Below are 54,154 nucleotides of genomic sequence, written 5' to 3'. Positions count from 1 at the left end.
GTACTCGACGGTGTGGATGGCGTCGACGCCCTCGCGGTTGACCTCGTCGGCGTACGTATCGACGTCGCCGCTGATGACGGCGAGGTGCAGGTCGCCGCCGGTCTCGTCGGCCAGTTCTCGGCCGGCAGAGATCATCTCGAGACTTACGTCGCGCAGTTCGCCACGGCGGTGTTCCGTAACTGCCAGAACGTCGCTCATGCGTCAACGACCCCCTTGTCCCGCAGGAATTCAGCAAGCTGTGCGGCCTCCTCCTCGGGGTCGCCGCTCCAGATGGTGGCGTCGCCCTCGGATTCGGGCTCGTACATCGACGTCTGGGCCAGCGGACTCTCGACGACGTCGGCGTCCAGACCGAGATCCTCCAGCGTCTGGACGTCCAGCGGCTTCTGCTGAGCCTGGCGGATGCCGCGCAGGCTCGCGTAGCGGGGCTCGTTGATCCCCGACTGGATCGTCAGCACAGCGGGGGTTTCGATGTCGGTGAGTTCTTCGACGCCGCCTTCGAGTTCGCGGTGGACGCTCGCGACGCCCCCGTCGATGTCGAGCTCGAGGTCGTTGACGACCGCGCCCCACTCGTAGCCGATCTTCTCGGCCAGCGCGACGCCCGTCGCACCGTTGGCCTCGTCACCGGACTGGACGCCCGAGAGGACGAGGTCGGGCTCCTCTTCTTCGACGACCGCAGCCAGCAGGTCGGCTTTGGAGTCGGTGTCGAGGTACTCGGCGCTCTCGATGGAGTCGTCCCAGACGCGCACGGCACGGTCGGCGCCCTTCGCGAGGGCCATCCGGATGGTCTCCTCGGACCGTTCCGGGCCGATCGTGGCGGTGACGACTTCCACGTCGTCGTTTTCCTCGCTGATCTGGACGGCTTCCTCGACGGCGTAGTCGTCCCACTCGTTGAGGTCGTATTCGAGATACTGCTCGGCGATGTCGTCGCCCGAAATCTCGAACTCGTCTTCGACTTCCGCCACCTCCTTTACCGTGACAAGAATCTTCATACTCACCTGAGACTCTCGATTGATCCCGGTTAAACGTTTCCGAATGGCCACCCGTTAGCGTTCCTTAAATATCAGTGGAAATTAATATATTCTAACCCATCCAGGCGGCCCGTCGCCAGTCGTCAACGAGTGGTAAATTCCACCGTGAAACGTGCAAATATTGGCACACGGCACAGGGATCGGCAGCTCCGACGACATTGGTTGTTAGCTCTACGCAGTGAGTTCACAACACATTTCGCATAGAAAGTCATTTAGGACATGAATGTTAATGCCGTTTCTATGCGTGGTAATCGCAAAACAACGGGTATAGCCAGACGGTCATTCCTCAAGCGATCGGTCGGGACGGCTGGAATGGTCGGAACGGGCGCCCTCGCGGGCTGTTTCGGTGACTCGGGTGGCGCGAGCGAGACGGCGCCTGGCTCTGACGGCGAGATGATCATGAAGACGGCGTCGGAGACGACGGCGGCCTACTCGATGAGCCAGGTCATCTCCTCGGCCGTCAGCCAGAACTCGGACGTGAAAGTCGACGCGCGACCGAGTCAGGGAACGAACCGCAACGTGTCCGAGGTCGTGCAGGGCAAGACGGAGATCGCCTACGTCCAGAACTGGACCGCGAACAAGATCCGTCAGGGCGAGAAACCGTTCGGCGATCTCGCGTACCAGCCGAACCAGGTGTTCCACCTGTACGATCTGGCGTGGTTCCTGGCGACCGCGAACGACGGCTGGACGAGCGTGACCGACATCACGGCGGACTCGAACGTCTCGCCGACCCCAAGAGGTGCGGGGACGGCGGAGATGCTCGAATACGCGCTCGATTTCGCGGTCGACGACTACAACCGAACGAGCGTCAGTTACGGCGACCAGGCCGGCGCGATGAGCGAGGGTCGGCTGGACGTCGGGGCCGCGACGTACGTCAACCTCTCCATCGAGCCGGGATGGCTCCAACAAATGAAAAGCACCGTCGATCTCCGGGTGCTTAACTGGCCCGAGGAGATCGTCTCGGAGCTCGAAGACGATCCGGCGATCGTCGTCTCGGACATCGACATGAGTCAGTTCGACGATTACGGGTACACGCCGGAGACGCTGAGCACCCCGACGCTGGCGTACAACTTCATCGTTCGCGAAGATCACGACTACGACACGCTGAAGTCGTTCCTCGAGACGCTGTGGGAACAGCGCAAGGGCCTCCAAGAGCAGACCGGACTCCTCGCACCGATGGCGAACGGCGACTCGTGGGTGAAACACGCCTACACTGGGATTCCGTTCCACCCCGCTGCGGCTGACTTCTACGAGGAGAAGGGCCTCTGGTCCGACGAGTTCGAGCGCGGAACAGCACAGTAGAGCGGCTTCCCTCACAATTCAGTCATGACCGAAACACCCGACGATTCAGCAACGTCACCACGTGGGCTGCGTACTGCCTTTTTCGAGCGCTCCGTCCCGGAGATGTTGCTGTTACCCTTCGTGTCGCTCTTCGCGGTCGCGCTCACCGGATACACCGTCTACTACGCCTGGGCCCGACCGTTCACACAGATCATCCACGGAATGGTGTTCTTCCATTTCGGCCTCTCACTGTACTACCTCTATCTCGCGTACGAACACGTCGCGAAGGGGACGTCGGTGGTTGACGGCCCGCTCGTCAGCAGATTCGGCGACTCCGTCCAGCGCCTCTACGTGCGACTCGACGCAGTGGTGTGTCTCGCGGCGACGCTCGTGTCGGCCGGCGCTGGGTACTACTTCGTGACCGGGTACGACCGGCTGACCGGGAACGCCATCCTGATGGGTTATTCGAACACGGACCTCACGCTGGGGCTCGTCGTCGTCGTGCTGGCGATCGACGCGACGCGACGAGCCTACGGCTGGTCCATCGCGCTGGTCGGCGTCGGGTCGGTCCTCTACGCGCTGTTCGGCTCGGCGTTCCCCGGCTTCCTCCAGCACACTGGCCTGAGCCTGCGAGACGTGACGCTCTACGGTGCGGCCCAGCTCGAACGCTCCGGCGTCTACGGGTTCATCACCCAGGCCGGGGCGAAGTACGTGGCTATCTTCATCATGTTCGCCGGCCTGGCCAGAGCGTACGGCATCCTGGACGTCATCCTCGATCTGAGCCAACGCCTCGGCAAGCGCCTCCGCAGCGGGATCGTCCACGTGGCCGTCATCTCCTCGATGGCAATGGGATCGATCACCGGGAGCGCCGCGGCCAACGCCGCGACGACCGGGAGTTTCACCATCCCGATGATGCAGCGCCAGGGCGTCCGCGAGGACTTCACGGCTGCCATCGAAGCCGTCGCCTCCAGCGGCGGTCAGATCATGCCGCCCGTCATGGGCGTCGCCGCGTTCCTGATGGCGGACTTCATCGGCGCGCCGTACGTCCGCATCATCCAGGCCGGCCTCATCCCCGCGCTCCTGTTTTACTTCAGCGTCGGCGTCGCCGTCCAGTTCGCCGTGCTTCGGTACGGCTGGACCAGCGACGAGGGCGAGGACACCGGCGGCATCCTCGAAGTCCTGTTCAGCAAGCACGCGCTCGTGATCGTCTCGTACTTCGCCCTCGCCGTGGGGGCGTTCTACGCGAGTCGCCGGGTCGCAGACCTGCCGCTCGCGCTGTCGGGCGTCGCGACGCTCGGCGCGCTCCTTGCCGGGCGGTACGTTCACGGCGCGATTGCCACCTCAATGAGCGGTGGGCTGACGGAGCTCGTCGACGCCGTCGAGGGGTTCTTCCAGGCCCGATACTTCCTCGTCCCGATGGCAGTGCTGGTCTACGCGCTGGCGGTGATGCAGCTGTCAGCGCTGGCGACCGGGCTGTACACTGTCCTGACGCTGATCGCCGTGATGTACGTTCGCGACGTGACGCTGCTGGTCATCGGTGACGAACCGGCCGACGACTGGGTCACGGGGGCCGACGACGGAGCCCCGACGAACTCGACCGTCAGTGCGGTCGTGAACCAGCTGTTCGCGACGACGGTGAAGACCCTGCGCGGGTTCATGAAGGGCGCCCTCGACATGGCGCCGCTGGTCGGCGTGCTGGCCGCGATGGGCGTCATCATCAAGATGCTCACCCAGACCGGGCTGTCCGGGAAAATCAGTCTCCGGATGGTCGCGCTGGCGGGCGGCGTCCTGCTGATCGCGCTGATCCTGGCGATGCTGACCAGCATCCTGTTCGGCCTCGGGATGCCGACGCCGGCCGCCTACGTACTTGTGGCGGCGCTGCTGACGGCGCCGCTGCAGGAACTCGGCGTCGCAGAGATCACGGCCCACCTGTTCGTGTTCTACTTCGCGATGCTCTCGGCGATCACGCCACCGGTCGCCGTCGGGGTCGCCGTCGCCTCGCGCATCGCGGACAGCGGCTTCCTCACCTCGGCGAAACAGGCGCTCCGCATCGGGATCGCGGGCTTTCTCATCCCGTTCTCGCTCGTCGTGAACGACAGCCTCGTCACGTGGACCGTGACCGGAACGCCCGTGGCCGCGTTCTGCGTGTTCGTCGGCGTCATCGCGCTGACCGCCGTCACCATCGGCTTCGACGGCCGACACGTCCTCGGGATTCCCCACCGCGTCGTCTACCTCGTTCTCGCGCTCGGGGCGCTGTACGGTCCGGCACTGTCAGGCTACGTCGGACCGAGCACCGCAACGATGCTTCAGGTCGCGACCGCGACGATCGCTCTCGTCGGCCTGGCGCTCGCCCAGCTCGACCGGCTCCCCAGCGCAGTCACGCCTGCGACAGAACTGCGTAACCGGTAACCCCCACCTCCTTCGGGACCGCGTTTCTGATCGCTCTCCTTCGCTGACTGAACCGCCCGCGTTCTGCTGACGCCACGGGGAAGGCTCACAATCGAGAAGGCTTTTGTATCGAGGTGGCAAGGCTAGCACACTGTCATGACGAATCTGGTTGCGGAAGTGGCGGATACGGTATCGTCGACGCCCGACTCCGTGGCGATTTCCTTCGACGGAAACGAGCAGACCTACGAGACGTTCTGGGAGCGCACCGGACAGTTCGCGGCCGCGCTCAACGAGCAGGGAATCGGTGAAGACGATCGCATCGCCATCTACCTCCCGAACCTGCCGCAGTTCGTGACCGCGTTCTACGGGGCGCTCCGGACGGGGAGCATCGTCGTTCCGATGAACCCGCAGTACAAGGCCCGCGAGATCAGCCACCTCCTCGCCGACAGCGGCGCGAAAGCCGTCGTCACCCTCTCTGCGAACGCCGAGGCGGTCGCCGAGGTCAAGCCGGAGACCGACGTCGAGACCGTCGTCAGCGTCGGCGAACCGGTCGAGAGCGCGACCGACTTCGAGGCGTTCCTCGCCGACGAGACGGTCCCCGTCGTCGACCGCGCCGACGACGACGTGGCCGTCCAGCCCTACACCTCCGGGACGACCGGCAAGCCGAAGGGCGTCCTCCTGTCGCATCACAACCTCGCGTCGAACACCCGAGCGAACATGACGCTGCCCGAACCGTCGATCGGCCCCGACGACGACCTCGTCGGGACGCTGCCGCTGTTCCACATCTACGGGATGTCGGCCGTGATGAACGCCGCCGTGTTCACGGGCGCGACTTACTACCCCGTGGCCGAGTGGGACCCGCAGACAGTGTTCGACCTCATCGAGACCGAGGCGATCACCGTGATGTACGGCGTCCCGGCCATGTTCAACGACATGATCAACCAGCCCGACGCGGACGCGCGCGACCTCTCGTCGCTCCGGTTCGTCAACTCCGGCGGCTCCAGCCTCCCGATGGAGGTCCTCGAGCGGTTCGAGGACCTGTTCGAGACGCAGTTGTTCGAGGGGTACGGGCTGACCGAGACGAGTCCGGTCACGCACGCGAACCGGCCCGGTGCACGTCGCAAGGGGAGCATCGGCCAGCCGGTCGAGAACGTCGACGCCAAGATCGTCGATCAGGACTTCGAGGAGATGCCCAGAGTCGAGGAAGGCCCCGTCGACGAGTCGGACGTCGACCTCGACGAAATCGTCGGCGAACTCGTGGTGGCCGGTCCGAACGTGATGCAGGGCTACTACGGACTCCCGGCGGCCAACGAGTCCGCTTTCACCGAGGCCGAGGGTAAACGCTGGTTCCACACGGAAGATCTGGGCTACTGGGACGAGGAGGACTTCGTCTACGTCGTCGACCGTGAGAAACACATGATCGTCACGGGCGGCTACAACGTTTACCCGCGGGAAGTCGAGGAACTCCTCTACGAACACGACGCGGTCGCCGACGCGGCCGTCGTCGGCATCGACGACGACCGTCGCGGCGAGACGGTCAAGGCCCTTATCGTCCCCGCACCTGGGTACGAACCTGGGGACGACGTGACCGCAGACGAGATCAAACAGTACGCGCTCGACAACCTCGCGGAGTACAAACACCCGCGGATCGTCGAGTTCCGCGACGAACTGCCGCGCACTACCACCGGCAAAGTCCAGAAGTACGAACTGCGGAAGGACGGCTAACGGCGCGGCCTGGGGTTTCCATCTTGTTACTGGTTGGGGACATAATCTAACGGCAGTTCAGAATATCAGAATATATTTTACATGCCACGCGTAACTTCCCCACATGGCGTTCCAGCTATCGGACGAGCACCGCGCAATCCGGCAGGCCGTCCGTGAGTTCGGCGAGAACGAGATCAAACCAGTCGCGAAGGAACACGACCAGGAGGGATCCTACCCGATCGAGCTCCGCAAGAAGGCCGCGGAGTTCGACTTCGTCGCCCCGCACATTCCGCTCGAATACGACGGCGCGGGCATGAACCTGCTCGAGGCGGTCCTCGTCACGGAGGAACTCTGGCGCGCCGACCCCGGCATCGGGAGCGCCGTCGGCTCGGCCGGCTTCGGGACGAACATGATCATCAAGTACGGCGACGAGTGGATGAAAGAGGAGTGGCTCCCCAAGATCGCCAACGGGGAGGCCGCCTCCTACTCCGCCATCTCGGAACCGGCCCACGGGTCGAACGTGGCCGGCATCGAGACCCGCGCGGAGAAGGACGGCGACGGCTACGTCCTCAACGGCAACAAGATGTGGATCACGAACGGCACGGTCGCCGACGTGGGCGTCATGATGGCCAAAACCTCGCCCGACGAGGGCCACCGCGGCATCACCGCGTTCCTGGTGCCGACCGATCTGGACGGCTTCAAAACCGAGAAGATCGACAACAAACTCGGCATTCGCGCCTCCGACCTCGCGGAAGTCATCGTCGACGACGTCCGCGTCCCCGCGGAGAACGTCATCGGCGAGGTCGACGAGGGGTTCTACCAGCTGATGGACTTCTTCGCCTCCGGTCGCACTCGCGTCGCGTCCCAGGCCGTCGGGGCCGCCCAGGCGGCGCTCGACGCCGCGCTCGACTACGCCGGCGAGCGCGAGCAGTTCGGCCAGAAGATCGGCGAGCTCCAGGCGATCGAACACAAACTCGCCGAGATGGCCACGAACGTCGAGGCCGCTCGCTCGCTGACCTATCGCGCTGCCTCCCAGGTCGAGAACGGTGACGACGACCTCGCGGCCAAGTTCGCCAGCATGGCGAAGCTATTCGCCGGCGAGCACGCCGTCGACGTGGCCGACGAGGCCATCCAGGTGCACGGCGGCGCCGGCTACGTCTCCGACCACCCCGTCGAGCGCTACTACCGGGACGCTCGCATCACGAAGATCTACGAGGGCACCAGCGAGATTCAGAAGAATATTATCGCCGACCGCCTCCTGTAACGACGACGGGACGTCACTTCTCGTAGGACAAGTCGTGTCCGTCCCGCTTTTCGCGCGCCGAAACCCAGCGAGCCGCCGGCTCAGGGAATCCGGAACTCGATGGCGATGCCCTGCCCGTAGCCGATACACATCGTCGAGAGTCCGCGGTCCGCGTCGCGGCGGTGCAGTTCGTGGATGAGCGTCACGGGCAGGCGGGCGCCCGAAGCCCCGAGCGGATGGCCGATGGCGATGGCACCGCCGTTGACGTTGAACACGTCGTCGTCGATGCCGAGTTCGCGCTGGCAGTACAGCGTCTGGCTAGCGAAGGCCTCGTTCAACTCGACCAGATCGTAGTCGTCGATGGTCGTGCCGGTGCGGTCCATGAGGCCGCGGACCGCCGGCACCGGGCCGATACCCATGATCTCGGGGTCGACGCCGGCGACGTCGTGAGCGCCGACTTCGGCCATGATCTCCAGATCGTGCTCGTCGGCGAACCGCCGAGACGTGAGCATCACGGCGGCCGCGCCGTCGGAGATCTGCGAGGCGTTGCCCGGAGTGACCGTGCCGTCGTCTTTGAACACCGTGGGCAACTCGGCTAATTTCTCTGTCGTGGTGTCCGGGCGCAGGCCCTCGTCTTCGGTGACCACTTCCTCGCCGGTGTCGATGGGGAGGATCTCCTCGCCGAAGCGCCCCGCTTCCGTGGCCGCGACGGCGCGCTGCTGGGAGCGAGCGCCGTACTCGTCCTGTGCCTCGCGGCTCACGTCGAATCGCTCGGCGACGGCCTCGGCGGTCATGCCCATCTGGAGCGCGTCGGTGTCGTACTGCTCGCGGATGCCGGGGTAGGAGTCGATGCCCTTCTCGCGCTGGACGCGCGACATGTTCTCGACGCCGCCGGCGACGATGCACTCGCGCTGGCCCGCCCGGATGGCGTCCGAGGCGGCGGCGATGGCCTGTGCCGACGAGCCACAGAGCCGGTCGATGGTGGTCGCGGGCACGCTCTCTCCGAGGTCCGAGAGGAGCGCGATGACCCGCGCCAGGTTGTTCCCCTGCTCTTTGACCTGCTTCGCACAGCCCCACTGCAGGTCGTCGACGTCCGCGCCCGTCAGGCCGGTCTCGGCGAGCAGTTCGTTCACGAGGGGAACCGAGAGGTCTTCGCTCCGCACGTCCGCGTAGACGCCGCCTTGCTTGCCCTGTGGGGTCCGACGGGCAGCGACGACGACTGGATCAGTGTCTGCGGTCATTTATTCGAATGCGGGGATGCCGGTGAGGTCGTGGCCGATGATGAGCGAGTGGATGTCGTGGGTCCCCTCGTAGGTGTAGACGGTTTCGAGGTTCGTCACGTGACGCATCGGCGAGTAGTCGGCCGTGATGCCGTTGCCGCCGAGCATCTCGCGGGCGACGCGGGACTGCTCGCGAGCCATCCGGACGTTGTTGCGCTTGGCCATCGACACCTGCTCGGGGCGGAGGTCACCGCGCTCTTTGAGCGTGGCCAGCCGGTGGGCGAGCAACTGGGCGTTCGTGATCTGGGTGGCCATCTCCGCGAGCTTCTCCTGCTGGAGCTGGAAGCCGCCGATGGGCTTGCCGAACTGCTCGCGATCGGTCGCGTAGTCGCGGGCCGTCTCGAAACAGTCCATCGCGGCGCCGACGGCGCCCCAGGCGATGCCGTAGCGCGCCTGCGTGAGACAGGACAGCGGGCCTTTCATGCCCTCCACGTCCGGGAGGACGTTGTCTTCGGGGACGTGGACGTCGTTGAGCCCGATCTCGCCGGTGATCGACGCCCGCAGCGAGAGCTTCTCGTCGATCTTGTTCGTGGTGACGCCGTCCCGATCCGTCTCGACGAGGAACCCGCGCACCGGAGTCCCGTCGCTCGACCGGTCTTTGGCCCAGACGACTGCCACGTCGCTGATGGGGGAGTTCGTGATCCAGGTCTTCGCGCCGTTCAGGACGTAGCCGTCACCGTCGCGTTCGGCGTGGGTCTCCATCGCGGAGGGGTTCGAGCCGTGTTCCGGTTCGGTCAGCCCGAAACAGCCGACGGCCTCGCCGGCGCCGAGTTTCGGGAGCCACTCGTCTTTCTGCGCGTCCGACCCGAAGGCGTGGATCGGGTACATCACGAGCGCGCCCTGGACGGAGGCCATCGAGCGCAGTCCCGAGTCGCCGGCTTCCAGTTCCTGCATCAGGAGGCCGTAGGCCGTCTCGCTCAGGTTCGGCAGGCCGTACCCCTCCAGGTTGGGCGCGTAAAAGCCCAGCTCGCCCATCTCCGGGATGAGGTCTTTCGGGAACGTGCCGTCGATCCAGTGCTGGCCGACGTCCGGCTTGACCTGTTCTTCGACGAACTCGCGGGCGGTGTCACGCACCATGCGCTCTTCTTCAGTCAGTTCACTCTCCAGGTCGACGTAGTCGAGCATATCGTCCAGGTCGGAGGCGATGACATTAATAGTTCGGTCCGGCGTCGAACGGGAGCCCCGCCGGGCACTCGCCTTCAGTCGAGGGGCCTGAACTTGGCACCGTAGCGGACGATGCCTTCCTGTTCGTAGATGCGGCGAACGACGGCTTCGACGCGCGTCCCGCGTTCGACCGACGACGGCTCACAGTCGGTCAGCATCCCCGGGACGCGTGCGCCCTCGTCCAGTTCGACGACGGCGACGGCGACGTCTCCTTCCTGGGTGCTGTAGTCGGCGAACTCGGGCGGCATGCCGCCCTGGAGGACCGTTCGGGCGACGACCGTGCCCGTTCCCTCGGGCTCGACGGTCTCGAAGTCGGCCGTGGAGTTGCACGCCGGACAGGCGCCTTCCGCGGGGAAGGTGTGTGCGCCACAGTCCGGACACCGCCCGAGGACGAGGCGGTAGCGCCCGTCGAGATTGCGCCACCACGACGGCACGCTGAGGTACGCCCCCATCAGTCGTCACCTCCCGTGGCGACGACGTGGCCACGCTTGCGCGCGTACTCGGCGTAAGAGACGTCGGCTGTCTCGCGGTCCCAGGTCGCGTCGAGCGTGCCGGTCACGCGGCCGGCCACCGCGCTGGCGCCGTCGCCGTACGCGACGAGCGTGACCTCGTCTCTGTCGTCGGCCCACGCGGCCAGGAGTCCGAAGAACGGGCTGGCTGCACCGGTATCACCGAGGTCGCTCGCGGTCTGGTAGACGTCGACGTCACCGTCGAGCCGACGAGCGATGCGGTAGGGTCGCTTGCCGTCGGGGGCCGTCGGCGCGACCGCGGTCGGCGCCTCGTCCAGCGCTTCGACCGCGCCGGCGACGACGGTCCCGTACGCCTCGCGCTCGTACGCGGTCGCGTCGTACGTGTTCACGGCCGCCTCTCCTCGCTCGCGGAAGCGCGTCCCGGGGAACTCCTCGGTGTAGGTCGCCGTCTCCACGATCTCGACGGGGCCGTCCTCGGCCAGGAGGAAGGCGACGGCGCCTGCACCGGCCGCGTGGTCGACGGCGTCGTCCGGTTCCCCGCGCGGTGCGTCTGCGGCGACCACGAGCGTCGGCCCCGCCGGCACGGACGTGCCCCAGCGAAGCGCCCTGCCGCCGGCACCGGTCGATTGCGTNNNNCGGCCGTCTCGACGCCGTGATCGAGCCCCAGTATCTCCGCGACGGTCGCCGCCACGTCGCCCTCGTCGACGGGCGGCGTAGTCGACGCGAACGCGAGCCCGATGACCTCGTCACGGTCGTGATCCGATCCGGCCAGCGCGTCCGTCGCTGCTTCGACGGCCATCGTCACGGCGTCCTCGTCGGCCGCAGGGACGGCCTTTCGCTCGACGCCGGGCGCGTCGAACGAGTCCCAGGCCTCGACGAACGCGTCGGCGTCGATGCGGAACCGCGGCGTGTACGCGCCCGCGCTCTCGATGGCGTCGGTCACGCCCATCCCTCCTCGAAGACGTGGACGGTGACTGCACCGCCCGAGCCACCCACGTTGTGTGCGAGGCCGCGACCCAGGCCAGCGACCTGGCGGTCGCCCGCTTCACCGCGGAGTTGCTTGAACACCTCGACGGCCTGCCCGCCGCCGGTCGCGCCGATGGGGTGCCCTTTCGATTTCAGCCCGCCAGAGAGGTTCACCGGAATGTCGCCGTCCGGTTCCGTCGCCCCGCTTTCGATGAACGGACCGGCTTCGCCCTTCTCGCAGAAGCCCAGGTCCTCGTAGGCCATCAGCTCCGCGATCGAGAAGCAGTCGTGGACCTCCGCGAAGTCGACGTCGGCGGGGTCGATCCCCGCCTCGTCGTAGGCCTGCTCGGCGGCGTCCGTGGTCGCGGGAATCCCGGTCAGGGTGGGCCGCTGGAACAGGCCGACCCGTGAACTGGCCTGGCCGGCGCCGGCGACGCGGATGGGCGTGTCGGTCAGTTCCTCGGCCGCCTCTCGACTGGCGAGGATGGCGACGCTCGCGCCGTCGGAGGTCGGACAGCAGTCGTAGAGGTTGAGCGGCTCGGCGACGCTCGGCGCGTTCATCGCGTCGTCGAGCGAGCACTCGAACCCGAGGTGTGCGTGGGGGTTGTTCGCACCGTTGGCGTGATTCTTCGCCGCGACCCGCGAGAGGTGTTCGCGGGTCGTCCCGTGGTCGGCCATGTGGGCGTCGGCCATCTGCGCGTAGACGCCGGCGAAGGTGGTCCCGGCCATCCGCTCCCACTCGGTCTCGCCGCTGACGCCGAGCCAGTAGCGCGTCTGATCGCCGCTCATGTCAGTCATCACCTCGAATCCGCCGGCGATGGCGACGTCTGCTGCGCCGGCCCGGATGGCGAGCGTGGCCTGGCGAAGCGCCGTCCCGCTCGCCGCGCAGGCATTCTCGACGCGGGTGCACGACGCCCCGTCGAGGCCGACGTATTCGGTGACGGCCGGGCCGCTCAGGCCGAGCTGGCGCCCGCCCACGCCGAGCGTTCCGACGTACGCCTCGTCGACGGCAGCCCTGTCGAACTCCCCGTCGACGGAGGCGACGGCGTCCTCGAACGCCGTCGCGAACAGCGATCGATACGATTCGTGCGGGAACGCCCCGTAGTCCGTCTGGGCCGCGCCCACGAGATACGCGTCTCGCATACGGACGTATTGCGGAACGGACGGTTTACCGTTTTCTCTTTGCCCCACCGTCACACACTGCAGTGAGAAACGCTTTTGCCCGCACTCTCTGAGTGTGCCAGTATGCAGGTCGCAGTACTCGGAGCCGGTAGTATGGGCCACGGAATCGCACAGGTGTCGGCGATGGCCGGACACGACGTCGTCCTCCGCGACGTCGAGGCCGACTTCGTCGCCGACGGGATCGCCGGGATCGAGGAGAACCTCGCCGAGGGCGTCGAACGGGACAAGGTGACCGAGTCCGAGATGGACGCGACGCTCGACCGCATCTCCGGGACCACCGAACTCGCCGAGGCCGTCGCGGACGCCGACCTCGTCGTCGAGGCCGTCCCGGAGGACATGGACCTCAAACAGGAGGTCTTCGCGGACGTCGAGGCCGCGGCGCCCGACGACACCATCGTCGCCTCGAACACCTCCTCGCTCTCCGTGACCGAGATGGCGTCCGCGCTGGAGCGTCCGGAGCGCGCCGTCGGCTTGCATTTCTTCAATCCGCCCCACATCATGGACTTAGTCGAGATCGTCGTCGCCGAGCAGACCAGCGACGAGACGGAGACGCGGGCGATCGAGTACGTCCGGGGAATCGACAAGGAGGACGTGGTCGTCCGAGACAGCGCCGGCTTCGCGACCTCGCGGCTGGGGCTCGCCCTCGGTCTGGAGGCGATTCGCATGGTCGAACAGGGCGTCGCCAGTCCGGCGGACATCGACGCGGCCATGCGGAAGGGGTACGGCTACCCGATGGGCCCCATCGAACTCGGCGATCACGTCGGGCTCGACGTCCGCCTCCACATCGCCGAGCACCTGCGCGAGGAACTCGGCGAGCGGTTCAAACCGCCACAGGCGCTCCGCCGGAAGGTCCGCGCGGGCAACCTCGGCAAGAAGTCCGGCGAGGGGTTCTACGTCTGGGAGGACGGCGAGAAAGTCGGCATGAGCGGCGAGTGGGGGGCCGACGATGAGTGAGTCGCTCGCCGCGCAGTCCTACGATCTGCTCTCCGTGACCGTCGGTGATCACGCCGACCGCGTGGCCACGATCGCCATCGAACGCCCGGACGCTCGGAACGCACTGAACGAGCAGGTCCGGACGGAACTGAAAGACGCCTTCGCGACGGCAGCGGCCGACGACGCCGTTCGCGTGCTCGTCCTCACGGGCGGCGACGGCTCCGGCGCGTTCGTCGCCGGCGCGGACGTGACGGAGTTCCGCGAGCGCGACCTCGTCGAGCAGCGGGAGGCGAGCGAGATGCCGCGCATCTACGAGACCGCCGACGAGCTGTCGATCCCCGTCATCGCTCGCATCAACGGCCACGCGCTGGGTGGCGGGTGCGAACTCGCACAGGCCTGTGACGTTCGCATCGCACAGGAAGGCGCCAAACTCGGCCAGCCGGAGATCAACCTCGGATTGATCCCCGGTGGCGGCGGGACACAGCGGCTGCCCCGCCTCGTCGGCGAGGGGCAGGCGATGCGCCTCATCCTCTCCGGCGAACTCGTCGACGCCACCGAAGCGGCCGAGATCGGACTCGTCGACGAGGTCTGCGAGGCAGACGCCATCGACGAGCGCGTCTACGACCTGGCGGGGGCGATGGCCGAGAAGAGCCCCGTCGCGCTCGAACTGGCCAAATCCGCCGTCCGCGAGAGTTCGCGCATGGGCCTGGACGCCGGTCTCGAGTACGAGTCCGAACTGTTCGTGCAGTTGTTCGCCACAGACGACAAGGACGAAGGCATCGAGGCCTTCCTCGACGGGCGCGACCCCGAGTTTTCGGGCGAGTGAGCGTCGACGGACCTGCCGTTCCCTTTCCGTAGCGTCGGTGCCCCGCTGGGTCTCCTCGGACGAACTGGCCTGTTCAGCGATAATTTGAGAAATTTTATGATTACTGGTGGGCACGATAGGGACAGCATGGCACTACAGACCGATGCCGACCGGCTAGCGCCAGCAGACGAGAGCCGGGCGGCGGCGTTCTGGCGGACCGCGTTCGAGTCGCTCGTCGAAGCGTTTCCGGAAGCAGCGTTCGTCGTCGACACGGACGGCGTCGTCACCCAGTGGAACGACGCGGTGTCGCGACTCCACGGCATGCGCGCTGAGGAAGCCGTCGGCACGAAAGCGTACGACGTCTTCGAGACGAAGGGCGAGTCGGAGACCCTGGCCGAACGCGTCGCCAGGACCGGCGAGGCCGTCCGCGAGAGCAAGATCCGTTCGTCCGACAAGAGCGACGGCAAATCCTCTCACGCGCGGGCTCTCGCCGTCCCGATTACGAACGCGGACGGCGAGACCGTCGGCGCACTGGAGGTTCTCACGGACGTGACCGAGATCATCGAGCAACAGGAATCGCTGCAGTCTCTCCAAACGGAGCTGTCAGAGAGCGTCCGAGGGGCAATGGACGATCTCCGCGGGGCTGCCGAGGAGATTTCGGACGAATCGCGACACATCAGCGACCTCACCCAGGACCAGGCGGCCGACCTCTCGGAGGTCCAACACGAGGTGTCGGATTTCAGCGCGACCGTCGAAGAGATCGCCTCCAGCGCCGAGGAGGTGAGCAGTCAGAGCGAGGAGACCAAAGACCTCGCCACCGAGTCCGTCGAGACTGCGGAGGAGACGATCGACCGCGTCGACGAACTGGCCGACGGCTCGGAGGCGTTAGCCGAGGACGCCCAGCACCTCCGCGAACGCATCGACGAGATCGACGGGATCGTGGACGTGATCGACGACATCGCCGAACAGACCAACATCCTCGCGCTCAACGCCAACATCGAGGCGGCCAGGGCAGACGGCGACAGCGACGGGTTCGCCGTGGTCGCAAACGAGATCAAAGACCTCGCCGACGAATCCCAAACTCGCGCGAAAGAAATCGAGCGGATCGTCGACGAGGTTCGCGAGATGGCCGTCAACACTACTGAGAACGTCGACGAAACCCACGAGACGATCCAGCGAACGGCCGAGGATCTCGAACGCGTCGTCGAGAACCAACAGTCGATTCTCGCGTCGGTGACCGAAACCGACCGCGGCCTCACGGAGATCGCCAATGCGACGGACAATCAGGCTGCGAGCGCTGAGGAGATCGCCAGCATGATCGACGCCATCGCCGACAGTGCGGCGGCGGTAGCGACGGCCATCGAGGACGTCACGACCGCCAACCACGAACAGAGCCAGAAGATCGAAGCCATCCTCGACGACGTCGACCGGATCGAACGAGAGATGGCCACGATCACGGAGCGATAGCCCGCTGCCCGAACCATCGTCGTCCGGCAGGGAGTGACCCCTGCTGCAACAAGTCCGTTTCGCATTAGTAAACATCTAGGTCGGTTGTACGCGCCATCAGGTAACGGTTGCCACGACACGCGTTGACTATGGTAAACTCTCTCGTGGGACAGAACCGGTCTTCTTTCCATCGAGCGTGTATTTTCGCGACATGGCGCGCCGAGTGGGCAGGCGCGATACCGCGGCTACCGTCTGGGTTCGGGCCACGGTTCACGCACGACCGTTTCGCATTAGTGAATCTTTTTAGGGTGGGGAAGTCACTGTCACGCAATGAGCAACCCATCCACTGGCGACGACGGCGCGAACGTCGATGGACGGACGCTGAAGAGCCTGGAGCGATCGTTCGCTATCATCGCTGAACTGAAATCGCGCGACGGCGCGGGCGTCACGGAACTGGCGAACGTGACGGGCCTCTCGAAGAGTTCCGTCCACAAACACCTGGCGACGCTTCGCGCCGGCGACTTCGTCAGGAAAGACGGTGACGTCTACCGTCTCGGACTCCGATTTCTGGACATCGGTGGCCACGTGCGCAACCAGATCGAGGGCAACACGCTCATCCGGGAAAAGCTCCGGGACCTCGCCGAGGAGTCCGGCGAGACGGCACAGTTCACCGTCACGGAGCACGGCCAGGCCGTCGTGCTGTATCGCGAAACCGGCAGCCACGGCGTCTTCTCGAAGGGCCGCGTCGGAAAGCGGTTCGACATGCACCTCACAGCGGCTGGCAAAGCAATGCTGGCCCAGATGCCGGAAGACCAGGTCCGGCGCCTCGTCGAAACCGACGGTCTCACAGCCGCGACCGAGAACACGATCACCAGCGAAGCAGAACTCTTTGCCGAACTCGAAGCCATCCGTGAGCAAGGATTCGCAGTCAACGAGAGTGAAAGCACGAAAGGCCTTCGTGCAGTGGCCGTGCCGATCATGGACCCGAACGACGACGTTCTCGGCGCGTTTGCCGTCGCCGGCCCTGCCCATCGACTCAAAGACGACCGCCTGACAAACGAGATTCCAGACCTCATTCATCGGAGCGTGAACGAACTGGAACTCAATCTCGCTCACTCCTGATCCCCACGCCTCGATTCTCCCGGTCGTACTACTGGAGCCAGCTTTCACCCGTTCGTCCAGCCCGATTCTCGCTTGCACTGATGCCGAATTATAATTCTCCACGTCTAATCGTATTTAATAAATAAACATAAAATACTACTCGAGATAGTGTGTGGAACGTTAGTCATACTCGGAAATTAGTGGCCGTGTGGGTATAATATGCGACTGTTCTGCTGTTCGCTAATACCGAACGGCCGGGCTGGCACCTTCGTGACGTAGCACTGTCAGCCTCTCGCGTTCCATTGCAGGTGTGAGTCGTCGGATCAGCCCTCGGTGCTGTGCGTAAGCCGCTGTGAGAAAGCGAGCGCCGTCTCAGATTTCAGTGATGCGCTCGTAATCGCTGGACAGCGCGGCAGCGTCTTCGGGGAGCAGCGCAACGAGGAGGTAGCCGGTGTAGTCGGCGAGGTACTCGACGAGCGTCGCGATCCGGGCGGAGTCGATGGCCTCCAGGGAGTCCAGGAGGATGAACGGAACGTCGTCGTACACTTCGTGGGCGAGGTAGCCTGCGAGTGCGAAGACGAGTCCCGTCACCTCGCGTTCGCTCTCCGAGAGGTGGTCGACCGTGTCCTCGTACGCGGCCCCCGATTCGGACGTCCGAATGACGTGCAGTTCGAAGACGGTCTTCGTCACTTTGCGGCGTCCCTCGCGCACCTCGCGTTCGACGCGTTCGATCCAGATGCGGTCGAGGTTCGCGTAGTCGAGCATCTCGAGGACGGTGTCCATGTGCTCGTTGAACTCCTCGACGGCGTTGGCTTCGATTCGCTCGATCTTCGTCCGGAGATCCTCGATCTCGGCTTTGACGTCGTCGAGTTCGGCCTCGAGCTCGCTCTGTTCGGCGATCCGGTCTTCGATGTCCGCGATGTCGCCCTCGACGCGTTCGAGGTCGTTCTCGAGCTTGCCGAGTTCGTATTCGAGCTGGTTCGCCTCCTTGTGGAGGTCCAGAACCGCACTGTAATCCTCGTTCTCGAGTTCGTCGACCTCCGCTTCGACGGTTTCGATTTCCTCGGTCAACTCCTCACGCTGTGTCTTGAGGCGCTCGATGGTTTCCTCTCCACGTTCGATCTCGGTCTCGATCTCGGTCAGGCGTCGTTCGACGCGTTCGCGTTCGCGCTGGGACTGTTTCAACTCGCGCTTTCGGTCGTTCAACTCCGAAATCTGGGTGTCGAGGTCGCCCACGTCGCTGATCTTCGTTTGGCTCACCTGCCGTAACTGATCGAGGGTGGCTTCGATCTGCTCGTTTTTGACCTCACTCCCACACGTCCAGCACGTCACCTCGTCGTCGGGGAGTAACTGGTCCGTGAGGTCACCCGAGGAGTCTTCGAGCAGGCCCTGGAACGCGGTCGAGTCCGCGTCGTCCAGCATGTCCTCGTTGAAGCCGATGACGCTCTGGAGTTGGTTCACCTCCGATTCGAGCGCCTGTTTGCGTTCGCGAAGCCGGCTGATTTCAGACTCGATTTCGTTTATCTCACCGACTGGTGCCTCGGGTAACTCGTCGAGTTCGTCCGCCAGTTCGCGTCGTTCCCCTTTGACGGCCTCGAGACTTTCGCGCTCGGTATCGAGGTCGTACCGCACGTCGTCCAGCGAGGATCGCTTCGAGCGGAGTTCGTCGAGTTTGTCTTCGAGTTCGGCCTTTTCTTCGCGAGTCTCTTCGACGTCGGCGTCTGCGTCCTCGAGTTCCGCTTCCTTCGCTTCGAGCTCCGCTCGCTTCTCCTCGATTTCGGTTTCCAACTGCGTCCGCTTTTCTTCCAGCCCCGGCAGTTGCCCTTTGACTTCGTCGATCTCCTCGAGTTCGCGTTTGAGCGATTCTCGCTCCTCCACGAGTCGGTCGATCTCAGTCTGGATCGCCGCGGTGTCGACCGGGCGCATGATGAGTTCGTGCAGGTCGTCGCTGGCAGCGACCGCTCGTCGGGCTTCGTTGGACTCCAGTAAAAAGGCGAACAGATCGGCGAGCGTCGGATCGTCGAGGTAGGGGTCTCCATCGGTGACGACGCCACCCGCACGGCGACTCAACTGCCGCGTATACGTCTCGTCGCCGAGGGTGAGTTCGACGGACGCTTCGTCGGCATCGCCTTTCATCGCGACGTTTTCGCTGCCGAGCGCCGCCATAATCGCCTGGAGGAAGGACGTTCGATTGGTTGCGTTCCGCCCGACGAGGATCGTGGTGCCCGGCGAAAACTCGACGGACGTGTCCTGTATCCCGCCGATGTTCTCCGCCTGTATTCTGGCCTTCGAAGAACTAGTTTGATGTTGTGACATAGGTCCACTATCGATTCTTTCAGTGATAAAATTTTACATCAGGTGGTGGCCTCGCCGCCCGGGTCGTGTGGTGACTCCCTACAGACTTCTGAGCAAAGACGAACGTCTAAGATAGCAATCTTAGATCTGGGGTCGCGGTCACTCCTGATCCGAACACTCACAGCCCCGATCGGTGAGAACCTCGAAAAAGTTCTTGTGCGTCCCGCAGTCCGTGCAGTGGACGCTGATCTCGACGAAGATATCGTACGAGCCCAGGGTGATCGCACCTGCCTGCCGGAGGCTATCGAGCGTGGTTTCCGACACGGCGATCAGTCGGCTCCGGAGTCGGTTGATCGTCTGGCGAGCGTTGTCGAGACGATCTTCGGGTTCGGTCTCCTTTGCTACCTCTCGCCCTTTCGTGAGGTACGTGTGGACCGCCTGGTGGGTGACGAAGTCCTGTTCGAGCTGCTCGACGTCGATGCCGTCGCGTTCCAACTCCTTCCGGACCCGTGTCTGCTCTGCCCGACTCACGTCGTCATCAGTGAGGACCTGGTACAGGTTTTCGACGTCGCCACTCACCTCCCGTCGATCCGTGTCGGCGATCGCCGAGCGCACTACCTCCTCGTTGAAATACGTCGCGAGCTCGCGTAAGCTGTGTGAGTCTCTGCCGTCGCCGAGCCAACGTGCCTCCAACTCACTCCCCATGCCGTCGAGTGAATAGCGCTCGATGACTTTCCCGACCTTGTACCTCGGCGCGTCGCGTTCCTCCGATGAATCAGTCATTAGCGCATCCGTTCGCTGAGGGGACACTAAAATGTACCTCGACGCGTCTCTGCCTCTGGCATTACAATCCTATGGCTGTAATAGCGATGGTCGACACCCACGGGAGAACAACATCGGCGTGGGTCTGAGCGGCGACCGAATTCCATTACACGCCTATTGCTGTAACGGGAATGCGGGGAGCACGGAGCGTTCGCAGTGCTGCGTTCTTACCGAATATGAACGGTGAGGTGCCGGTCCGTCGATGGCGCTTCGTATCCAATCGCTTACCGACCAACGCGAACGACGACAGGCGCCCTATTCCAAGTGAAGTGACGTACTCTGAATTATAAGTAAAATTATGGTTCAAACAAATAGTACTTGATATGAACTTATTTATTTATACCCCTCTCGACGAGGATTATTCTCCGCTGATATAATACGATTTAAATATCTGGAAATAATCGTGATAAGTGGAATACAGCGCACTCAATACCGATTATATCCCTTGTTATTATAGAATTGATGTACTGTCGAATCAAGGTTCGTCTATCTATAACACTACCTATCAAATTTGTAGCTATAACAGCAAAAAATGATAGGGAAGAAATACTATTGTGGTGCGGGTATTGGAAATATATCCTGGAAACATCACGATAAGGTTGCGGCAGTTGGGTGAGTACCTGTCGATCTGACGGGGTTCTTCGAGACTCACCTCATCGACAGACTCGACGTGGCTATCCGAGGGGTCAACGAACGGCTCGATCGACGGACTGTTGACAGTGACTCCGGTCGAGATGACGGCAGCCAAGCGAGAACGAGACACTGCAGGTGCGACGTGATTCCCGGAGCGGTCGCGTACTATTCCGGTTGCTCGAAGGCGACGAATCGCTCACCGTCGGCTGATCCGACGGCGAGTCGCACCGTCTGTCCGATTTCGACGGCGTCGGGATCGACGCCGCGGAGGTGGCCTGTGAGGGTGACGGGTCCGAAGTCCGCGATGGCGGTGACGTACGGACTGTCGTCGCTGAACCGTGGCGCGGGGACGGAGACCACGGTGTACGTTTCGATTTCGCCACTCTCTGAGAGCGGCGTTTTCGAGAGGTCACGACTGTGACACTCCGGACAGAGCTGTTGTGGCGGGATCGACCCGTGGCTCTCCGGACAGACGAGGTAGTACGGGTCGCCGGCCTCGATCGCGTCGAGGAACGCCGAGAACGCGCCGTCGCTGGCGTCAGTCATGCCACCACCTCCGCAGTGGCGAGTTGGCTGACTCCGAACCGGCGGTGATACGTCGTCATTGAACCACCTCGAGGACGTGCACGGTGGCACTGGCGACGGTGCCGCCTGCGTTCTGGGCGACCCCGACGGTCGGCGAATCGAGCGCGTCCGCTCGGGGATGGCTGCCCGAAAGCAGCGTCGCGACGGCGGCGACCTGTGCCGTGCCCGTCGCGCCGACCGGATGCCCTTTGGCCTTCAGGCCGCCCGAGAGGTTGACCGGCAGTCGCCCGTCCCGCGTCGTCTCGCCGCGACGGGCCGCGCCGATCGCCTCGCCCTCCTCGTAAAGGTCGAGCGCTTCCAGGGCGAGCACTTCCGCGATCGTGAAGCAGTCGTGGACCTCGGCGACGTCGACGTCGTCGGGTACCACGTCGGCATCGGCGTACGCTTCCTGTGCCGCGGCGCGGGTCGCGGGCGTCTTCGCGTAGGATTCGCGGTCCTGGAGCGCCATGCGGTCGCTGCCCTGGCCGCTGCCGGTGATCGCGACCGGGGCGTCGAGGCCGTGGTCCTCGGCGTAGGTGTCAGTCGTCACCACCACCGCGCTCGCGCCGTCGCTGATCGGGCAGGCGTCGTAGAGGCCGAGCGGGTCGGCGACGGCCGGCGCTTCGGCGACGTCGTCGACGGTGATCTCGGTCTGCAGGTGGGCGTGATCGTTGGCCAGCGCGTTCTCGTGGTTCTTGACGGCGACGTGGGCGAGATCGGTCTCGTCGCCCCCGTACCGCTCGAAGTAGGCGCGCGCCATAAGCGCGTACGCCGCCGGGAAAGTCACCCCAGGGCGGACTTCGTAGAGGTCGTCGGCCGCGACGGCCAGCCCCGCGGTCGCACCGGCGGTTCCCATGTTCGTCATGCGTTCCATGCCGCCGGCGAGGACCACGTCGGCCTCGCCGTTCCTGACGACGCGGACCGCGTCGCGGATCGCAAGACCGCTCGACGCGCACGCGCCTTCGATCCGCCTGGCGGGCGCCGTCGTGCCGAAGGCCTCGCTCATCAGGGGCCCCTGGTGGCCCTGGTTTTCGGACAGCGTCCCGACGAAGTTGCCGTAGAAGACCTCGTCGACGTCGTCCGGCGAAAGCCCCGCGTCGTCGAGTGCTGCGAGCCCGGCCTCCCCGAAGAGGTCCCGGCCCGGCCGATCGGGGTGTTCACCGAACGGCGTCATCCCTGTGCCAGCAATGCGTGCTCGTGACATGTGTGCTCTCGTGTCTTCCTCTTGTCGCGTTCAGTCGTCGCCGAACTGTACCGTCTCGTCGACGACCAGGACCTCACCAGCGTCGTCGTCGAGGAAGTTTTTCGTGTCCGCCTGGACCCGTTGGCCGGCCTCGCTCGCGAACACGTCGCCGACGCTCGCGTCCGCGTCGAGGTACAGCTCCGCGATCCCGTCGTAGGCGGCCTTGTCCGGGTCGGCGGGGATCGACGTCGCGTACTTCCTGACGCCGGGGAGGGCTTCCGCCAGCGGCGCGTGTTCGGTCAGCCAGTAGTCCACGAACTCCTCGTGGCTCAGCCCGTCCTGTCGGACGAGGAGATTGACAAGTTTCCGCATGGGTACAGGTCACTCGTTCACGACCTTTGTTCTATCGATCCCCGGGCCGTTTCGGCACACTTAGGTTGCACGTGGCAAGAGATTCCTGTGATGACCTTTCAGCTAGAGTCGATCGACCGCGTCGGGGTCGTCGGCGCGGGCACGATGGGTAGTGGAATCGCACAGGTCACCGCCATGGCGGGCTACGATGTCGTGATGCGCGACATCGAACAGTCGTTCGTCGAGAGCGGGTTCGAGACCATCAGCGACAGCCTCGACAGCCTCCTCGACAGCGACAAACTGACCGACGAGGAAGCGACGGCGACCCGAGAGCGCATTACGGGCACGACCGACCTCGAGGACCTGGCGGATTGTGACCTCGTCGTCGAGGCCGCCGTCGAGGACGTCGACGTCAAACAGGACATTTTCGCTGACCTGGACGAGGTCACCGGCGACGAGGCCGTGCTCGCGACCAACACCAGCACGCTCTCGATCACGACCATCGCCAGCGCGACCGAGCGCCCCGAACAGGTCGTCGGCATCCACTTCATGAACCCGGTCCCGGTCATGAAGGGCGTCGAGATCGTCGTCGGCGAGAAGACCGACGCCGACGTGGTCGCACTGGCACACGACTTCTCCGAGGACCTCGGCAAGGAGACCTGGGAGTCCGACGACAAGCCCGGGTTCGTCACCAACCGCGTGCTGATGCCCTGGATCAACGAGGGCATCCGCGCGTTCGACGAGGGCGTCGCCTCCAAGGAAGACCTCGACAAGGGCATGACGCTCGGGACGAACGTCCCGATGGGGCCGCTGACGCTCGCCGACCACATCGGACTGGACGTCTGTCTCCACGCGACGGAGACCCTCCACGAGGAACTGGGCGACCGATACAAGCCCGCGTACCTGCTCAAGCGAAAAGTCGAGGCCGGCGACCTCGGGAAGAAGACGGGGAACGGCTTCTACGAGTACGAGTAGCTCAGTCCTTCAGGTGGCGCGCGATGACTTTTTTCTGAATCTCTGAGGTGCCCTCGTAGATCGTGGTGATCTTGGCGTCGCGGTAGTAGCGCTCGACGTCGAAGTCCTTGGTGTAGCCGTAGCCGCCGTGGACCTGGACGGCCTCGTTGGCCACGTCGACGGCGGTCTCGCTGGCGAAGTACTTGGCCATGCTCGCGGACTTTGGGTGAACGTCGCCCTCGTTTTTGCGCGCGGCGTCGCGCGTGAGCAGGCGCGCGGCCTGCACGTCCGTCTGCATGTCGGCGAGTTTGTGGGCGATGGCCTGCTTCTCGATGATCGGCTCGCCGAACTGCTCGCGTTCGTTGGCGTACGCGACGGCGTCGTCCAGCGCGGCCTGTGCCACGCCGACGGCCTGACTGGCGATGGCGATGCGGCCGCCGGTCAGGATGGAGAACGCGGCCTTGAGACCGGCACCGACCTCGGTCAGGCGGTTCTCGGCGGGGATGCGCGCGTCGTCGAAGACGAGCGTCGTCGTGTCGCTGGCGCGCAGCCCGAGCTTGTCCTCTTTCTTGCCGACTTCGAGCCCGTCGATGTCCTTGGGCACGAGGAACTGTGTGACCGTGTTGGGGTCGTCCTTGTCGGTCTTGGCGAAGAGGATGACGACGCCGGAGCGTTTCCCGTTGGTGATCCACTGTTTCGTGCCGTTGATGACGTACTCGTCGCCCTCTTTGCGGGCTTCGGTGGTCATCTCGGCGGGGTTCGATCCGGCGTGCGGCTCGGAGAGTGCGAACGCCCCGACGGGCCGCCCGTCGACCATCTCCGAGAGCCACTCGTCCTGTTGGTCGTCCGTGCCGAACTGCCGGATACACGACGTCGCCAGTCCGTGGACCGACAGTGCCGTCGCGACGGCCAGGTGGCCACGGGCCAGTTCCTCGTTGACGATGCTGTAGGTGACCTCGTCGGCGTCGAAGCCGCCGTACTTCTCGGGCACCGTCAGGCCCGTCAGGTCGAGGTCGGCCAGGCCGTCCCAGATGTCTTCGGGGAACTCCTGGCTCTCGTCGGCCTCGGCGACGTTCTCGCTGACTTCGTTCTCGACGAACTCCCGGACTGTCTCCTGAATCATCCGCTGCTCGCTGGTGAGTTCCATCGGCACGGGCTACGAACCATGGGGTCCTAAAGAATACGATACGACCGTCGGGCGAGTTGGGCTCGTACAGGGGCCGAAATATATTTGACGGCCTTGATCAGGACACTCACTAAAAGTAGCAAAAGGTTTGTTCCGGGCCTCCCGTACTCCGAACGACATGGCACTCGTAGAACCCGTCGAAGAGGCAGTCGCGTGCATCGAAGACGGAGACACCGTCGGCATCGGTGGCTTCGTCGCCGTCGGCATCCCGGAGTACGTACTGAACGCGTTGGGCGACCGGTACGAAGCGTCGGGCGCGCCGGGCGATCTCACGCTCTATCACCCGGCGGCCGAGGGCGACCGGCAGGGGAACGGCATCTCCCACCTCGTCCAGGACGGCATGCTGGAGCGCGTCATCGGTAGCCACTGGGGGTTCGTTCCGGACCTGATGGAGAAGGTCGTCGCGGGCGAGGTCGAAGCGTACAACCTCCCGTTCGGCGCGATGGATCACCTGCTCCGTGACACGGCCGCGGGCAAACCGGGGACGATCACCAACGTCGGTCTGCGGACCTTCGTCGACCCGCGTCAGGACGGGGCCAAAGCCAACGACGAGACGACCGAGGACATCGTCGAGGTCGTCACCCTCGACGGCGAGGAGTACCTGTTCTACCACGCACAGCCCATAGACGTCGCCATCATCCGCGGGACGACCGCCGACGAGAACGGCAACCTCACGATGGAGCGCGAAGCGCTCACCGCGAACATGCTGGCGACCGCCCAGGCCGCGCACAACTCCGGCGGGACGGTCATCGCGCAGGTCGAGCGCGTCACGGAAGCCGGGTCGCTGAGCGCCCGCGACATCGACGTGCCCGGCGTCGTCGTCGACACAGTGGTCGAGGCACCGCCGTCCGAGCACAAGCAGACCTACGGCGAGGACTACAGCGGCGCGTTCAGCGGCGAGGTCAGAGTCCCCCAGGACGACGACGCCGAGCAGGCGCCGCTCACCGAGCGGACAGTCATCGCCCGCCGGGCCGCGATGGAACTGGTCCCCGACGCGGTCGTAAACCTCGGCGTCGGCGTGCCCGAGACGATTCCCGTCGTCGCGAGCGAGGGGAACATCAGCGACGAGATCACCCAGACCGTCGAGGCCGGTCCCATCGGTGGCTCGCCCTCGGGCGGCATCAGCTTCGGGACGGCCGTCAACCACGAGGCGCTCGTGACCTCGCCCGAGCAGTTCGACTTCTACGACGGGGGCGGCCTCGACATCGGCTACCTCGGCATGGCCCAGATCGACGCCGACGGCAACATCAACGTCAGCCGGTTCGGCTCCCAACTCCCCGGCTGTGGCGGCTTCATCAACATCACGCAGAACGCCGAGAAAGTCGTCTTCTGTGGGACGCTCACCACGGGCGGCCTGGAGGTCGACGTCGGCGACGGGACGCTCGAAATCGTGTCCGAGGGTGAGGGCACGAAGTTCGTCGACGAGGTCGAGCAGATCACCTTCAGCGGCGACTACGCCGTCGAGACGGACCAGCCCATCGTCTACGTCACCGAGCGCGCCGTCTTCGAGCTCTCCAGCGACGGACTGGTGTTGACCGAGGTCGCTCCGGGCGTCGACGCGGAGACTGACGTCGTCGACAACATGGCGTTCGATCCCGTCGTCGCCGACGACCTCGCGGAGATGAATCCGGCGCTGTTCCGCGAGGAACCGATGGACCTGAGCGAGTACGTCAACTAACTACGCGTAATCCAGATTCACCTGGATCACGTTCGCCGACCGCCGAACGACCTCGGCGATCTGTTCCTGCCGCTGTTCGTCGATCCGACTCCGCGGGCCGCACACGCAGACCGACGCCTGGACGTCGTCGGCTTTGTCGAGCACCGGCGCGGCGATACACACCATGCCCGCGATGCGCTCACCGTCGTCGACCGCGTACCCCTGTTCTCGGATGCTTCCGAGTTGGTCGAAAAGGACCTCCCGATCGGTGATCGTCCGGTTCGTGACCGCGACGAGTCCGTGGTCGTCCAGGATTTCCTCGACGCGCTCGGGCGGCAGGTACGCGAGAATCGCTTTGCCCGGCGCCGTCGCGTGGAGGGGCATCCGGGCGCCGGGATACGCGAAGAGGCTCACCGCGTCGGCGCCTTCCTGGATGGCGATGAGCACGCCCTGTCCGTTCTCTTCGATCATCAGCGTGACGTGCTCTCTGGTCTCTTCGGCGACCGTCTCGAGTTCCTCCGCTGCGGCGGTGAACACGTCGAGTCGATGGCGCTGCCGTTGGCCGACCTCCAGGAAGCGCGTCGAGGTTCGATAGATGTTGTCGGTTTTCGTCACGTATCCCGTCGCCGTCAGCGCCTGAAGATAATCGTGCGCGGTGCTCACGGGCATGTCGAGTTCGTCGGCGACCGCGGATCCCCGAAGGCCGCCTTCCTCAGCCAACACGTCGATGATCTCGAACGCCCGATCGACCGTCTGTCGTGAGCCGCTGGCCATGATACCGAAGACACGTCCCTCAAAGCTGGAAAGCCTTTCGAAATTGTCGAAACAAAGTACCGGCCGATCTTCCGATGACTGTGAGGAAAGCTACTCAGTGGTGTCGCAAAACATCTTCAGGTGACCCACGATCCGTCGACATGGGCTCCGACCGCAGATTATTACCTGTCCGATCGGTCGGCCGAACCAATACACCGAGCGATCGTCGATCCGACTATTTCGGAGACACGTATTGGCGGCGATAGCCACCGGAATCCGGTTCTGGTCGCCTCCATAGCTGTGTGGTGCCGGTAACGTGTCTTCAAGAAACTCGAAAGTGGATCGAGGGGCGGAACAGCGATACGAGAATCGGACTGGAGTCGCCACTACCCATTACGATACTACTTTTGTAATCGGATGCTGGCAGGAAGCGTCTCGGACTGGTGCGACTCACTCAGGTCCGTCACGAAGCAGCCGAGTGAAGTCCGCTGCTTCGGCAAGAGTCTGAAGCAGCGTTACAGAGCAGATGACGCCGTGCTGTCCGCGCGGGGGTGATCTTCCTGCGACGGTGGTGTTACAATCCTATGGATGTAACGGCAGATCCGAGATGACGGATTCAAAACTGGTGGGACTGGGTGTCCATGTTGATGTTGAACTCGATGACGTCGGCCGTGTTCTTCACTTTCTCTGGAAGCTCCTCCCGGAGGCGGTCACCTTGCATTCGACTGCGAGGGCCGGACAGGCTGATCGCACCGAGAACGTTGCCGTCTGGGCCGTCGATCGCGGCGCCGACGGCCCGCAAGCCGTCGACCTCCTCCTCGATGTTGTATGCGAACCCACGCTCCTCGACCGCTGCCAGTTCCTCGAACAGGCCGTCCAGGTCCGTTATCGTATTGCTCGTCCGGGCGTCGAGACCGTGTTGCTCGACGATCGCTTCGACGCGTTCGTCGGGGAGCCGTTCGAGGATCGCTTTGCCCGCCGCCAGGTGGTGGAGATTCAGGGATCGTCGCTCCATCTGATCGGAGTAGGTGTTCCCCATCGCGTTTTCGCCGCGTTTCAGGTAGACCACGATGCCGAGCCCGTGTTGCTCTGTGATCAGTTGTGCGTATTCGCCGGTTTCCGCGACGAGTTTGTCGAGTTCTTCCTTGCCGAATCGGTAGAGCAGACTTTCCTGTCTAACGTGTTCGCCGATGAGGATGAAACGAGGGCTCAGATCGTACTCGTCCCCGCGCTTGATGACGAAATCGTTCGCGCGGAGCGTTGCGAGGTGGTTGTACGCGCCCCCTTTCGAGAGGTCGAGGTAGTCGGCCATCTCGGTGACGGTCGCACCGTTGAGATTTTTCAGCGCGTTGACTACGTCCAGCGTCGTCGTGGACGTCTGTAGGGTCCTGGGCGAATCGGACTCGACTGGATCCGTTGGCATGAGTAGTCTACAAGCCGGGCTGATATATCGTTTGCGTACGACAAACGCGACCTGTCGGCTTGCCTCCGTAAACCCGGCAGATGGTTGCCGAACACGGCCAGTTATGAAAAATCAACGCACAGACTGGGGGCCTTTCCCACGGTACTCATGAACACACACTCGATCCGGCCTCTCGGCTGTGCGATGGCGTTTGCCGGAGACAAACGGGCGTCGGGTGGGTTCCATCCCGCGGAGGTGGTGGTGAAAGAAGCGGTCTCCGTGCGTGGTTCTGCGCTTTCACAGCGGCGACGACTGGCAGTGCGAGTCCGCATGAATCTTGTCGCGCGGCGTCCGCTGGATCGGATCGAAAATGCGTCGGTCTGCACTGTGTGGGTTCTCCAGCGGTGTCTGTGACCATGTGATCTCCGCGGCGTGCGTGCCTGCGGTGGTTTCGTCTCGCCCCGATTGCTGTTTGCGACGTGCGAACGGTTGGTCTGTTGACTCTCCAGGTGCATGGCCCGCCTACACTCCCGGCCGGCTTCTGCCTGACCGCGGCGTGTCAGTCTCGACGTCAGGTGTTTGTTCGCGCTTGGTGACGTGAATCACGTCGCGGGTGCGAGCGAAGCTGTCAGCACATGCGACCCCTCCGAAACACCTAACACCACATGTACGTATCAGTACTGCAGTGTGAAGCCTACGATTAGAGTTCTCAGTACGGGTGGGACGATCGCAAGTACCGACGGTGACGAGGGTGCACAGCCGAAGATCGATGGCACGGAAATCCTCGGGGACGCAGCCGAAGCGCGAGAGTATGCGTCGATCTCCGTCGAGGAGGTCGCTCGCATCCCGAGCTTCGACATGGACTTCGAGACGATGTCGTCTATCGTCGACAGAGCGCACGCGGCGGCTGCAGACGGCGTCGACGGGGTGGTCGTGACACACGGCACCGACACGATGGAGGAATCCGCATTCTATGCAGCGCTGACGTCTTCGGCCGACGTGCCGATCGTGTTCACCGGAGCACAGCGCCGACCCGACGAGCCGAGTCCGGACGGGCCTGCGAACCTCATCAACGCCGTCCGTGCCGCGGCACACGACCGTCTCCGGGCGGCGGGCGGATCGTACGTCGCCTTCAACGACCAGCTCCACGCGGCCTGTCGTGTGACGAAGGCCCATACGTCTCGGGTCGAAGCGTTCGAATCGCCCGATTCCGGGCCGGTCGCGTCATTCGACCGCGCCCGCGTTCGGTTCCATCACGAGCCACTCGCCTCGGAACCGACGTGTGACCCCATCGTCCCGACGGCGTCGGTTCGGATAATCCCGAGCGGCGTCAGCACGCCACGCGATCCGATCGACGACGCGATCGACGCCGGCGTCGATGGCCTCGTTATCGAAGGGACTGGCATCGGGAACACGACGAGCGCTCTCGGCGACGCGATCGCCGACGCGATCGACAACGACGTCGCGGTCGTCGTCGGGACGCGGTGTCACGCCGGCGCGACGCTCCCCGTGTACGGGAGCGACGGCGGCGGCGAAACGCTGCGGCAACACGGGGCCGGGTTCGCGGACGATCTCTCCGTCCAGCAAGCGCGGATCAAGCTCGCACTGGCGCTGTCGACTAGCGAGAACCCGCTCGACTGGTTTCCAACTCACGGCGAGTGACCGCCGACGGTCTGTCATAACTGGCCTGCTGCTGGACGTGGCACTGTAGCAGCCGGGGGTCTCACCTCGATCCGTTGCTCACGATCGTGAGGGCTGAGTCGGCGACTTGGACCAGTTACGCAGGTCGGCTCGGCGAGACGTCGCCCGCACAGGCTCACGGCTCGAGTGGCACAGTGAGAACGGGACGGCGCGCGAAAAATGCAGGAGTACCCAGGTAGACATGCGAGTACTCGGGCCGTGCGTCCGGTTTCGAGTTAGACGTATTTCCCTTCGCTCTCGTACACCGACGGGTCGTCCTCGAACTTGTTGGCGATCGTCTCCAGCGTCGAGAACTGTGCGTTCTCGTGTTCTTTGACGTACTGGATGAAGTCCTCGAGGAGCGGAATCATGTGGGGCTTCCCGTGGACGTCGGGGTGAATCGTGAGGGTGTACACGCCAGCACCGCGCCGGTTGTAGAGGAAGTCGAACTGCGCTTTGTACAGTTCCTCGTAGATCATCTTGGGGCTCGCGTATCCCATGTTGTAGTTCGGCTGCTTGATGAACATCATCGGCGGAATGTCGTCGCGATACCAGCTGATCGGAATCTCGACGACGTCCGTCTCCTCGCCGTACTCGTAGGGGGTCATCCAGGTCTCGGGTTCCTGGTCGTACTGGATAGGCTCCCAGTCGTCGCCCTTCCGCATGTACCCGGGCTCGAACTCCCGCTCCATCAGGCTGCTGTCGTAGAGGAAGTCGTACTTTTCGACGAGTTCCGGCGTGTTTTCGCTGAACTCCCACCAGCTCGCCCGGTGTCCGACCGGCTTCGACCCGGTGACGTCCTCGATGAGATCGATCGATTTCGCGATGATCTCGTCTTCCTGTTCGCGCGAGAGGTCAGTCGGGTTCTCGTGTGAGTACCCGTGGACGCCGATTTCGTGCCCCGCGTCGGCGACCTCCTGCACGTTGTCACGGAACGTCTCGATGGAGTGGCCGGGGATGTACCAGGATCCCTTGATCGCCTCGGATTCGAGGAGTTCCAACATTCGCGGAATGCCTTCGTTCCCGGCCGAGAGCCCGCGTGAGAGGTCTGCAGGTGAGTCTTCGCCACCGTACGAGCCGAGCCAGCCGGCAACACAGTCTACGTCAATGCCGATTGCTACGTCTATATCTCCCATAGCTACGAGAGAACTCGGGCAGTGTCATGTAATAAACACTCATGTGGGGGTGTATTTTGCCGCTAAGGCTCGACCAGAATTCGGCGCAATACGCATATAGCCTGGGAACATGGGTGAATACGTTGTCTGGACTAGTCGTCGAAGGCCAATGAGAGCGACACCGTCGGCCAGGTCGTGCGTACGGGACCTGGCACTGGAAACTAAACAAGGCTGAATATCTGTGCAATATATTGTATACAATCCAAGATATAGGCGCACAACCGAAAAGTATTAAATACATTGGTGTATGTGTGGTATTGTATAATATGGAAGGCGTTAACAGACGTAACTTTATGAAGTACGCTGGCGCTGCTGGCGCAGCCGGAATGCTCGCGGGCTGTTCGGGCGGCGGTGGCGGCAACGGCGACGGCAAACGGCCCGTCGAGTGGATGTCCACGGCATGGGGCGGTCGCGAAGGGCAGGTCGAGAAGTTCGAGGAGATGACCGACATCGATCTCAATACCACCACTGCGACGATCCCGACGATTCAGCAGCGAATCCTCGGCGGCGAGCGAGAGAGCGTCGACGCCTACACGGTCGAGTCGTCAGGTGCTGGGGCCCTGGCCCAGGCCAACGACGCGACGTTGCCGGTCCCGACGGCGGACCTCGACAACTGGAACGAAGACCAGATCAGTGACGCGTTCACCGCGCCGGGCGAGCGTCTGAGCCACCTCGGCAAGCAGACCGAGACGATCAACGACCTCCTCTGGGCGGACGACGAGCAGACGGAGCTCCTGTTTCCCCCGCACGTGTACAACTTCGACGCGATCGGCTACAACCCGAAGTTCGTCGACGACGTCTCGCTGTGGAGCGCGCTGTTCGACGAGCAGTACAAGGGGAAAGCCTCGATCGGTGAGACCGCGTCGATCACCATCCCCGAGACGCTCATGCACATGCTCGACAACGACATCATCGACGGGGACGTGGGCGACCTCAACAACCCGAACAAGGACCAGCTCGACGCCGCGGTCGACTTCCTGATCGAGCAGAAAAAGGCCGGGCAGTTCCGGGCGACCTGGACGGCCTACGGCGCGTCCGTCACCCAGATGGCCAGCGAAGAAGCCATTATCGGCGACATCTGGCAGCCGGCAGCGATGGACATCCGTCGCCAGGGGACGCCGTGTACGTACGCGACGATGGACGGCAGCGGCCTCCAGGGCTACCGCTACTGGTACGGCGGGATCGGGCTCACGAACCCCGGCGCGAAAAATCGCGGGAACGTCGAGGAAGTGCAGCGACTCATCGACGACGTCCACTACGGCGCGTGGTTCCCCGGCTTCATCCAGGGCTGGGGCTACTCGGTCCCCCACTACGAGAACAAGGAACTCGTCCGCGACGGCTCCGACGACTCCGGCGACGGCATGGGGCCGGAGTACTACGACTGGGCCTACGAGGGCAAGGCCACCTACGACGCGGTGGACGAGCCGGCGCTGTTCGACCCACAGCAGTACGACTGGTCCGACGAGGAGGGCAGTCCGAACTCGGAGGGTTCGACCCGCGACAGCGGCACCATCGAAGAACGCTTCGACAACTCCGGGTTCTTCATGATCTGGCCCGACAACGCGGATCACATGCTCGAGCGCTGGCGTGACTTCCAGGCCGCCTGAGGACAGGTGAGTCACCGCACATGTATTCAATGACATCTTCACGGAGTCCCCAATGAGCACGGAAGAGGCAGTCGACGATGGACCGGCGCCGAGTAGACCCAGCGGCGAGGGCGGCGTCCTCGGTCTCAGCGAGGAGTACGCGCTCTCCTTGCCGACCGTCGTCTGGTTCGTGGTGTTTCTGGTGCTACCGATCGCAGTGATCGTCTACTACAGTTTCCTCACGTACTCGACGTTTGCCGTCGTCCAGGAGTTCACGCTGTACTCCTGGCAAGAGACGGTGTTCTCGGACACGGTCGTCGACACGTTCGTGCGGACGCTCGTCGTCGGCGTCGCCGTGACCCTGGTGACGCTGGTGTTCGCGTACCCGATCGCGTACTACCTGCGATTTCAGACGAGCGAACTCATGGGGATCATCCTGCTGCTGTTCATGGTGATCCCGTTCTGGACGTCCGAACTCATCCGCGTCCTCGGCTGGTACCCCATCCTGGGCCGGTCCGGGATGGTCAACTGGGTGCTGCTGTCGCTGGGCGTTACGAGCGAACCGCTCAGGTGGCTCATGTTCAGCAACTTCTCGCAGCTCGTCGGCTACCTCCAGAACTACCTGGTGTTCATGGCGGCGCCGATCTACATCTCGCTGTCCCAGATCGACGAGGACCTGCTCGACGCGTCCGAGACGCTCCGCGGTGGCCCGATCGCCACCTTCCGGAACGTCACGTTCCCGCTGTCGCTCCCCGGCGTGGCCATCGGCAGCATGTTCACGTTCGTGCTGGCCGTCGGGAACCTTACCGTCCCCTCGTTCCTGAGTTCCGGTGAGAGCACCATCACAACGCTGATCTACCTCGAAGTGAACCGCGGGCTGAACTACCCGAACGCCGGTGCGATTTCGATCGCCCTGCTGGTGGTCATCTTCGCGTTCGTGTTCGCCCTGTTCCGCGTCGTGGACATCAGCGACATCGCCCAGAGTTAACCGAAAGACTCGCTTTTTCTCTCAGTCCCAGATCGTGCCGTCCGTCTCGGCGAGGTACTCCTCGTGTTTCTCGCCGCGGTCGTCGAAGATGACGTCGTCTTTGCCGGCCGGCTCTCTGGTGAACTCCGCGTCGAAGGCGTCGTCGATCCTGAGCACCAGCCCCGCGAGTTCGACGGCGGTCCGGTAGCCCTGCAGCGTCGTCGCGTACGTATCGAGTATCCCCGCCTCAGTCACGTCACCGACCCGGCCCGCCGGGAGGACGAGCCCCGTCTCGTACCCGCCAGCGTCGGCACCGGCCCGGAGATCGGCGACGACCGACAGCGGGTCCATCCCGCTGTTTTTCGCCAGCCCGAACGGAATGCGTTCCACAGCGTCCGCGAACCCCGCCATCGCGAGCTGTTCGCGTGACGCCGTCGCCGGAGCCGCGGTGCGAACGTCCCGGGCGATCCCGACGTCGATGGCCCCGCCACCGGGAACGACGCCACCAGGGCTGGGCCCCGCGCCGCGAGCCATGGCGACCGCTCGCGCTGCTTTCCGGAACTCTCGGGTGGCTTCCTCGCCGACGTCGCCCCAGCTCCCACAGAGGAGCGCCGTGACCGACTGCGGTTGCGCGCAGTCGTCGACGACGACGATCTTCCGTCGCTTCCGTCGTTTTCGGCGCCTCTCGACCATGAGCTGGGTGACGGTCCCGGCGTGGCCGAGATCGTCCGGCGCGACGTCCGTCGGGTCCTTCACGACAGTCCCCCCGGTCGCGCGGGCGAGCCGCGTGAGGTTCTCCCGGTTGACGCCGCGGATACCCATGACGTCGTTGGCCGCCAGCAGTTCGAGGAACTCGCTGCTGATGCCGAGGCGGGTCACGACCACGTCCACGCCGAGGTCGACCAGGCGGTCGACGATTTCGTGCCGGCGCGCGGCGTAGACGTCCTCGAACGACTGGACGTCGGTCGACCCGTCGAGGTGAATCGTCGCCTCGGCCTGGAGGTCGGGGTCCATGAGGCCGCCGGACCGACCGTCGCCCACGTCGTTTCGCTTGTAGCCGCCGACGACGAGCACCGTCGCGTCCTCGATCTCGGTCGGCATGTCGTCGTGTGCGACCTCGTTCCGCGTGAGCACGGTGCCCCGGACGAGTCGCGAGTCCGCGATCGAGCCGGCTTTGACCTGCGTCACCGCGAGCCCGTGTTCGTCCGGGTAGCCGACGACGTCGACCGCGTCGACGGCGTAGCTCGCCCACTCGTCTCTGCGCCCGCCCACGTCGTTGCCGGTCATCACCGTCGTCGCCACGCTTCTGGCGACTGCGTGCGGGTCCGGAAACGCCTCGGGGAGACGACGGGCGTCGTCCAGCGACCGTTCTGCGATCGACAGGGCGTGGACGTATCCTCGCTGGACGTCGGTCGGGTGGACTCCCTGATCGAGCAGGGCCGCCGCTTCGTCGAGCAGGGACGCTGCCAGAATCAGCGTCGACGTGACGCCGTCGGGGACGACGGCACCCTCGACGCTGGTCTCTCCGGGGTGCGCTGGCCCGGCGATCCGGCGCACGATCGGGGCGATGGGGTGTTCGAGCGGCAAGCGTTCCAGGATCGACGCGCCGTCGCTCGTGACGACGTAGTCGTTGTGTGCGACCTGCTTCGGATCGGGGTCGTTCTGTGCGGCGACCTGGTTTCCGACGAACTTGTCGTTCGAAAGCGGCCCGAGCGTCGTCGCCAACGCCCCGGCGATACCGCGGATTGCAACGATGTTCGCGTCTGGGAAGGATAGGTCACTACCATCGGTCGACATGACCGTCAAGTGGCGTCCGGATTGTAAAACGGTGTTGCTCGCGCCGCTCCCCTTTCGACCCCAGCGCCGACCCGACCCTTCGGAAGGGAATGGCAACCGTGGCGGTACTTCCCAAGGACTTATTAGTCAGTCAATCTTGTATTGGACGATGGCTACTCGACAGACGCAGCGGGACAGGTCAGTCCTCGCTTCGTTCCTCGGCCGCTTCGACAAGAAACGGATACTCACCGCCTACTTCGCCCTGGCAGTGTTGTACGTGTACGCGCCGATCATCTCCGTGATGCTGTTTTCGTTCAACACGGGCGGCGTGACCGCCCCGTTCGACGGGTTCACGCTGCAGGCCTACACCGAACTGTTCGCCAACCAGAAGATGGTCGATGCGATCGTGCGGTCGCTGCAACTGGCGCTCGTGGTCACCGTCATTACGACGGTGCTCGGGACCGCTACGGCGCTCGCGTACCGATACGATTTCTGGGGACAGCGCGGCCTGCTGTACCTCATCACGCTCGGTATCATCACGCCGGGCATCACCTACGGGATCGGCGCGCTGTTGCTGCTGACCGAAGTGCTGTCGTTCAGCCGCGGCCTGTGGCTGGCAGTGCCTGTGCACGTCGTCTGGACGCTCCCGTTCGCCGTGATCGTGCTGCTGGCGGGGTTCCCGCCGAACCTCCGGGAGAACGAGCGCGCCGCCCACGTGATGGGTGCCAACAAGCTCACGACGTTCCGGAAGATCGTCCTGCCGCAGATCCTGCCGACCGTCCTCGGCGCGGCCGTGTTTGCCTTTACCCTCTCGTACAACGAGGCCGAACGCGGCCTGCTGCTCGTGGGGCAGGAGACGACGATGCCGATTCAGGTGTTCACCGTTGCCTCTGCCGACCGGCCGACGGCGGACCTGTTCGCCCTCGGGAGCGTGACGACGATCTTCTCGACCGTGCTACTCGTCGTCGCCGGCTGGATCGTCATTCGCAGCGCGACGAAGAACTGATCGTCTCCGGGTTGTTTTCTGATTCGCCAGCCGTCACCTGCCACTGGAGAGCCCGCGACCGCCTGCACCGGTGACCCAGCCGATAACTATAATCTCCAGCCACCTGAGTAACGGAGTGTATGTCGACAAGTCGACTTGCCGGTCGAACAGCGGTCGTAACGGGCGCGAGTTCGGGAATCGGAAACGCCATCGCGGCGACGTTCGGGCGCGAAGGCGCGAACGTCGTCGTCGCCGACGTCCGGCGGGAGCCGAAACTCGACGCCGAGACGTCAGTCTTCGAGAAGCTCGCGGCCGTGGACGCCGACAGTACGTTCGTGGAGACCGATGTCGCGAGCGAAGAGGCAACGCAAGCTGTCATCGATCGCGCCGTCGACGAGTACGACTCGCTCGACGTTCTCGTCAACAACGCCGGCATCTATCACCAGTTCCAGACACACGAGACGCCGACGGACGTGTGGGACGACATCCTCGACGTCAATCTGAAAGGGACCTTCCTGACGAGTCGGGCGGCGCTCCCCCAACTCCGGGAGAGCGAGAACGGGAAAATCATCAACCTCGCGTCGATCTACGGGCTCGTCGGGGGCGAGAACAGTGCGGCCTACTGCGCGTCGAAGGGCGGCGTCGCGAACCTGACGCGTCAGATGGCCCTGGACTACGCGGCCGACGAGATCAACGTCAACGCGCTCGCGCCGGGCATCATCAAGACCGCCCAGAACGCCGAGTGGCGCGAAACCGACGACGAACTACTGGCCGACTGGCACGGCGCGACGCCGTGGCCACGCTTCGGTGAGCCCGACGACGTCGCGGACGCCGCCCTGTTTCTCGCGAGTGAGGAGAGTGATTTCGTGACGGGTCACGTGCTGTCCGTCGACGGTGGCTGGACAGCCCGCTGAGTCGCTATTCGCCGAGGACGTCTTTTGCCAGGTCGATGTCCGGGAGCACGCTGGTGCGTTCCAGCAGCGTCGCGTGCTGCGGACTCCAGCTGATCTCGATCTCGTCGTCCTCCACGGCGACGATCTCGGAACTCTTCAGCTGCAGTTCCATCGGGTCGGCCCCGTCGACCTGTGCGGTGAGGAGCACGAGCGTCCCCGACCCCGGTTGGTGGATGACGTCGTCGACGGTGCAGGTGAGGACGTTTTCCTCCCCGGCGCCGAGTTCGAGGTACTGGGGGCGCACGGAGAAGGGAATCTGCGTGCCGACGAGCGACGCCGGATCGGATTCGAGGTTGTCGGTGCTGGCCGCGAACGTCCCCAGTGGCGTTTCGATGTCGGCCTCGAAGCCGCCGTTGGTCGTCCCGACGAGTTCGCCGGTGAAGACGTTCGAGTCGCCGACGAACGTGGAGACGAACGCCGTCGCGGGTTCGTTGTACACCTCTTCGGTCGGCCCGGAGTGTTCGATCTTGCCGTCGTTCATCACGATGAGCTGATCGCCCAGCCGCATCGCCTGGGTCTGGTCGTGCGTGACGTAGACGAACGTCGTATCGATGTCGCGGTGGATGCGCAGCAGTTCGCGCTCCATGCGCTTTTGCAGCTTGTAGTCCATGTCACCGAGCGGTTCGTCCAGCAAGAGCAGCTTCGGCTCGAGGACCAGGCTCCGCGCGAGTGCGACCCGTTGTTTCTGGCCGGCCGAGAGCTCTTCGGGCGATCGGTCCCCGAGGTCCGCGAGCCGCATGATGTCCAGCATCTCGCTGACGCGCTCGTCCCGTTCGGCCGCGGGCGTGTCGAGGCGATCGAGGCCGTAGGCGATGTTCTCTCGCACCGAGAGGTGCGGGAACAACTGGAAGTCCTGGAACACGAGTCCGATGTCGCGTTCGTAGGTCGGGGCGTCGGTGATGTCGACCCCGTCGAGGTGGATCGACCCCTCGGTGATCGGGAAGCGACCGACGATCGAGTGGAGCGTCGTCGACTTCCCGCAGCCGCTCGGGCCGATCAGGACGCAGAAGTCGCCGCGCTTGATGTCGAAGCTGACCTCTTCGACGGCCACGGTGCCGTCCGGGTACACCTTCGTGAGGTCGGTGATTTCGAGGATCGATTCGCCGCTCGTCTCCGGGTCCAGCTGTCGTGTTTCGGTCATTGTCGGAGCAGGTCCTCCATCGTGAGCGTCTGCGTGACGCTCATGCGCTCGAAGAACTGCGCGTCGCTGTCACTCCACCCGACCTGAATCGTGTCGCCGTAGCGATCCAGGGGGACGTTCCCCGGGCGGATCACGTAGAAGTCGCGATCGTAGCCGTCGAGGGAAAGGGCGATCTCGGTCTGTTCGCCCATGTACGTGCTTCCGACGGGCGAGGCTTCGAGCGTGTTCGTCTCGTCGCTGGCGGCCTCGCCGATCGTGACGGTCTCGGGTCGGATCAGCAGGATGCCCTCCGCACCCGCGCTCGCGCGGTTCACGTTGGTCGCCGCGACGGTCCCGAAGGCGGTGTCGACGGTCGCGCTGTCGCCGTCGGTTTCGCTGACCGTCGCTCGCGCCGGGTTACTGTCGCCGACGAACTGGCCGACGAACGCCGTCTTGGGCTCGCTGTACACCGCCGCTGGGGTGCCGACCTGCTCGATCATCCCCTGGTTCATGACGACGAGCTTGTCGGCCAGTTTGAGCGCCTGGTCCTGATTGTGGGTGACGTAGACGAACGTGCTGCCAAGGTCCTCGTGGATCTGGCGCATCTCCAACTCCATCTGCTTCTGGAGTTTGTAGTCGAGGTCCGCCAGCGGGTCGTCGAGCAGCATCGTCTCGCACTCGCGGATCAGCTGCCGGGCGAGTTCGACGCGCTGTTGCTGGCCGCCACTCAACGCGGACGGCAGGTCGTCTCTCGTCTCCGGGATGGCGAGCATCGCGAGCAGGTCGTCGATCCGTTCGTCGAGCGCCGCCTCGTCGACCGACTCGGACTGCTGGCGAACGCCGAAGGCGATGTTCTCCGCGACGGACATGTGTGGGAAGAGCGCGTCCTCGAACTCCTGAAAGACGTAGCCCAGATCGCGATCCTGGACGGACATCTCCCCAGCGTCGTCACCGCGGAGCAAGACGCGCCCCCGATCCGGCGTCGTCAACCCGGCGATCGTTTGCAGGAGCGTGCTCTTGCCACAGCCGCTCGGCCCGACGATCACACAGAACTCGCCGTCTTCGATCTCTAAGTCGATACCCTGCAGAACCCGCTCGTTTCGAAACGAAATGTCGAGCGAATCAACTCTGACGTCTGTCGAACCCATTGAAGCTACATGCAGCACCATCTAATATAATTGTATTGGACACAATTAATCCAAATTACATTGAAGCAGCGGCAAGATCACTCCATCGAGATAGTACACGGAACCTCGACCTGACGCAGGACTTTCTGTGAGACGCTTCCCAGGAGCGCCTTTCCCGCCGCCGAGCGTCTGTGACCGCCCATGAAGACGTGGTCGACGTCGCTCTCGGTCACGTAGGCGGTGATTTCGGTCGAGGGATCGCCGATGGCCGCCTCGATCTCGGGCTCGACGTCGTGCTCCTGGAAGATGGCTGCACAGTCCTGGACGACGGCGTGTTTCCGCGCGATCTCGACAGGATCGGCCGCCTCGTAGCCGAACTCTTCGAGATACGTCTCGAACTCGGCCTCGCCGAAGACGTGAAAGAGGCACACGTCTGCGTCCAACCCGGCGGCGATCTCGGCTGCGGTCGTCGCAACTGGTTCCATCCGGGACAGTTCGTCGTCGACTGCGACTAGGACAGTATCGACCATGGCCTGACGTACCGAGGCAGTCGTATTAAAGAATCGGGCTGAACACAGGTCAGCCCGGGGAGAAGTATAAATAAGTCGGGACCGACGGTACGCGACATGGCACGGCTAGACGGAACTGCAGCACTGGTTACCGGTGGGAGTCGCGGCATCGGACGCGGCATCGCCGAAGCACTTGCCGCCGCGGGCGCGACGGTCGTCGTCAATCACCCGCCGCAGGAGGACGACTCATACGGCCGGGGGGTTGTCGAGGCGATCGAAGCCGACGGCGGCGAGGCAGCCGTCATCCAGGCGGACGTGAGCGACGCCGCCGAGGTACAGGCGATGATCGAGACGTTCGAGGCCGACTACGGCGCGGTCGACGTCCTCGTCAACAACGCCGGCATCCTCACGCAGTCTCGCGTCGCGGAGATGCCAGTCGAGATGTGGGACGAAACCATCGCCGTCGACCTGCGAGGCGTGTTTCTCACCACGCGGTTCGCCCTCCCGGGCATGCTCGACCAGGGCGCGGGCAAGATCATCAACGTCGCGTCACAGCTCGGCCTCAAGGGCGGCGAAGAACTCGTCCACTACTCGGCGGCGAAAGGCGGCGTGATCGCGATGACGCGCGCCCTCGCCCGCGAGGTCTCACCGACCGTGAACGTCAACGCGATCGCGCCCGGGCCGATCGAGACGAGCCTGCTCGCGGACATCTCCGAGGAGTGGCGGACCGCGAAGGAAGCCGAACTGCCGATGGGACGACTCGGACGGGTCGACGACGTCGCCCCGACGGCGGTGTTCCTCGCGAGCGACGAGAGCGACTACTACACCGGTCAGGTGCTGAGCCCCGACGGCGGGGACGCGATGCACTGACCAGTCGACCGACTCCCCCACGCGAACACTGATAGTACCGCAGCGCACAGCTACACCGGTATGTCAGTAGACACAGTTATCGCCGGGGGGACACTCGTCACCGCCGACCGAACGTTCGAGGGCGCGCTCGCCATCGACGACGGAACGATCGTCGGCGTCGGTGCTGCCGAGCAGTTGCCGGACGCCGACGACGTCGTCGACGCGACGGGAAAGTACGTCATGCCGGGCGTCGTCGACCCGCACGTCCACGTCGCGGACCCCTTTTCCATCGACAGCTACGAGACCGCCTCGAAGGCCGCCGCGCTTGGCGGGACGACGACGGTCATCGGGTTCGCCTTCCAGGGCTGGAACCCGGCCACCGAGGCGTTCGACGGGAGCTACTCGCTGCCCGAGGCGATCGACTCGGTGCGCGAGCGCGGGGCGGACTCGCTCGTCGACTTCGGCGTCCACGGCGCAGTCACCGAGGAGACCGACGAGGGCCTCGAAGACCTCGCGGAGGTCGTGCCCAACGGCGTCCCCTCGATCAAGATGTTCACCGCCTACGACGTCGGCCTCTCGAACGGGTTCATGCACCGGGTGTTCGAACGGCTGGCGGCCCTCGACGGCGTCGGCGTCCTCCACACCGAAGACGGGTCGGTCTGCGACGTGCTCACCGAGGCGTGCAAGCGCGAGGGGAAGGGCGATCCGGTTCACTATCCCGCGTCCCGCCCCGACTACGCCGAGGCCATGGCGGCCGACGACGCCGTCAGGATGGCGCTCGAAACCGGCGCGAAGTACTACGGCATCCACACCTCTTGCCGGAAAGCCGCCGAGGTGCTCGAAGCGGCCCGCGAGGACGGCAGTCGGGTCCGTGCGGAGACGTGCGTCCACTTCACGACGCTCGACGAGTCCGTCTACGCGGAGCAGGGCACGCTCCCGCTGTTCGCCCCGCCGATGCGGACTCCCGACGACGTCGAGGCGATGTTCGAACACCTGCAGGCGGGCTCGCTCGACGTGGTCTCGACCGATCACTGTGCGTACACGGAAGCGAGCAAGCAGGTCGACGACTGGTGGGACAGCCCCTTCGGAGCGAATCTGCTCCAGACCGGCTTCCCCGTGTTCCACGACGAGGCGGTCACCCAGCGCGGCTTCGGCTATCCGACGCTCGTGAGACTCGTGTCGACTGCGCCGGCCCAGACGTTCGGCCTCCCGGAGAAGGGAACGTTGACGCCCGGCACGGACGCGGACGTCGTCGTCTTCGACCCGGACGCGTCGTACACGATCGACGCGGCCGACAACGAGTCGAAGGCGGACTTCTCGATCTTCGAGGGCCGCGAGGTCACCGGTCGCGTCGAGAAGACGTTCGTCCGCGGGACGCTCGTCGCCGACGACGGCGAGATCGTCGCCGACCCTGGCCACGGGCAGTTCGTCGAGCGAATCCAGCCGGACTGGTCGGCCTGAGCGGTCAGTCGCTGGCGACGCCAGCGAGATCGAGTGCGGCCGTCGCGAGCGTGTTCGCGGCGCGATGACAGTCGTCCCAGCTCGTGTACTCTGCCTCGGAGTGGCTCTTGCCGCCCTCGCTGACGGCGAACACCATCCCCGCGTCACAGACTCGGTGCACGTTCGTCGCGTCGTGGACGCCGCCGCTGGGCAGGCGCACGGCGTCGTACCCGAGGTCGGCGGCCGCTCGTTCGACGCTGTCGACGCACCGATCCGGAAAAGAGACCGGCGTCGCGGTCGCTCGCTCGTCGATCTCCCAGTCGACGCCTTCCTGGGTCGCGGCTGCCTCGGTCGCCGCGTGGATGCGGTCGACAGCGTCGTCGAGCACGTCCCCGGAGGGGTCACGAACGCCGTACGTGAACGTGGCTGTGCCGGGGACGACGTTGATCGAGTTCGGACTCACGTCCAGCGCGCCGACCGTCGCGACGGTGCGCTCGCCGAGCGTGCTCGGGAGCCGCCGGACCTGTGTGATCACGTCGGCCGCGGCGACGAGCGCATCTTTGCGGTGGTGCATCGGCGTCGCCCCCGAGTGGTTCGCCTCGCCGCGGAACGTAATCGCTCCCCACCGGAGCCCGACGATGCCGGTGACGACGCCGACGTCGGCCCCGGTCGCCTCCAGCGACGGCCCCTGCTCGACGTGCAGTTCGAGGTACGAGTCGTACGCCTCGCCCGGTTCCGCGGGCGTCGACCCTTTGTAACCGATGCGTTCCAGTTCGTCCTCGACGGTGGTGCCGTCGTCGTCGGTCCGAGCGTACTCCGCGTCGATGTCGTGGACGCCGGCCCAGACGCCGCTGCCCTGGAGCGTCGGCTGGAACCGCGACCCCTCCTCGTTCGTCCAGTTGACGATCTCGATGGGCCGCTCGGTCCCGATCCCGCGCGCGTCGAGTTCGCGGACGAGTTCCAGCGCGGCGACGACGCCGAGCGCCCCGTCGTAGATGCCGCCGTACGGCTGGGAATCGAGGTGTGATCCGACCAGGACGGGGGCGACATCGCGTGTGCCCTCGCGCCGACCGAACATGTTGCCGAACGCGTCGACTCGGGTCGAGAGGCCGGCCGCGTCCAGCTGCGCTGCGAACCAGTCTCGTACTCGCTTGTCCGCGTCTGAGAGTGCGAGTCGGTGGAGCCCGCCGTTCTCGGTCGCCCCGATCTCGGCCTGGGCCTGCATGGTGGCGACGAACCGCTCTCTGTCCAGGAGTAACTCCATACACTGCCCTCGGAACGCAAGCGTATGAACGTCCGCCCTGTCCGGGCAGTCGACGTGGGGAGTCGCCCCGGTACTCGTCACAACATATAAACGCAGTTCCGCCGAGACTGACGTATGGTCGCAATCGACCTCAACTGTGACATGGGTGAGAGTTTCGGCAACTACACGATGGGCCGCGACGCGGAGGTCATGCCGTACATCACGTCGGCGAACATCGCGGGCGGCTACCACGCGGGCGACCCGCACGTGATGCGCGAGACGGTCGCGCTGGCCGCTGAACACGACGTCGGGATCGGCATCCATCCCGGCCTCCCGGACAAGATGGGGTTCGGGCGCCGGACGATGGACGCGACGCCCGAGGAAGTCCGCGACTACGTGCTCTACCAGCTCGGCGCGCTGACGGCGTTCGCCAAACGCCACGGGGCCGAGGTCCAGCACGTCAAACCACACGGTGCGATGTACTCGATGCTCTCGGAGAGCCCGGACCACGCCCGCGCGGTGATGGAGGCCGTCCTCGAGGTGGACCCGTCCCTCGTCTACCTGGCGACGGACATGAACATCTACGAGGTCGCCCAGGAGTTCGACGCCCTCGACGCCGTCTTCGAGGGCTACGTCGATCTGGACTACAACGCCGACCGGACGCTCATCGTCGAGAAGGAAGTCGCGCCGAAAGACCCCGATCTGGTCGCCGATCGCGTGGTGAACATCGCGAACCACGGCGAGATCGAAGCGGTCGACGGGACGACGCTCGATCTGCCCGCCGAGAGCATCTGTATCCACGGCGACGGCCCGAACGCCGTCGAACTGCTCGAAGCGATCCACGACCGCCTCGACGAGGAGAACGTCGACATCGCGCGCCTCGACGAGTTGGTGTAACCGCCCTACTGTTCGTCGGCGAACCCGTCGAACTGTTCGTCGACGTACTTCGTCGTGTGCTGGCTGTCCCGGAACGTTCCGTCGCCGAGGACCGCCAGGTGGAACGGAATCGTCGTGGCGATGCCCTCGATCTCGGTTTCCCGGAGCACGCGCGTCGCGCGGTCGAGCGCCTCCTCGCGGGTCGCTGCGGTGACGATGAACTTCCCGACCAGCGAGTCGTAGAACGGACTCACCGCGTCGCCTTCGTCGACGCCGTCGTCGACGCGGACGCCGATGCCAGTCGGCCTGCGATACGTTTCGAGGTCGCCGGGGGTCGGGATGAACTCGTTGCGCGGGTCTTCGGCGTTGATCCGGAACTCCACGGCAGCGCCGCGGGGGTCGACGTCGTCCTGGGTGAACGACAGTTCCTCTCCGGCAGCGACCCGGAACTGCTCTTTGACGAGGTCGATCCCGGTCGTCGCCTCGGTGACGGTGTGTTCGACCTGGATGCGGGCGTTGACCTCCAGAAAGTAGAACTCGCCGTCCTCGTAGAGGAACTCGACGGTGCCCGCGTTCACGTAGTCCGCCTCGGCGACGCCCCGGGTGGCTGCCGCGCACAGTTCCTCGCGCGTGTCGGCGTCGAGGACGGGCGAGGGCATCTCCTCGATGAGTTTCTGCTGATCGCGCTGGACGCTACAATCGCGTTCGTAGAGATGCCTGACGTTGCCGTGGGTGTCGGCGATGATCTGGACTTCGATGTGGCGCGGATTCTCGAGGAACTTCTCCACGTACACCGCCGGGTTGTCGAAGTACGCTTCCCCTTCGCGTTTGGCGTCGGCGAACTTCTCGTCGACGTCCCCTTCGGATTCGACGACTTTCAGGCCGCGCCCGCCGCCGCCGCCGTCAGCTTTGATGGCGAGCGGGTAGCCGTGTTCCTCGCCGAACGCCGTGACGTCGTCGGGGGACTCGGCGGGGTCCGTCGTCCCCGGCACGATCGGGACGTCAGCGCGGTCCATGATCTCCCGTGCCTGCGTCTTCTCGCCGAAGTTGGTCATCACGTCGCTCGGCGGGCCGATCCAGATGAACTCGCTGTCCTCGACGCGCGCGGCGAACTCGGTGTTCTCGGCGAGGAAGCCGTAGCCGGGGTGGATGGCGTCGACGTCCGCCTCGGTTGCTGCGTCGATGAGCGCCGCCTGGTCGAGGTAGCTCTTGCTGGCCATCGACGAGCCGACGTGGAAGGCCTCGTCGGCGCGCCGAACGTGTTTGGCCGTCTCGTCGGCGTCGCTGTACACTGCCACGGTTTCGATGCCGAGTTCCTGTGCTGCCTGGATCACTCGGACGGCGATCTCGCCACGATTGGCTACCAGTACCGAATCGATCATACCTAGCAACGGTACTGTTTCCCCCATATAGTTACCGTGTTACATTGACTCGCGTTGTCGAAAAAACAGCCAGCGGAGCAGTTGCGTCCCTCAGAGCGTGTCGCGCAGGGTCTGGAGCGTTTCGTCCTGTGCGGCCCGAACCTCCAGGGCCGTGTCGACGTCGACGGCCTGGAAGTTCACCGTACTGTGCACGCGACACTGCGAGAGCGTTCCCCGGTCGGTGCTGATGAGCGTGCCGACGGTCGCGTAGCCGCCGCCCGTGACGGCGTCGCGCATGAGGACGATGGGCTGGCCGGCCATCTGGATGGAACCGATGGGATAGCCCAGGTCGACGACGTTCGTCACGTCGGTCCCGGCGCCGAACGGCTGGTCGCGTTCCTCGAACATGTCCGTGATGTCGGGCCCCTCGAAGCGGTAGCCGACGCGGTCGGCCTCGTCGCTGACTTTCCAGTCGGCGTCGAGGAACCGCTCGCGGCCCTCGTCGGTGAGCCGGTAGTCACACAGGCCCATGACGACGCGCACGTCGATCGACGAGTAGTCCGGTACGTGTTCGTCCGGCACTGCGGTGCCGACCTGCTCGGGACGACTCTCGTGGTCGGCGACCTGCAACGTATCGCCTGCTTCGAGTTCGCGGCCCTCGTAGCCGCCGAGGCCGATGAGCGTGTACGTCGAACTGCTCCCCATCACTTCGGGCACGTCGAAGCCGCCGGCGACGGCGAGGTACGATCGGACGCCGTCCTGGCTGAACTCGAAGGAGAGTTCCTGCCCGGCGTCGACCTCGACGGCAGTCCACGTGGGGATCGGCTCGTCGTCGAGCGTCGGCGACATGTCCGCGCCCGTGACGGCGATGAGCGCCGACTCGCCGAATTCGAGGTCACAGCCCTGGTAGGTCATCTCCAGGGTCGCCGCGTCCTCGTCGTTACCGACGAGGTAGTTCGCGACCGCGTGGGCGAACTGGTCCATCGCGCCCGAGGGAGGCATGCCGATGTGGTAGTGGCCCGGTCGACCGGCGTCCTGGACGGTCGTCGAGAGCCCGGGGTTCAGGACGTCGATCATGCCAGCACCTCCAGGAGCCGCTCGTTGTACTCGTGTGGGTGCTGGAAGAACTCGTCGGGCTCGAACTCGACGACTTCGGAGGTGTACTCGTAGCTGCCGTCCTCGATTGCCTCGCGGATGGCGTCGTACTCCTCGCGGTCGATCTTGCGGAAGTTGAGGATGTCGCCCGGGTTCGGGAGGACCATCGATTCCTCGAAGTCGGCCAGTTCCTGCTCGACGTCCAGCACTTCGACCGGCGTCCGCCCGTAGAGCTGGTAGCCGCCTGCGCCGAACACGGGATAGATCGCGGTGAACGCGCCGCCGAAGCCGACCGCGCGGGCCGGGGTGGCCGTCCGCGGCTGTTCGTATTTGGGTACCTCGATCTGCTCGTCGCGCGGGCGCATCTGGAAACAGAACGGGAGGCCGGGGACGAACCCGACCATCGTCACCATGTGTGGGGCGCCGGCGTGGTGGTCGATGAACGCCTCGACGCTGTCGAAACCGTTGATCCGCGCGGAGTACTCCAGGTCGGTCGCGTCGGGGTCCTGGTGGCGGTCGCGGAAGTCCATCAGCGTGTCGTGGGTCCACGGATCCTCGTACAGCACCGGGATGTCGTAGACGGTCGCGTCCCACTGGTAGTCGGTCAGGTCGATGTCGTCCTCCAGTGCTTCGAGCTCCGCGATCACGTCGGCCGGCGTCACGACCCCGGGGTCGAACTGGATGAGATACGATGCGTTCGACGGCGCGACCTCGAGGATGCCCGGGATGTCCCGGGCGCGAATCTCCTGTGTGATCGCCTGTGCTTTGAAGTTGGCGTCGAAGCTCATCTCCTCGGCGAGTTCGACGAACACGTAGTCGTCGCCACCGTGTTCGTACCGAGGTGACGGTAGCTCCTGTCGCTCAATGCCTGAATCGGCCATCTCTCTCCCAGAAGCGCGATTGGGACCTATAAGTATCGGTTCCTACGGCCGTTTCACCGCGTGATCGAGTACCGGCTGGCATCGGCTCATTGGTCAATTTATATATGCGAGGAGCGGTAACTCAGGGTGACGCGTAACACAACCATGACGACCCACTATATCGAAGCCCCAATGCCAGGCGTGTTCTATCGACGTTCCGACCCGGACGAACCGCCGTACGTGACCGAAGGCGACGCCGTCTCTGCTGGCGACGTCGTCGGCCTCGTCGGGGTCATGAAGAACTTCCACGACGTGACGGCGGACGACGACGGCACGGTCACAGCGGTACTCGCGGAGAACGAACAGGAGATCGAAGCGGGCGACGAACTGCTCGAGATCGAGGTCGAATAACCCCATCTCGGCCGGGAACCGCTCGCCGTTTCCGCTTGCGGAGCAGAGGGTATCGCCTTCGAACCGGCTGGACGCGGCGTGAACGCCCACCGTTTTTGCCGATCTTCCTGCGTTCAACATCGAACAGTCGACTTAGAGACGTGCGCAATAATTCTGAAGAGATTAAACAACGTCCTCTTTTCAGTCTGAATATTGGATTGAATACGAAAAATAAAAAGTATTAAATATAGTTCGGCACACCTTGACATGTGAGATGATACTATGAACCGTGCCGGTGTCGACATCGGCGGAACCTTCACCGACGTGATCGTGTTCGACGAAGAGAGCGGCGAGATCGAGATCGCGAAGACGCCGTCGACGCCCGACAATCCCGCGGAGGGCGTGATCAACGGGTTGACGAAAGCCGAGACCGGAATCGAAGATCTCGACTTTTTCTCTCATGGGTCGACGGTCGGGACGAACGCGTTGATCGAGCGGGAACTCCCGCGGATCGGCCTCATCACGACCGAAGGGTTCCGTGACGTCCACGAGATCCGCGACGCGACGAAAGACGAGATCTGGGACGCCTACGAGGACGTCGCCGATCCCTACGTCCAGCGTCGGGACCGACTCGGCGTCTCCGAGCGGATCGATTACGACGGCAGCGTCGTCGAACCGCTCGACGAGGACCGGGCACGGGAGGTAGTCCGCATTTTCGAGAAGCGCGGCATCGACACCATCGCGATCTCGCTGATCAACGCGTACGTCAACGGGGATCACGAGCGCAGACTCGAGGAGATCGTCGCAGACGAACACCCGGACGCGTTCGTCTGCAGTTCTCACGAGATTCTCCCCGAGATGTTCGAACACGAGCGCATGAGTACGACGGTCATCAACGCGGCCCTCGTGCCCGTCGTTCAGGAGTACCTCACGGACCTCTCGACGCAGCTCGCCGACCGCGACTATCACGGCGACGTCCTCGCGATGCACTCCGGTGGCGGGGTCATGACGACGGACGCGATCGCCTACTACGCGGCGCGCATCGCTAACTCCGGCCCGACTGCCGGCGCCATCGCCGGCCAGTACATCGCCGAGCAGTGCGGCTTCGAGAACGCGATCGGCTTCGACATGGGCGGGACCAGCGCCGACGTGTCGCTCACTCACTCCGGCGACATCGAGATGACCGACGAGTGGGCCGTCGAGTACGGCTACCCCATCATGTTCCCCTCGACGGACATCGAGACGATCGGTGCCGGCGGCGGCTCCGTCGCCTGGATCGACGAGGGCGGCTCGCTTCGCGTGGGGCCGAAGAGTCAGGGTGCCGACCCCGGCCCCGCTTGCTACCTCCGCGGGGGCGACAAGCCGACGACGACCGACGCGAACGTCGTCCTCGGGTGGGTCGACCCCGACAAGTTCCTCGGCGGCGACATGGAAGCGACCGCCGAACCCGCAGAGCGCGTCATCGAACGCGACATCGCAGAGCCGCTGGGGCTCGACCTCACCGAGGCGGCGTCGTCCATCGAGCAGATCGCCGTCGCGAACATGTGTAACGCGGTGCGCCTCGTGTCGACGAGCAAGGGGTACGACCCGCGCGACTTCGCGCTCGTCGGCTTCGGCGGCGCGGGGCCGCTCCACGCTGCCCACGTCGCGAAACAGATGAACATCCCCAAGGTCATCATCCCGCCGTACCCGGGGATCAACTCCGCGCTCGGGTGTCTCCTGGTCGACGTCGAGCACGACCTCTCCCGGACGTTCATCGCGGACGCGACGGCGGACGTCGTCGACGACATCGAGGAGACGCTCGCGGAGATGGAGTCGGAGATCTACGAGCGCCTCGCCGAAGAGGGCGTCGAGGACGACGACATGCGCATGGACTACGAACTCAAGATGCGCTACGCCGGGCAGTGGCGGTCGCTCGACGTTCCGTGCTCGCGGCCCATCGAGAGCATGGACGCCATCCGCGAGCAGTTCCACGAACAGCACGAGCAGGTGTACGCCTACTCCGACGAGGAGCAGCAGGTCGAACTCTACGGCCTGCGCGTCACCGGCCGGGGAATCGTCGACAAGCCCTCCTTCCCCGAACTCGAAACCGAGGGACTCAACGACGCTCACATCGGCACTCGGGAGGCGTACTTCGAGGTCGCCGGCGAGTACGTCGAGACCGACGTGTACGACCGCTCGAAGTTCGGCGTCGGCGCGTCTTTCGAGGGACCGGCGATCGTCGAGCAGATGGATTCCACCGTCGTCGTCCCGCCGGGTACCGAAGCGGAAGTCGAGAACACAGGCAACCTCATCATCACGGTGAAATAATGTCCGAATCGCAACCACAGGCTGACATCGACCTCGACCCGGTCACGTTCGAGGTGCTGCGCAGTTCGTTTACGAACCTCGTCGACCGGATGGCAGAGCAGATCCAGCGGACGTGCTACTCGTTCGTGATCTACAACCGGGACTTCAGTAACAGTCTCAACGACGCCGAGGGGAACACGATCATGCAGGGGTCCCAGGACATCGCAGTCCACGTCGGGACGCTCCACTACACCTGCAAGGAGACCCTCGAGTTCTTCGAGGGGAACGTCAATCCCGGCGACGTCTACATCGTCAACGACCCGTACCTCGGCGGCACGCACATCAACGACGTGCGCATCATGCGCCCGGTGTTCTACGACGGCGAACTCATCGCCGTCACGCAGTCGAACGGCCACTGGGCCGACGTCGGTGGGCCGGCACCGGGGTCGTTCAACATCAACGCCCAGCACCACTTCGCCGAGGGGATGCGGATTCCGCCGCTGAAGATCTGGGACGCCGGCGAGTTCCAGGAGGACGTGGCCAACCTGCTGGTCACGAACATGCGCCTCTCCGAGGACCGCCTCGGGGACATGCGCGCCCAGACGGAAGCGACCAGGATCGCCGCGGATCGCCTGCTCGAACTCGTCGAGAAGTACGGGATCGACACGGTGAAGACGGCCTTCGACGAGTCGAAGAACTACGTCGAGCGCATCATGCGCGAGCGGATCAGCGACCTGCCCGACGGCACCTGGCGAACCCAGGACTACATCGACGCCGACCCGAACAAGGAGGAAGGCTACGTCACTATCGACGTCGAGATGACCATCGACGGGGACGAGGTCCACTACGACCTCTCGGGGTCCGACGAGTACGTCGGGAACTTCCTGAACTCGACGTTCGGGACCTCCTTCTCCGCGGTCGTCGCGGGGACGAAGATGTTCTTCCCCGATGTCCCGCTCAACTCGGGCATGTACAACGTCGTGAGCGCCGATCTCCCCGAGGGAACCGTCGTGAACGCACCGGAGCCCGTCGCCGTCACCGGGTCGGTCGCTGGCGCGTACGAGAAAGTCATGAACGCGATTTTCGAACTCTGGTCGGAAGTCCTCCCGGAGCGCGCGATGGCGTGTGCGTTCAACCTCGAGTACCTGCTCGCGGGCGGCCAGGACCAGCGACCCGGCCGCGGCGGCGAGGAGTTCATGTGGTACGACTGGATGGCCGGCGGCTGGGGCGGCCGCGACGGCAAGGACGGCGCGACCGCGACGGCTCCCGTCTTCGGGGCCGGCCTCGCCGTCCAATCCCTCGAAGGGCAGGAACGGGACACCCCGCTGCTGACCAGCGAGCACTCGATCGTGACTGACTCCGCAGGCCCCGGCGAGTACCGCGGCGGCTGCGGCGTCCGGAAAGGCGGCCAACTCCTCGCGTGCGAGAACAGCGTCATCTCCTACTGTTCAGACCGCGCCCGCTCCATCACGTGGGGCATCAACGGCGGGCTCCCCGGGATCCCACACGGCGTGACGCTGGAGCAGGGCGACGACGACCCCGAGGAAATGGGGACGGTGTTCTCAAACCACCCCATCGAAGAGAGCGACGAGTTCGTTCGGCCTTCCTCCGGTGGCGGCGGCTTCGGCGACCCGCTCGACCGCGACCCGGCGGCGGTCCTCGAAGACGTCAAGGACGACTACGTCTCCGTCGAGCGCGCGAAGACGGACTACGGCGTCGTCATCGAGGAGATCGACGCCGATCTCTGCGACTACGAGATCGACGAGGAGGCGACGGCCGAGGAACGCGAACACATCCGAACGAACCGCGAAGACTGGCTCCGCGAAGACCCGGACGCCGTCGCACAGCGGTACCGAGACGGCGACCTCGACCAACTCGATCTGATCCGGCAGTACGGGGTCATCCTCGACTGGTCGAACGGCGAACTCCTCGAGCGAACCACCGAACAGTTCCGCGAGATGCTCGTCGAACGCGCCGAATCCGAGTGGGCGCAGTGAGCCCCTCGTCCGGTTCCATCCCGTCTCACGCCTGATCTGACCACGGCGCGGACACGTGGTACCACCACTCCTGCTTTCGATCTCGAACTGTCGTGACGAGCGTCCCAGGCAACCGAGCGCGATCGGACGCCGTCGTCGACCGTCGAGTCCCACAGAAACGGAGGCCAGTCAGTACAGGCTCACAGCGGAGAGATCCGTTTTGAACGTGTAACAGTACTTCTCCATCCCTTCCTGCTCGTAGAACGCGTGTGCCTCGTCGCGCCAGTGGCCCGACGCGAGTTCGACGCACGAGCAGTCCTTCGAATCTGCCCACGACGCGACCCACGAGAGCAGTTCCCCGCCGTGTCCGTTCCCACGGTGTGGCTCGTCGACGACTAGCTCGTGAACCCACGCGTGTTTGCCGTGGTACATATTCGTCTCGATGACCACTCCTGCGAGCGCTCGAATGTCACCGTCTTCGCTTCGGAGAGCGAACAACTGGTACCCGCTTTCCTCACGCATCGTGTCGTACGTATCCAGAAATGTTTCCTCTCCGATGGGCCGGAGCTGTTTCAGGACCGGGTACGCCTCCAGGAGTTCCTCTTTCGTCGTCAGTTCGCTGATGCTCTTACTACACATACCATGTGAAGAAGTGACACATACTTATCTGTTGTGTTCGAATCTCGCCGTACATGTAAGCGGCACACCAAAAGCCGGGCTTGGGGCCGACCGCCACTGAACTCAGTTCGATACAGAATGTGTAGCATGAAATAGAAACAACTACATGGGATTATATCAGATTGTGTATGGTCATGGCTGCAGAGTCCTTGTTGGTCGGGTTTCCCTTCAGACAGGCGTCTGGCGTCGAACCGGCGAGTTCCGGACCGGAGTCGGCGACCCGGTTCGGGCGACAGCGCAACCACGATAGCGGCGCTTTCGCCCACCTGTGGGCAGTCCCCAATCGCTATCGCCAGGGCGATGGGCACGACGATACCAGACGTGGACGCGCTCAGACCCCTCGATTTCGTCACCGGCAGTTACTGAGTGAACTACCCTACCCTACTCGCTCACGGCTGACGCCGTTCGCTCCTTGAGGGTAGGGCTTC

The 54,154-nt window shown here is 64.5% G+C and carries 45 protein-coding genes and 1 pseudogene; 21 read left to right on the top strand and 25 right to left on the bottom strand.

Annotation, left to right across the window (positions count from 1 at the left end):
- Positions 1 to 198 (bottom strand): annotated as a pseudogene (locus ACFR9U_RS15055) (electron transfer flavoprotein subunit alpha/FixB family protein); the annotation flags it as partial.
- A complete protein-coding gene (locus ACFR9U_RS15050; RefSeq protein ID WP_379814663.1) occupies positions 195 to 989 on the bottom strand; it encodes an electron transfer flavoprotein subunit beta/FixA family protein in 795 nt (264 codons plus the stop codon). The pseudogene ACFR9U_RS15055 and the gene ACFR9U_RS15050, both read right to left, overlap by 4 nt.
- A 351-nt stretch (positions 990 to 1,340) precedes the next feature.
- On the opposite strand from ACFR9U_RS15050, the gene ACFR9U_RS15045 reads away from it, so the two are divergent.
- The 4 genes from ACFR9U_RS15045 (at position 1,341) to ACFR9U_RS15030 (ending at position 7,665) form a co-directional block, all read left to right on the top strand.
- The gene (locus ACFR9U_RS15045) at positions 1,341 to 2,330 is read left to right on the top strand and encodes a TAXI family TRAP transporter solute-binding subunit (protein ID WP_247382264.1); all 990 of its coding nucleotides are present in this window, start codon (positions 1,341 to 1,343) and stop codon (positions 2,328 to 2,330) included.
- A 24-nt stretch (positions 2,331 to 2,354) separates the two neighbouring features.
- The gene (locus ACFR9U_RS15040) at positions 2,355 to 4,718 is read left to right on the top strand and encodes a TRAP transporter permease (protein WP_247382263.1); all 2,364 of its coding nucleotides are present in this window, start codon (positions 2,355 to 2,357) and stop codon (positions 4,716 to 4,718) included.
- A 135-nt stretch (positions 4,719 to 4,853) separates the two neighbouring features.
- Positions 4,854 to 6,422, top strand: coding sequence for a long-chain-fatty-acid--CoA ligase (locus ACFR9U_RS15035; protein ID WP_247382262.1), 1,569 nt, complete (start codon positions 4,854 to 4,856; stop codon positions 6,420 to 6,422).
- A 103-nt stretch (positions 6,423 to 6,525) separates the two neighbouring features.
- Positions 6,526 to 7,665 (top strand): acyl-CoA dehydrogenase family protein, encoded by a 1,140-nt coding sequence (locus ACFR9U_RS15030; RefSeq protein WP_247382261.1) that lies wholly within the window; start codon positions 6,526 to 6,528, stop codon positions 7,663 to 7,665.
- A gap of 80 nt (positions 7,666 to 7,745) precedes the next feature.
- On the opposite strand, the gene ACFR9U_RS15025 is transcribed toward ACFR9U_RS15030, so the two are convergent.
- From ACFR9U_RS15025 to ACFR9U_RS15005, 5 genes are all read right to left on the bottom strand, one after another.
- Positions 7,746 to 8,885, bottom strand: coding sequence for a thiolase family protein (locus ACFR9U_RS15025; RefSeq protein ID WP_247382260.1), 1,140 nt, complete (start codon positions 8,883 to 8,885; stop codon positions 7,746 to 7,748).
- Positions 8,886 to 10,049, bottom strand: a complete 1,164-nt coding sequence (locus ACFR9U_RS15020) for an acyl-CoA dehydrogenase family protein (protein WP_247382258.1) — start codon at positions 10,047 to 10,049, stop codon at positions 8,886 to 8,888.
- Positions 10,050 to 10,123: 74 nt separating this feature from the next.
- A complete protein-coding gene (locus ACFR9U_RS15015; protein WP_247382255.1) occupies positions 10,124 to 10,540 on the bottom strand; it encodes a Zn-ribbon domain-containing OB-fold protein in 417 nt (138 codons plus the stop codon).
- Positions 10,540 to 11,121, bottom strand: coding sequence for a hypothetical protein (locus tag ACFR9U_RS15010; protein ID WP_379814659.1), 582 nt, complete (start codon positions 11,119 to 11,121; stop codon positions 10,540 to 10,542). Before ACFR9U_RS15010 ends, ACFR9U_RS15015 begins: the two co-directional genes overlap by 1 nt.
- Before the next feature lie 376 nt (positions 11,122 to 11,497).
- The gene (locus tag ACFR9U_RS15005; protein ID WP_247382251.1) at positions 11,498 to 12,667 is read right to left on the bottom strand and encodes a thiolase domain-containing protein; all 1,170 of its coding nucleotides are present in this window, start codon (positions 12,665 to 12,667) and stop codon (positions 11,498 to 11,500) included.
- 102 nt (positions 12,668 to 12,769) lie between these two features.
- Between ACFR9U_RS15005 and ACFR9U_RS15000 the strand changes: the two genes are divergently transcribed.
- The 4 genes from ACFR9U_RS15000 to ACFR9U_RS14985 all read left to right on the top strand — a co-directional run bounded on the left by ACFR9U_RS15000 (position 12,770) and on the right by ACFR9U_RS14985 (position 17,012).
- A complete protein-coding gene (locus tag ACFR9U_RS15000; protein WP_247382248.1) occupies positions 12,770 to 13,660 on the top strand; it encodes a 3-hydroxyacyl-CoA dehydrogenase family protein in 891 nt (296 codons plus the stop codon).
- The gene (locus ACFR9U_RS14995; protein WP_247382246.1) at positions 13,653 to 14,465 is read left to right on the top strand and encodes an enoyl-CoA hydratase/isomerase family protein; all 813 of its coding nucleotides are present in this window, start codon (positions 13,653 to 13,655) and stop codon (positions 14,463 to 14,465) included. Before ACFR9U_RS15000 ends, ACFR9U_RS14995 begins: the two co-directional genes overlap by 8 nt.
- Positions 14,466 to 14,591: 126 nt before the next feature.
- A complete protein-coding gene (locus tag ACFR9U_RS14990) occupies positions 14,592 to 15,911 on the top strand; it encodes a methyl-accepting chemotaxis protein (RefSeq protein ID WP_247382245.1) in 1,320 nt (439 codons plus the stop codon).
- A 309-nt stretch (positions 15,912 to 16,220) separates the two neighbouring features.
- The gene (locus tag ACFR9U_RS14985; protein ID WP_247382243.1) at positions 16,221 to 17,012 is read left to right on the top strand and encodes an IclR family transcriptional regulator; all 792 of its coding nucleotides are present in this window, start codon (positions 16,221 to 16,223) and stop codon (positions 17,010 to 17,012) included.
- A gap of 351 nt (positions 17,013 to 17,363) precedes the next feature.
- On the opposite strand, the gene ACFR9U_RS14980 is transcribed toward ACFR9U_RS14985, so the two are convergent.
- From ACFR9U_RS14980 to ACFR9U_RS14960, 5 genes are all read right to left on the bottom strand, one after another.
- On the bottom strand, positions 17,364 to 19,307 hold the full coding sequence (locus ACFR9U_RS14980; protein ID WP_247382241.1) for an archaea-specific SMC-related protein: 1,944 nt from the start codon (positions 19,305 to 19,307) through the stop codon (positions 17,364 to 17,366).
- Between the two features lie 138 nt (positions 19,308 to 19,445).
- Complete coding sequence (gene rdfA / locus ACFR9U_RS14975) at positions 19,446 to 20,069, bottom strand: rod-determining factor RdfA (protein ID WP_247382239.1); 624 nt, start codon at positions 20,067 to 20,069, stop codon at positions 19,446 to 19,448.
- An 837-nt stretch (positions 20,070 to 20,906) separates the two neighbouring features.
- A complete protein-coding gene (locus ACFR9U_RS14970) occupies positions 20,907 to 21,287 on the bottom strand; it encodes a Zn-ribbon domain-containing OB-fold protein (RefSeq protein ID WP_247382237.1) in 381 nt (126 codons plus the stop codon).
- Between the two features lie 55 nt (positions 21,288 to 21,342).
- The gene (locus ACFR9U_RS14965) at positions 21,343 to 22,509 is read right to left on the bottom strand and encodes a thiolase C-terminal domain-containing protein (RefSeq protein WP_247382235.1); all 1,167 of its coding nucleotides are present in this window, start codon (positions 22,507 to 22,509) and stop codon (positions 21,343 to 21,345) included.
- Positions 22,510 to 22,539: 30 nt separating this feature from the next.
- A complete protein-coding gene (locus ACFR9U_RS14960) occupies positions 22,540 to 22,860 on the bottom strand; it encodes an EthD family reductase (protein WP_247382233.1) in 321 nt (106 codons plus the stop codon).
- A gap of 90 nt (positions 22,861 to 22,950) precedes the next feature.
- On the opposite strand from ACFR9U_RS14960, the gene ACFR9U_RS14955 reads away from it, so the two are divergent.
- The gene (locus ACFR9U_RS14955; RefSeq protein WP_247382231.1) at positions 22,951 to 23,814 is read left to right on the top strand and encodes a 3-hydroxyacyl-CoA dehydrogenase family protein; all 864 of its coding nucleotides are present in this window, start codon (positions 22,951 to 22,953) and stop codon (positions 23,812 to 23,814) included.
- A 1-nt stretch (position 23,815) separates the two neighbouring features.
- On the opposite strand, the gene ACFR9U_RS14950 is transcribed toward ACFR9U_RS14955, so the two are convergent.
- Positions 23,816 to 24,940 carry an acyl-CoA dehydrogenase family protein gene (locus ACFR9U_RS14950; protein WP_247382230.1) on the bottom strand — a complete coding sequence of 375 codons (1,125 nt, stop codon included), beginning with the start codon at positions 24,938 to 24,940 and terminating at the stop codon, positions 23,816 to 23,818.
- A gap of 157 nt (positions 24,941 to 25,097) precedes the next feature.
- Between ACFR9U_RS14950 and ACFR9U_RS14945 the strand changes: the two genes are divergently transcribed.
- On the top strand, positions 25,098 to 26,657 hold the full coding sequence (locus ACFR9U_RS14945) for an acyl CoA:acetate/3-ketoacid CoA transferase (RefSeq protein WP_247382229.1): 1,560 nt from the start codon (positions 25,098 to 25,100) through the stop codon (positions 26,655 to 26,657).
- On the opposite strand, the gene ACFR9U_RS14940 is transcribed toward ACFR9U_RS14945, so the two are convergent.
- Both ACFR9U_RS14940 and ACFR9U_RS14935 read right to left on the bottom strand, forming a co-directional pair.
- Entirely contained in the window at positions 26,658 to 27,410 is a 753-nt protein-coding gene (locus tag ACFR9U_RS14940; RefSeq protein ID WP_247382228.1) for an IclR family transcriptional regulator, read from the bottom strand. It abuts the gene before it with no gap.
- 595 nt (positions 27,411 to 28,005) lie between these two features.
- Positions 28,006 to 28,812: an IclR family transcriptional regulator gene (locus ACFR9U_RS14935; protein ID WP_247382227.1), complete on the bottom strand. Its 807-nt coding sequence runs from the start codon at positions 28,810 to 28,812 to the stop codon at positions 28,006 to 28,008.
- Between the two features lie 666 nt (positions 28,813 to 29,478).
- On the opposite strand from ACFR9U_RS14935, the gene ACFR9U_RS14930 reads away from it, so the two are divergent.
- Positions 29,479 to 30,453, top strand: a complete 975-nt coding sequence (locus ACFR9U_RS14930) for an asparaginase (protein ID WP_247382226.1) — start codon at positions 29,479 to 29,481, stop codon at positions 30,451 to 30,453.
- 254 nt (positions 30,454 to 30,707) lie between these two features.
- Here ACFR9U_RS14930 and ACFR9U_RS14925 read toward each other — a convergent pair whose 3' ends face one another.
- Positions 30,708 to 31,607: a polysaccharide deacetylase family protein gene (locus ACFR9U_RS14925; protein ID WP_247382225.1), complete on the bottom strand. Its 900-nt coding sequence runs from the start codon at positions 31,605 to 31,607 to the stop codon at positions 30,708 to 30,710.
- 305 nt (positions 31,608 to 31,912) lie between these two features.
- Here ACFR9U_RS14925 and ACFR9U_RS14920 point away from each other — a divergent pair, with 305 nt between their 5' ends.
- Both ACFR9U_RS14920 and ACFR9U_RS14915 read left to right on the top strand, forming a co-directional pair.
- Positions 31,913 to 33,253 carry an extracellular solute-binding protein gene (locus ACFR9U_RS14920; RefSeq protein WP_282594436.1) on the top strand — a complete coding sequence of 447 codons (1,341 nt, stop codon included), beginning with the start codon at positions 31,913 to 31,915 and terminating at the stop codon, positions 33,251 to 33,253.
- A 52-nt stretch (positions 33,254 to 33,305) separates the two neighbouring features.
- On the top strand, positions 33,306 to 34,220 hold the full coding sequence (locus ACFR9U_RS14915; protein ID WP_247382223.1) for an ABC transporter permease: 915 nt from the start codon (positions 33,306 to 33,308) through the stop codon (positions 34,218 to 34,220).
- 21 nt (positions 34,221 to 34,241) lie between these two features.
- Here ACFR9U_RS14915 and ACFR9U_RS14910 read toward each other — a convergent pair whose 3' ends face one another.
- Positions 34,242 to 35,996, bottom strand: coding sequence for a TCP-1/cpn60 chaperonin family protein (locus tag ACFR9U_RS14910; protein ID WP_247382222.1), 1,755 nt, complete (start codon positions 35,994 to 35,996; stop codon positions 34,242 to 34,244).
- A gap of 148 nt (positions 35,997 to 36,144) precedes the next feature.
- On the opposite strand from ACFR9U_RS14910, the gene ACFR9U_RS14905 reads away from it, so the two are divergent.
- Together ACFR9U_RS14905 and ACFR9U_RS14900 are read left to right on the top strand one after the other, a co-directional pair.
- A complete protein-coding gene (locus ACFR9U_RS14905; RefSeq protein ID WP_247382220.1) occupies positions 36,145 to 36,981 on the top strand; it encodes an ABC transporter permease in 837 nt (278 codons plus the stop codon).
- A 119-nt stretch (positions 36,982 to 37,100) separates the two neighbouring features.
- Positions 37,101 to 37,874: an SDR family NAD(P)-dependent oxidoreductase gene (locus tag ACFR9U_RS14900; RefSeq protein WP_247382218.1), complete on the top strand. Its 774-nt coding sequence runs from the start codon at positions 37,101 to 37,103 to the stop codon at positions 37,872 to 37,874.
- 4 nt (positions 37,875 to 37,878) lie between these two features.
- Here ACFR9U_RS14900 and ACFR9U_RS14895 read toward each other — a convergent pair whose 3' ends face one another.
- The 3 genes from ACFR9U_RS14895 to ACFR9U_RS14885 form a co-directional block, all read right to left on the bottom strand.
- Positions 37,879 to 39,054 carry an ABC transporter ATP-binding protein gene (locus ACFR9U_RS14895; RefSeq protein WP_247382216.1) on the bottom strand — a complete coding sequence of 392 codons (1,176 nt, stop codon included), beginning with the start codon at positions 39,052 to 39,054 and terminating at the stop codon, positions 37,879 to 37,881.
- Positions 39,051 to 40,181, bottom strand: coding sequence for an ABC transporter ATP-binding protein (locus ACFR9U_RS14890; protein WP_247382214.1), 1,131 nt, complete (start codon positions 40,179 to 40,181; stop codon positions 39,051 to 39,053). The genes ACFR9U_RS14895 and ACFR9U_RS14890 overlap by 4 nt, the downstream gene beginning before the upstream one ends.
- 77 nt (positions 40,182 to 40,258) lie before the next feature.
- On the bottom strand, positions 40,259 to 40,690 hold the full coding sequence (locus ACFR9U_RS14885; protein ID WP_247382212.1) for a universal stress protein: 432 nt from the start codon (positions 40,688 to 40,690) through the stop codon (positions 40,259 to 40,261).
- Between the two features lie 96 nt (positions 40,691 to 40,786).
- Here ACFR9U_RS14885 and ACFR9U_RS14880 point away from each other — a divergent pair, with 96 nt between their 5' ends.
- Both ACFR9U_RS14880 and ACFR9U_RS14875 read left to right on the top strand, forming a co-directional pair.
- Positions 40,787 to 41,539: an SDR family NAD(P)-dependent oxidoreductase gene (locus ACFR9U_RS14880; protein WP_247382210.1), complete on the top strand. Its 753-nt coding sequence runs from the start codon at positions 40,787 to 40,789 to the stop codon at positions 41,537 to 41,539.
- Between the two features lie 60 nt (positions 41,540 to 41,599).
- On the top strand, positions 41,600 to 42,979 hold the full coding sequence (locus ACFR9U_RS14875; RefSeq protein WP_247382207.1) for a dihydroorotase: 1,380 nt from the start codon (positions 41,600 to 41,602) through the stop codon (positions 42,977 to 42,979).
- 4 nt (positions 42,980 to 42,983) lie between these two features.
- Here ACFR9U_RS14875 and ACFR9U_RS14870 read toward each other — a convergent pair whose 3' ends face one another.
- Positions 42,984 to 44,222: a Zn-dependent hydrolase gene (locus tag ACFR9U_RS14870; protein ID WP_247382205.1), complete on the bottom strand. Its 1,239-nt coding sequence runs from the start codon at positions 44,220 to 44,222 to the stop codon at positions 42,984 to 42,986.
- Positions 44,223 to 44,336: 114 nt separating this feature from the next.
- Between ACFR9U_RS14870 and ACFR9U_RS14865 the strand changes: the two genes are divergently transcribed.
- Positions 44,337 to 45,098: a LamB/YcsF family protein gene (locus ACFR9U_RS14865; protein WP_247382203.1), complete on the top strand. Its 762-nt coding sequence runs from the start codon at positions 44,337 to 44,339 to the stop codon at positions 45,096 to 45,098.
- A gap of 5 nt (positions 45,099 to 45,103) precedes the next feature.
- Here the strand turns inward: ACFR9U_RS14865 and ACFR9U_RS14860 are convergent, their stop codons facing one another.
- The 3 genes from ACFR9U_RS14860 to ACFR9U_RS14850 form a co-directional block, all read right to left on the bottom strand.
- Entirely contained in the window at positions 45,104 to 46,459 is a 1,356-nt protein-coding gene (locus ACFR9U_RS14860) for an acetyl-CoA carboxylase biotin carboxylase subunit (RefSeq protein ID WP_282594435.1), read from the bottom strand.
- Between the two features lie 90 nt (positions 46,460 to 46,549).
- The gene (locus tag ACFR9U_RS14855; protein ID WP_247382202.1) at positions 46,550 to 47,515 is read right to left on the bottom strand and encodes a 5-oxoprolinase subunit C family protein; all 966 of its coding nucleotides are present in this window, start codon (positions 47,513 to 47,515) and stop codon (positions 46,550 to 46,552) included.
- A complete protein-coding gene (locus ACFR9U_RS14850) occupies positions 47,512 to 48,414 on the bottom strand; it encodes a 5-oxoprolinase subunit B family protein (RefSeq protein ID WP_247382200.1) in 903 nt (300 codons plus the stop codon). Before ACFR9U_RS14850 ends, ACFR9U_RS14855 begins: the two co-directional genes overlap by 4 nt.
- Positions 48,415 to 48,558: 144 nt before the next feature.
- On the opposite strand from ACFR9U_RS14850, the gene ACFR9U_RS14845 reads away from it, so the two are divergent.
- The 3 genes from ACFR9U_RS14845 to ACFR9U_RS14835 all read left to right on the top strand — a co-directional run bounded on the left by ACFR9U_RS14845 (position 48,559) and on the right by ACFR9U_RS14835 (position 53,069).
- Positions 48,559 to 48,804: an acetyl-CoA carboxylase gene (locus ACFR9U_RS14845; protein ID WP_247382198.1), complete on the top strand. Its 246-nt coding sequence runs from the start codon at positions 48,559 to 48,561 to the stop codon at positions 48,802 to 48,804.
- 261 nt (positions 48,805 to 49,065) lie between these two features.
- Positions 49,066 to 51,093, top strand: a complete 2,028-nt coding sequence (locus ACFR9U_RS14840) for a hydantoinase/oxoprolinase family protein (RefSeq protein ID WP_247382196.1) — start codon at positions 49,066 to 49,068, stop codon at positions 51,091 to 51,093.
- Positions 51,093 to 53,069: a hydantoinase B/oxoprolinase family protein gene (locus ACFR9U_RS14835; protein WP_247382194.1), complete on the top strand. Its 1,977-nt coding sequence runs from the start codon at positions 51,093 to 51,095 to the stop codon at positions 53,067 to 53,069. Before ACFR9U_RS14840 ends, ACFR9U_RS14835 begins: the two co-directional genes overlap by 1 nt.
- 168 nt (positions 53,070 to 53,237) lie before the next feature.
- On the opposite strand, the gene ACFR9U_RS14830 is transcribed toward ACFR9U_RS14835, so the two are convergent.
- Positions 53,238 to 53,687, bottom strand: a complete 450-nt coding sequence (locus tag ACFR9U_RS14830) for a GNAT family N-acetyltransferase (RefSeq protein WP_247382191.1) — start codon at positions 53,685 to 53,687, stop codon at positions 53,238 to 53,240.
- Positions 53,688 to 54,154 lie beyond the last annotated feature (467 nt).

Source organism: Halorientalis brevis, assembly GCF_042678165.1.
GTDB classification, from domain to species: Archaea; Halobacteriota; Halobacteria; order Halobacteriales; family Haloarculaceae; genus Halorientalis; species Halorientalis brevis.
Note: the sequence above shows the minus strand (reverse complement) of the source record. Positions and strands in the feature narration are given on the sequence as shown.

Coding starts and splice junctions, on each gene's coding strand:
- ACFR9U_RS15050 (WP_379814663.1), bottom strand. CDS start 989: ATGAAGATTCTTGTCACGGTAAAGGAGGTGGCGGAAGTCGAAGACGAG.
- ACFR9U_RS15045 (WP_247382264.1), top strand. CDS start 1,341: ATGGTCGGAACGGGCGCCCTCGCGGGCTGTTTCGGTGACTCGGGTGGC.
- ACFR9U_RS15040 (WP_247382263.1), top strand. CDS start 2,355: ATGACCGAAACACCCGACGATTCAGCAACGTCACCACGTGGGCTGCGT.
- ACFR9U_RS15035 (WP_247382262.1), top strand. CDS start 4,854: ATGACGAATCTGGTTGCGGAAGTGGCGGATACGGTATCGTCGACGCCC.
- ACFR9U_RS15030 (WP_247382261.1), top strand. CDS start 6,526: ATGGCGTTCCAGCTATCGGACGAGCACCGCGCAATCCGGCAGGCCGTC.
- ACFR9U_RS15025 (WP_247382260.1), bottom strand. CDS start 8,885: ATGACCGCAGACACTGATCCAGTCGTCGTCGCTGCCCGTCGGACCCCA.
- ACFR9U_RS15020 (WP_247382258.1), bottom strand. CDS start 10,049: ATGCTCGACTACGTCGACCTGGAGAGTGAACTGACTGAAGAAGAGCGC.
- ACFR9U_RS15015 (WP_247382255.1), bottom strand. CDS start 10,540: ATGGGGGCGTACCTCAGCGTGCCGTCGTGGTGGCGCAATCTCGACGGG.
- ACFR9U_RS15005 (WP_247382251.1), bottom strand. CDS start 12,667: ATGCGAGACGCGTATCTCGTGGGCGCGGCCCAGACGGACTACGGGGCG.
- ACFR9U_RS15000 (WP_247382248.1), top strand. CDS start 12,770: ATGCAGGTCGCAGTACTCGGAGCCGGTAGTATGGGCCACGGAATCGCA.
- ACFR9U_RS14995 (WP_247382246.1), top strand. CDS start 13,653: ATGAGTGAGTCGCTCGCCGCGCAGTCCTACGATCTGCTCTCCGTGACC.
- ACFR9U_RS14990 (WP_247382245.1), top strand. CDS start 14,592: ATGGCACTACAGACCGATGCCGACCGGCTAGCGCCAGCAGACGAGAGC.
- ACFR9U_RS14985 (WP_247382243.1), top strand. CDS start 16,221: ATGAGCAACCCATCCACTGGCGACGACGGCGCGAACGTCGATGGACGG.
- ACFR9U_RS14980 (WP_247382241.1), bottom strand. CDS start 19,307: ATGTCACAACATCAAACTAGTTCTTCGAAGGCCAGAATACAGGCGGAG.
- rdfA (WP_247382239.1), bottom strand. CDS start 20,069: ATGACTGATTCATCGGAGGAACGCGACGCGCCGAGGTACAAGGTCGGG.
- ACFR9U_RS14970 (WP_247382237.1), bottom strand. CDS start 21,287: ATGACTGACGCCAGCGACGGCGCGTTCTCGGCGTTCCTCGACGCGATC.
- ACFR9U_RS14965 (WP_247382235.1), bottom strand. CDS start 22,509: ATGTCACGAGCACGCATTGCTGGCACAGGGATGACGCCGTTCGGTGAA.
- ACFR9U_RS14960 (WP_247382233.1), bottom strand. CDS start 22,860: ATGCGGAAACTTGTCAATCTCCTCGTCCGACAGGACGGGCTGAGCCAC.
- ACFR9U_RS14955 (WP_247382231.1), top strand. CDS start 22,951: ATGACCTTTCAGCTAGAGTCGATCGACCGCGTCGGGGTCGTCGGCGCG.
- ACFR9U_RS14950 (WP_247382230.1), bottom strand. CDS start 24,940: ATGGAACTCACCAGCGAGCAGCGGATGATTCAGGAGACAGTCCGGGAG.
- ACFR9U_RS14945 (WP_247382229.1), top strand. CDS start 25,098: ATGGCACTCGTAGAACCCGTCGAAGAGGCAGTCGCGTGCATCGAAGAC.
- ACFR9U_RS14940 (WP_247382228.1), bottom strand. CDS start 27,410: ATGGCCAGCGGCTCACGACAGACGGTCGATCGGGCGTTCGAGATCATC.
- ACFR9U_RS14935 (WP_247382227.1), bottom strand. CDS start 28,812: ATGCCAACGGATCCAGTCGAGTCCGATTCGCCCAGGACCCTACAGACG.
- ACFR9U_RS14925 (WP_247382225.1), bottom strand. CDS start 31,607: ATGGGAGATATAGACGTAGCAATCGGCATTGACGTAGACTGTGTTGCC.
- ACFR9U_RS14920 (WP_282594436.1), top strand. CDS start 31,913: ATGGAAGGCGTTAACAGACGTAACTTTATGAAGTACGCTGGCGCTGCT.
- ACFR9U_RS14915 (WP_247382223.1), top strand. CDS start 33,306: ATGAGCACGGAAGAGGCAGTCGACGATGGACCGGCGCCGAGTAGACCC.
- ACFR9U_RS14910 (WP_247382222.1), bottom strand. CDS start 35,996: ATGTCGACCGATGGTAGTGACCTATCCTTCCCAGACGCGAACATCGTT.
- ACFR9U_RS14905 (WP_247382220.1), top strand. CDS start 36,145: ATGGCTACTCGACAGACGCAGCGGGACAGGTCAGTCCTCGCTTCGTTC.
- ACFR9U_RS14900 (WP_247382218.1), top strand. CDS start 37,101: ATGTCGACAAGTCGACTTGCCGGTCGAACAGCGGTCGTAACGGGCGCG.
- ACFR9U_RS14895 (WP_247382216.1), bottom strand. CDS start 39,054: ATGACCGAAACACGACAGCTGGACCCGGAGACGAGCGGCGAATCGATC.
- ACFR9U_RS14890 (WP_247382214.1), bottom strand. CDS start 40,181: ATGGGTTCGACAGACGTCAGAGTTGATTCGCTCGACATTTCGTTTCGA.
- ACFR9U_RS14885 (WP_247382212.1), bottom strand. CDS start 40,690: ATGGTCGATACTGTCCTAGTCGCAGTCGACGACGAACTGTCCCGGATG.
- ACFR9U_RS14880 (WP_247382210.1), top strand. CDS start 40,787: ATGGCACGGCTAGACGGAACTGCAGCACTGGTTACCGGTGGGAGTCGC.
- ACFR9U_RS14875 (WP_247382207.1), top strand. CDS start 41,600: ATGTCAGTAGACACAGTTATCGCCGGGGGGACACTCGTCACCGCCGAC.
- ACFR9U_RS14870 (WP_247382205.1), bottom strand. CDS start 44,222: ATGGAGTTACTCCTGGACAGAGAGCGGTTCGTCGCCACCATGCAGGCC.
- ACFR9U_RS14865 (WP_247382203.1), top strand. CDS start 44,337: ATGGTCGCAATCGACCTCAACTGTGACATGGGTGAGAGTTTCGGCAAC.
- ACFR9U_RS14860 (WP_282594435.1), bottom strand. CDS start 46,459: ATGATCGATTCGGTACTGGTAGCCAATCGTGGCGAGATCGCCGTCCGA.
- ACFR9U_RS14855 (WP_247382202.1), bottom strand. CDS start 47,515: ATGATCGACGTCCTGAACCCCGGGCTCTCGACGACCGTCCAGGACGCC.
- ACFR9U_RS14850 (WP_247382200.1), bottom strand. CDS start 48,414: ATGGCCGATTCAGGCATTGAGCGACAGGAGCTACCGTCACCTCGGTAC.
- ACFR9U_RS14845 (WP_247382198.1), top strand. CDS start 48,559: ATGACGACCCACTATATCGAAGCCCCAATGCCAGGCGTGTTCTATCGA.
- ACFR9U_RS14840 (WP_247382196.1), top strand. CDS start 49,066: ATGAACCGTGCCGGTGTCGACATCGGCGGAACCTTCACCGACGTGATC.
- ACFR9U_RS14835 (WP_247382194.1), top strand. CDS start 51,093: ATGTCCGAATCGCAACCACAGGCTGACATCGACCTCGACCCGGTCACG.
- ACFR9U_RS14830 (WP_247382191.1), bottom strand. CDS start 53,687: ATGTGTAGTAAGAGCATCAGCGAACTGACGACGAAAGAGGAACTCCTG.